We start from the raw sequence: 55,887 nt of genomic DNA on the forward strand, positions 1-55,887 counted from the left end.
GCCAGCTGACTTTCTTCTTGATGACGTCATAGTTGGTTTCGGCGAGCTCGTGCATACGTTTTTCGAGCGCGTCGATATCTTCCTGGGTCAGGGTATGATCGAGGTCAACGTCATAGTAGAAGCCGTTGTCGATAACCGGGCCGATCGCCATTTTGGTGTTTGGCCACAGCTGTTTAATCGCATGACCTAACAGGTGCGCGCAGGAGTGACGAATGATCTCAAGACCTTCTTCGTCTTTCGCGGTGATGATAGACAGCTTCGCATCGCTCTCGATCAGATCGGACGCATCAACCAGCTCACCGTTAACACGGCCAGCGATGGTCGCTTTCGCGAGTCCAGGGCCGATATCCAGGGCAACATCCATTGGGCTAACAGCGTGGTCGTAATGGCGTTGGCTGCCATCAGGAAGAGTAATTACAGGCATTTTATATCCTTATTTGCAGTGATGCCCCACACATAAGAGCATATACAAAGAAAATAATCATTATTTAACAATAGATTACGAAACCATCTGACCAACAATCGTCAAATTGGCTCGTCATCATGCTCCCGCCGATTTCAGACAAAAGCGGATTTACGGCAAGCACCCTAATGGTAACACTAATGAAAGGGCGAATGCACCCTCTGCGACCAGTTTGAACCTTCACACTTACGTGTGAGTGAACGAACTTTCGCGAACCCTGGCTCGCAATTCGAAAGCGCTGAGCTATTCTTGAACAGGTCCTTACACACCCAAGGGGCATCACATGAATGTGTCCAGTAGAACCGTTGTGATATTGAATATCCTTTCCGCTACCGGTTTAGTGTTGATTCTTGCCGACAGATTCCATTGGTTCTGACATGAATCAATGCAGTGGCATAACCCTTTACCCCGAATAATGCGATTTTTACCGCATTTTTTTGGTAGACTGGAACAATAAACTGACAAGGAAGAGGTTATGCCAACAAAACGCTTTGCCGCGAAGCACTGGAAAATGGTGGTCGTATTAATTGCAATCTGCGGTGCAATGTTGTTATTGCGCTGGGCTGCAATGATATGGGGTTAGTGTTAACGCATTGCAAGCAAAAGTAATAAGACATCAAACCCTGAAAAATCCTTGAATATCTTTACAGCATTGATGTGATGAAAACCGGTACATCACAATCCGGTTTTTTACGGTGAGGTTTAAAACCGAAACACGTATCAGGACCACTCACCGGCTACCAGCGTATGCACGTCAAACGCATCATTCATTGACTGACCGGTAGACTGTGACGCCGGGGCGATGTTTGAACCCGCTTCAACATCAGAGGCGGTGCTAATACCCGTGCGATCAGCAGCGAATACGCCAAAAGAGAGTGCTGAAAGCACCATTGCTGCTGCAGCAGTTTTGATTTTTTTCATCATGATTATTCTCATACTTAATTAGAGCATAAAGACCTAAGGCTGAATTTTGCCTGTAGTGACAGTGTAGATCTGGATCACACTTTTGCATAGTCAGTTTATTTATCAATTCGTGTCAAATAATCTGAATATTCGGGGAGCGGTGTAATTATGAAGAAAGTATGGAGATATTTTCGGACCAATTATTTTAAAACACCGTTTAATATAAATCAGCACAATTTCTAAAAATTAAAAAAGGGCCGAAATAATGTCGGCCCATTCAGATTACATTTTATAACCCAAAGAAATTGTCGTCCTGCGGTCGGTATGATCCGGCGCAGTTTCAGGCGGTGCTGAGTTCCAGGTCACGTTGTACGCTACCTTTAACCCGAAGTGTTCATTGATGGCCACATTCAGTGCCGTCTCGGAGTTCAGCGTCGTATCATCAGCACCGAATACCGAAACACCCTGCGTGAATTTGGTGTTGTCGGTCATCTGCCAGGCGTAAGTGCCCGACGCATAGCCCAGCGGTTGGGTTTTGGTATCACCGTCGGTGTATTCGTCATAACGTACGCCTGGACCGAATTCAAAACGCAGGCTGTGTACCGGTCCATTCAGGAACTGGCGACCATAACCCGCAGTGAAGACATCACGCTGCCGGTAGCCGTTATAGCGGTCGGTTAGCCAGCTTGCCTGACCGAACAGGTAATCATAATCGGTCATATTGTAACGACTACGCCCGCCTACGGCGTATTTTTCTGACGATCGTTCGTCATTCGCTGAGGTGTTGCTGGCATTCCCCCACAGTGACCAGGCGGTGGTGTTGCCATACCACGTCAAGGTGCTGTCTGCGGTCAGGGAAGAGCTTTTCGTGTTGCCGGATTGCGCCAGATACCCTGCGTTCAGGTTACCTTCAAAAGGTTTTTGCGCTGTGGAGGGATCGTCCATGACAGTAAAAACGGTATCATCGGCGATTGCATTCATTGACGCAAACACGCCACCCACCAGCATCATTGCAGCGGGTACTGTCTTCAAAAGCTTCATTTTATTAAGGAGTCCATACAACAAAAAAAGAGACCATCACGGTCTCGGAAACTTTCTTGAGGATCAATGACAAGGCGTCCAGAGAAAGGTAACAAATTATAAAAAGCCGCAAATAACATAGCAATGTTTTCTTATTTCATTTTTTGAATAAGAACGATCCCAAAACGACTTTTATTTTATAAAAAAAATCCCGTACTTTTGTCAGCATTCATATTTAAAATCATACTGTTATTTACGTTGCCTTCCTGTCGATTGGTGCCAGGCTTAAAGGAACCCATGCAAAAAGGAGGTTATGATGGTTCCTGTCTACACGCTGACACTCTCCCCTTCTCTCGATTCCGCTACCTTAACCGCACAGATTTACCCGGAAGGTAAACTACGCTGTAGCGCCCCGGTGTTTGAGCCCGGTGGTGGCGGTATCAACGTCGCACGCGCCATTACCCACCTCGGAGGCAAAGCGACGGCGATTTTTCCTGCCGGTGGTGCCACTGGTGAACATCTGGTGTCTCTGCTGGCAGACGAACAGGTTGCCGTGCAAACCGTCGAGGCCAGCGACTGGACGCGTCAGAACCTGCACGTTCACGTTGAGTCCAGCGGCGAGCAGTACCGTTTCGTTATGCCGGGGGCAAAATTGAGTGATGATGAGTTTCGTCAGCTTGAGGAGAAGGTTCTGACAATTGAGAGGGGTGCTTTGCTAGTGATCAGCGGCAGCCTGCCGCCGGGCGTGAGCACAGAGAAACTCACAGCATTAATTCGTGCAGCCCAGCAACGGGGCATCCGGTGCATTGTCGACAGTTCCGGCGAGGCGTTAAAAGCCGCCCTGGAGCCGGGCAACCTTGAGCTGGTCAAACCTAATCAGAAAGAGCTAAGCGCGCTGGTGAATCGTGAACTCACCCAGCCGGATGACGTCCGTAACGCTGCGCAAGAGCTAATACGCAGCGGCAAGGCATTGCGCGTGGTGGTTTCCCTTGGCCCTCAGGGTGCGCTGGCCGTGGATGGAACGGGCTATGTGCAGGTCGTGCCACCCCCCATGAAAAGCCAGAGCACCGTTGGCGCAGGCGACAGCATGGTGGGGGCGATGACGCTGAAGCTGGCGCAGGGTGCGTCGCTGCTGGAGATGACGCGCTACGGCGTTGCAGCAGGTAGCGCTGCAACCATCAATCAGGGAACGCGGCTTTGTTCGCTGCCTGACACCGAGAAAATTGTTGATTATCTGTCCCGAAACTAACCGCCGCTCCCTCTTCCCGTGGAGAGGGGAAAGACGAGCCATAGTCGCCAAAAACGTACTATCGACTATGCTAAGAAAACTTTCATGATAACAATGAGGTGAACTATGAGCAGTGGTGACATCACCCGCTACGTCATTACCGTCAACATTCATGAAGCGTCACTGACCGAGCTCAATGAACTCAACAACGCTTTTACACGGGCAAATTTTCTGCTCACCCTCACGGACGACGAGGGCAATATTCATGATTTAGGCACGCTGACATTTGGCCTGATAAGCGCCCTCAGCGACGAGGAAGTTCACGCCCTGGCAAGCAGTCTGGCTGAGAGTGTGACCGATAAGGACGCGGATATTGAGGTAGATACCTGGGAAAGTTGGCGAAAAAAAGAACAATAAGTGCGTTGTATGAATTTAAACCGCTCAGGTGTGCGTTAGTTCGTATTTTTTAACAGCCGTTTTGCGCTAACTTTATGATCTGGCAGACAACATGGGAGAGATATCATGTGGCAGGCTATCAGTCATCTTTTAAGCGAGCAATTAGGTGAAGGTGAAATTGAACTGCGTAATGAACTGCCTGGCGGTGAGATCCACGCCGCGTGGCATTTACGCTACGCGGGGCGCGACCTTTTCGTTAAATGCGATGAACGTGAACTTCTCCCCATCTTCACTGCCGAAGCCGATCAGTTGGATCTGCTGTCGCGCAGCAAAACGGTCACCGTCCCGCACGTCTGGGCCGTGGGCAGTGACCGCGACTACAGTTTTCTGGTCATGGAATATCTCCCCGCTCGCCCGCTGGATGCCCATAACGCGTTTATTCTTGGACAGCAGCTAGCACGATTGCACCAGTGGAGCGACCAACCGCAGTTTGGACTCGATTTCGACAACGATCTCTCCACCACACCACAGCCGAACGCCTGGCAACGCCGCTGGTCGATCTTCTTTGCAGAGCAACGTATAGGCTGGCAGCTGGAACTGGCGGCAGAGAAAGGGCTGGAATTTGGCAACATTGATGCCATTGTCGAACACGTGCAGCAGCGTCTTGCCGCGCACCAGCCTCAGGCTTCGCTGTTGCACGGGGATTTGTGGTCAGATAACTGTGCGCTGGGTCCGAACGGCCCTTATATCTTCGACCCTGCCTGTTACTGGGGTGACAGAGAGTGCGACCTCGCTATGCTGCCACTGCATCCTGAACAGCTGCCGCAGATTTATGACGGATACCAGTCGGTCTCGCCGTTGCCGCCTGACTTCCTCGACCGCCAGCCGGTGTATCAACTTTATACCCTGTTGAATCGGGCAATTCTGTTTGGTGGTCAACATCTGGTAAATGCGCAGCGCGCACTGGAGCGGGTACTGGCGGCGTAGCGGGCGGTCATGCACCACCCGCTGTGGCTCTAGATAAAACCGAGCAGTGAGAAAAAGAAATAACCGGCCACGATGATGACTACCGGTAATACATAGAGCGGGAAAATCTGCAGGAAAATCGTGTGCCGCGGAACAACGATGCGGGATTCGATTTGCTCGCGGCTCATCCCGTCCGGCCCTTTCGCCTGCTCAAGAATGAGCTGGTCTTCCACACCTTCTCGTAAAAAACGCGTCTGGCGACTCATGCGCGCGCCTGATGCCTGCAATGCCATCGCGATAAAAATCAGCGCGTAAATCACCCAAAAGCCAACATTCGCCTGTTGATGAAAATTCGGTGTCGGTGAGTTAAACCAGAAAAAGTTTAAGAACGGGGTGTTAAAACGCATCATTTCAATCATCACATGCGCGAAATCCAGCATTACCGCATTGATACCCGGCTGCTTTTCACTGTGATCGTACATAAATTTGAGTACGGAAATCAGCGTGGAAATTACAGCCGGAATAAAAATGGCCCAACCGGCAATACGTTTTAAGACAGCGATGCGTCCAGCTTGTTGATACGTCATTCGTTCCCCTTCAAAAAGACGCGTTATTTTTGCCTAAGTCTACCTGCTGCCCATCATTTTCGCCCGTTCTTTAAAAGCATTATGCTAAATTGCAGATTGTGCTTAGCACGTATCGTCTGTCGAACACCTGAGATAAGGAGACGTTGTGATGTCGACACCGCGCCAAATACTTGCCGCCATTTTTGACATGGACGGATTGCTGATTGACTCCGAACCGCTGTGGGATCGGGCTGAACTGGATGTGATGGCGAGCCTCGGCGTCGATATCAGCCGCCGGAACGAACTTCCCGATACGCTGGGACTTCGCATTGATATGGTTGTAGACCTCTGGTATGCCCACCAGCCATGGGTTGGCCCCGGTCGTGATGAAGTCACCGCGCGTATTATTAACCGCGCCATTACGCTGGTTGAAGAGCAGAAGCCCCTGCTTCCGGGCGTGCGTGATGCGATCGCCCTGTGCAAGGCGCAAGGATTGAAGGTCGGACTGGCCTCCGCCTCGCCGCTGCATATGCTGGAAAAAGTGCTGTCCCTGTTCGAACTGCGCGACAGCTTCGACGCGCTGGCCTCAGCCGAGAAACTGCCCTACAGCAAGCCGCACCCTCAGGTCTATATGGACTGCGCCGCAAAACTGGGTCTGGATCCGCTCACCTGCGTGGCGCTGGAAGATTCCGTTAACGGCATGGTGGCCTCCAAAGCCGCACGCATGCGCTCTATCGTTGTGCCTGCCGAAGAAGGCCGCCACGATCCCCGCTTTGCCCTGGCGGATGTGAAACTGGCCTCGCTGGAAGACCTTACGGTTGCCCATCTGCGCGGCGAGTGACCTTCTCTTTCAGGCAGCCCTTCGCTGCCTGAAATAAAAATAAAACATCGTTTCATTTAATTGCATTTCCCGCTTTCACCTCCTATTCTTACCTTCAGAATGACAATAACCTTACTTCTGAGGCGCGTATGATACTGGAGTCCTTCACTCTTGCAGGAAAAGTGGCCATCGTCACGGGATGCGATACCGGGCTGGGACAGGGCATGGCCGTGGCGCTCGCACAAGCCGGATGCGATATTGTTGGCGTGAACCGTAAAGTTCCCGACGAAACGGCCGCGCGCATCACCGCTCTCGGGCGTCGATTTATGGCGATTCGGGCCGATCTCGGTCAACAAGAGAGCATTCAGCGCGTAGTGGATAGCGCTGTCGCCGAGATGGGACGCGTCGATATTCTGGTGAATAACGCCGGGACCATACGGCGGGAGGATGCCCTGGCATTCAGTGAAAAAGACTGGGACGACGTTGTTAACCTGAATCTCAAATCGGTTTTTTTCCTCTCTCAGGCGGTGGCCAAACAGTTTATCCAGCAGGGTCAGGGTGGGAAAATCATCAATATTGCCTCGATGCTTTCATTCCAGGGGGGGATCCGGGTGCCTTCTTACACCGCGTCTAAAAGCGGTGTTCTGGGTATCACGCGCCTGCTCGCCAACGAATGGGCTACGCATGGCATCAACGTGAACGCCATTGCGCCGGGTTATATGGCGACCAATAACACACAGCAGTTGCGCGATGATGAACAGCGTAGCCAGGCGATCCTGGAGCGTATCCCGGCCGGGCGCTGGGGATTGCCGGAGGATTTGCAAGGTCCGGTTGTTTTCCTTGCCTCTGCTGCATCGGATTATGTCAACGGTCACACCCTGGCCGTAGACGGTGGCTGGCTGGCGCGCTGACGCCGCTTTGTGACAAAGAGTTACACCGTCACCTCTTCCGTACACTGTATAAAAACCCTATACTGTATGAATTGACAGTTTGTTGGGTTTTATCATGACGGCGGAAGGCCACCTGCTTTTTTCAATTGCATGCGCAGTGTTTGCCAAAAACGCTGAACTGACCCCTGTGCTGGCACAGGGTGACTGGTGGCATATCGTCCCTTCCGCCGTATTAACCTGTCTCCTGCCGGACATCGATCACCCGAAGTCGTTTCTTGGACAACGGTTGAAGTGGATCGCCAAACCCATTGCCAGAGCGTTTGGTCATCGGGGATTTACCCACAGCCTGCTGGCCGTGTTTGCCCTGCTTACCCTGTTCTATTTAAAAGTGCCTGAAAGCTGGATAGTGCCGGCAGATGCCATACAGGGGATGGTGCTCGGCTATTTAAGCCATATTCTTGCCGATATGCTGACGCCTGCCGGTGTCCCCCTCCTGTGGCCCTGCCGGTGGCGTTTCCGTTTACCCATTCTCGCCCCGCAAAAAGGCAATCAGCTGGAGCGCGTTTTGTGCATGGCACTCTTCGCGTACGCCGTCTGGATGCCGCAGACGTTGCCCGAAAATGGTGCAGTTCGCTGGTCATCGCAGATGATCAATTCGCTGCAATTTCAGTTCAATCGTTTCATTCATCACCAGATTGAACAGTAAACAAACAAAATAATCCCGTTTGTCATAAACCATTCCATTTGGATATAAGCGCTGCATCACACTTCTGCTAACCTTGCGCCATCAGGATCGGTAAAAACCGACCGTATAATAAATCAGGAGAACGGGGATGAATTTTCCACTCATCGCGAACATTATTGTGTTCGTTGTATTGCTATTGCTTCTCGCGCAGGCGCGCCACAAACAGTGGAGCCTGGCGAAAAAAGTGCTGGTCGGTCTGGTCATGGGTGTGGGCTTTGGTCTGGCATTACACGCTGTTTACGGCTCCGATAACCCGGTACTGAAAGATTCCATTCAATGGTTCAACATTGTCGGTAACGGCTACGTGCAGCTGCTGCAGATGATTGTGATGCCGCTGGTGTTCGCGTCTATTCTGAGCGCCGTTGCCCGTCTGCATAATGCGACTCAGCTGGGGAAAATCAGCTTCCTGACTATCGGTACGCTGCTGTTCACCACGCTGATTGCCGCGCTGGTGGGCGTGCTGGTGACCAACCTGTTTGGCCTGACCGCTGAAGGCCTGGTCCAGGGTACGGCTGAAACCGCGCGTCTGACGGCGATTCAAACCAACTATGTTGGCAAAGTGGCCGACCTGACGGTTCCGCAGATGGTGCTCTCCTTTATTCCTAAAAACCCGTTTGCTGACCTGACCGGTGCAAGCCCGACCTCCATTATCAGCGTGGTGATCTTCGCCGCGTTCCTGGGTGTGGCTGCGTTGAAGCTGCTGAAAGACGATGCGCCAAAAGGCGAACGCGTGCTGACCGCTATCGATACCCTGCAGAGCTGGGTAATGAAGCTGGTCCGTCTGGTCATGCAGCTGACGCCTTACGGTGTGCTGGCACTGATGACCAAAGTGGTTGCGGGATCAAACCTGCAGGACATCATCAAGCTGGGCAGCTTTGTCGTCGCCTCTTACCTGGGTCTGGGCATCATGTTTGTGGTGCACGGCATCCTGCTGGGCGTGAACGGCGTCAGCCCGCTGAAATACTTCCGTAAAGTGTGGCCAGTGCTGACCTTCGCGTTTACCAGCCGTTCCAGCGCCGCGTCTATTCCGCTGAACGTGGAAGCGCAAACGCGTCGCCTGGGCGTTCCTGAGTCCATCGCCAGCTTCTCTGCTTCCTTTGGTGCCACCATTGGACAGAACGGCTGTGCGGGCCTGTACCCGGCAATGCTGGCCGTAATGGTCGCGCCGACTGTGGGTATCAACCCGCTGGATCCGGTGTGGATTGCCACCCTGGTGGGCATTGTGACCATCAGCTCCGCAGGCGTTGCGGGTGTTGGTGGTGGTGCAACCTTCGCCGCGCTGATTGTGCTGCCTGCGCTGGGTCTGCCTGTGACGCTGGTTGCGCTGCTGATCTCCGTTGAGCCGCTGATCGACATGGGGCGTACCGCGCTGAACGTGAGTGGCTCCATGACCGCCGGTACGCTAACCAGTCAGTGGCTGAAGCAGACCGACAAAGCGATTCTGGAAAGTGAAGACGACGCCGAACTGGCGCACCGTTAATCACTGTTGAAATAAAAAAACCGCCTGATGGCGGTTTTTTTATGGCTGTTATTCTTCAACCTCTTCATCCTGGCGGATCTGCATCGCCCACCGTTGCGCTGACTCCGGCACCGTAAACGTGGGAGAGCGGCGGAAATGTTCGCCGATCAGCACAAAGGCCACGTATTTACCCCGTAACTGCCAGACGTCGCGAAAACCATCCACTTTCAGGGCATGGTCAGGCGGCGCGGGCTCAACGCGGGGCACATAGCTAATAACCTGGCGGTTTTGTTGACGAAGAGGTTTCATAAGCGACGGGTTCACTAAAGCAAATTCTTGAAGCAGGAAAATTCTATGATAGCCGATCTGACTACCTTCCGTCGCGCTCAGAGTGGGTGAGATGGCTCCTTTCGTTAATGACGGCATGTGAAAACTCTTAGTTGGCGAGCCATCTCACGACATTGTTCTATCCTTAATAGGGTTTTTAGCAATGGATAAAGGAGAAACGTGCAATGTCGAACAAAGATAAAACACATCAATCACCGATTCATGGCACTGAAGAATCGCAACCGGGTATGGACTCTCTCGCTCCAGCTGACGGCTCTCACCGCCCCTCACCGGGCCCTTCCGCGCCTGGCGAGCAGCCTACCGCACCGGGAAGCATGAAATCGCCGGATACGGGGAACGAGAAGCTGGAATCGCTTGAGCCACACCGTAAAGGTAGCGAAGGTTTTGCGCTCACGACCAATCAGGGCGTGCGTATTGCTGACGATCAGAACTCCCTTCGCGCAGGCACGCGTGGGCCGACCCTGCTGGAAGATTTCATCCTGCGGGAAAAGATTACCCATTTTGACCACGAGCGCATACCGGAACGCATCGTTCACGCGCGCGGCTCGGCTGCGCACGGATACTTCCAGCCCTATAAAAGCCTGAAAGACATTACCAAAGCGGATTTCCTCTCCGACCCGGATAAAATCACCCCGGTATTTGTGCGCTTTTCTACCGTGCAGGGTGGCGCAGGCTCGGCCGACACGGTGCGCGATATCCGCGGCTTTGCCACCAAATTTTATACCGAAGAAGGTATTTTCGACCTGGTCGGCAACAATACCCCGGTGTTTTTCATTCAGGATGCGCATAAATTTCCTGACTTTGTCCATGCGGTAAAACCGGAGCCACACTGGGCCATACCGCAGGGACAAAGTGCGCACGACACCTTCTGGGATTACGTCTCGCTACAGCCAGAAACATTGCACAACGTGATGTGGGCAATGTCAGACCGCGGCATTCCGCGCAGCTATCGCACCATGGAAGGGTTTGGCATCCACACCTTCCGCCTGATTAACGCGGAAGGCAAAGCCACTTTCGTGCGCTTCCACTGGAAACCGGTGGCGGGTAAAGCGTCGCTGGTGTGGGATGAAGCGCAGAAGCTGACTGGCCGCGATCCCGATTTCCACCGCCGCGAGCTGTGGGAATCCATTGAAGCCGGAGACTTCCCGGAATACGAACTGGGGTTACAGTTGATTCCGGAAGAGGACGAGTTCAAATTTGATTTCGACCTGCTTGATCCGACTAAACTCATTCCTGAGGAACTGGTGCCGGTTCAGCTGGTAGGGAAAATGGTGCTCAACCGTAATCCGGATAATTTCTTTGCCGAGAATGAACAGGCCGCCTTCCACCCGGGCCATATTGTCCCCGGTCTGGATTTCACCAACGACCCGCTGTTACAGGGTCGTCTGTTCTCCTACACCGACACGCAGATTAGCCGTCTCGGCGGACCGAACTTCCACGAAATCCCCATTAACCGCCCCACCTGCCCGTATCACAATTTCCAGCGCGACGGGATGCATCGCCAGGATATCGACACCAACCCGGCGAACTACGAACCGAACTCGATCAACGATAACTGGCCGCGTGAAACACCACCGGGCCCGAAACGTGGCGGGTTTGAGTCGTATCAGGAGCGCGTCGAAGGAACCAAAATTCGTGAACGCAGCCCATCCTTCGGTGAGTATTACGCCCATCCTCGCCTCTTCTGGAACAGCCAGACCCCGATTGAGCAGCAGCATATCATCGGCGGCTTCAGCTTTGAGCTGAGCAAGGTGGTGCGCACTTACATCCGCGAGCGCGTGGTCGATCAGCTGGCGCGAATCGATATCCAGCTTGCGCAGAGCGTCGCCGATAACCTCGGTATTACCCTGACCGATGAGCAACGTAACGCAGCTCCACCGAAAGACGTTAACGGGCTGAAAAAGGATCCGTCTCTAAGCCTGTACGCCGTACCGGGCGGATCGATTAAGGGCCGCGTGGTCGCCATCCTGCTGAACGATAAAACCCGCGCCAGCGACGTGCTGGGGATTATGCAGGCGCTGAAAACCCAGGGCGTGCATGCGAAACTGCTTTATTCCCGTATGGGCGAAGTGACCGCCGATGATGGCTCCGTGCTGCCGGTGGCGGCGACCTTTGCCGGGGCGCCTTCGCTGACCGTTGATGCGGTGATTGTGCCGTGTGGAGATATTGACAGCCTGCTGACCAACGGTGACGCCGTGTATTATCTGCTGGAAGCCTATAAGCATCTGAAACCTATCGCCCTGGCAGGCGATGCGCGACAGTTTAAGGCGCAGCTGAAGGTGGCCGATCAGGGTGAGGACGGCATTGTCGAGGGCGATAACGTTGACGATGCCTTTATGACGAAGCTGTTTGATTTACTCGCCGCGCACCGCGTCTGGTCGCGCAGCAGTAAGATTGACCAGATACCGGCATAAAAAAAGCCGTACCCGATTGTGCGGCCTGATGCCCTCACCCCGCCCCTCTCCCACGGGAGAGGGAGAAAACACAAAAAACGGTAACCGAGGTTACCGTTTTGCTTTTACCTCGCCACCCGGCTTTTTTTACTCACAAATCCCCAAACGTCCCCAACCGATACCCGCGCTCGGCAATCGCATACTTCAGCGACGCTGACGTCAGCACATCCAGTTCCACCAGACGCGGCCAGCAGTAGGCACTTTTCCGCACGGTATTATCGACAAATGCCGGGTGCGCCATCACCTCTACGGATTTTTCACCGCGAGCGGCGGACTCATCCAGCACCTTCAGGAACAGCGCTTCGTCGATCTCGTCTCCGTAAAATGCACTGCTGAATCCATCTGTTGATTTCACAGCGCAGTCCGGCACGCCGGGCACCTCACGATCCACGCGGATCGCGACGCCTTTACGCTGTGCAAACTCCGCGACAATCGGGAAAATCGCCGGGATCATGTGCACGTGGTGATGGCTATCGATGTGCGTCGGCTCCTTGCCAAACACATCAACAAAGCGGTTAAACTGGCAATCCAGTTCACGGGTAATCTCTTCGAGCGGCAGAGCGTCCTGCTCTGCCATTTCCCAAATCCATTTCCCTAACTGTCCGTCACGCGTCAGGCCCGGCATCGGTGAAAGCGGCATACCCAGCGTCAGAACAAAATGCATGCCCACACCCAGCTCGGGAACGTCCCGACTTAGCTGAGCCGCATGTTCAACCGCCTCGCCGTTAATCAACGCCGTGGTTGAACTCACCACACCCCGACGACAGGCTTCAATGATGCCGTAGTTCTGCCCTTTCGACAGGCCAAAATCATCGGCGTTTACGATCAGCAGGTTTTCCATCGTACATCCTCTTAACGGTGGGTGAACTTCAGTTTCTCAACCGTTGCAGCAAAGTTTGGCAGCCATTTTTCATGCGCCAGGATCATCTCACTCGCCAGCTGCTCCGCATCACGGTCGGAGTGCACCAGCGGACTGAGGTTCAGGGCCAGAAGCACATCATTCAGTTCACCGCTCAACGCCGCATTGCTTGCTGCCACCTCAAAGCCTTTAATGGTGTGGATCAGGCCCATCACTTTGTCGTCAAAGTGGGTAATGCGCGGGTGCGGTTTCGCGCCGTCGCGACCCAGAATGCAGGTCATCTCAACGGCCCAGTCAGCCGGGATATTATCAATGTGGCCATGATGCGGCACGTTGACATAGTGCTCAGCCTGCTTGTCGTTATAAATGGCGTTAATCACTTCGCAGGCCGCATCGGAATAGTATGCCCCGCCGCGCTGCTCCAGCTCTTTCGGTTTAACATTAAGATTTGGATCTTTATACAAATCAAACAGCTGCTTCTCAACTTTTTGTACCACCTGGGCACGCGCGCCGCCTTTATAGTACTCGCCCATTTCGATAGCCAGCATCTCTTTCTGCTTGAAATAGTAGAGCAGGTACGAGCACGGCAGCAGGTTCAGGGAGCGGATCAGCCCTTCACTGAATGGCAGATCGAAAATGTTCTTCACGGATGCGGCGGTCAGTCGACCCGAAGCAACACCGTCGAGCAGTTCGGCAAAGCGCGACGTGCCGTTAACGATCACGTCTTTGATAAACACCATGTGGTTCAGGCCGAACAGATCGATGGAAAGCTCGTCGTTGTCGGTCAGCGCCAGCACGTCGCGAATAAACATCTTCATGCCAATCGGGATATTACAGACGCCGATAAAGCGTTTGAAACCGGTGTGGCGATAGACTGCCTCCGTCACCATTCCCGCCGGGTTGGTGAAGTTAATCACCCACGCATTCGGGCAAATCTCTTCCACGTCTTTGATGATGTCGAAAATCACCGGAATGGTACGCAGACCTTTAAACAGACCACCCGCACCGTTGGTTTCCTGTCCCAGATAGCCGTGGCTCAGCGGAATACGCTCATCCAGCTCGCGTGCTTTCAGCTGGCCGACGCGCAGCTGGGTGGTAACGAAATCAGCATCTTTCAGCGCCAGACGGCGATCCAGCGTTTTATGTACGGTCAATGGCACACCGGCTTTCTCAACCATACGTTTACACAGGTCGAAAATAATATTCAGCTTTTCCTGACCTTCTTCTACATCCACCAGCCATAATTCGCTGACCGGTAATTCATGATAACGTTTCAGGAAACCTTCCAGTAATTCTGGGGTATAGCTGCTGCCGCCACCAATGGTTACGACTTTTAATTTCTGTTGCATAATATCTCCCTTAGCGTATCAGGTTAACCGCCTGCAAGGTATAGCGTTCTCTTCCCGCTATTTGGGCAAGCAATTACGTCAATATTCGTGGCGAATAAAATCGCCGGATATTAATTAATTACCGTCAGATTTTTGCGGTAACTGTTTGGTGTGAACGAAGTAAACTTCTTAAACGTTTTAATAAACAGGCTGGGGCTACTGTAACCTGACTCATAAGCAATATCGGTGACAGAGTAATTGGTAATTTCCAGCTGTTTCTTGGCAAAGTTAATGCGGATTTCATTAATAATTTGCACAGGCGTTTTACGATAATAACGCTGCGTCGCGCGGGTTAAATACTCCTGCGACTTGCCCGACAACGAAACCATATTTTCCAGCGCGTTGTCGCTGAACTGCCCTTTGTCGTGCATGAGCTCAACGGTGCTGCGAAGCCACTGTGGGATATCATCAATGACCTGCTGTTCTTCGCGATGATGGCGAAGGCGGTTCATCACATAAAACGTCACGGTTTCAATAAACTCGTCGAATTCATTGTCGCGGAAGTTGAGTGAGGCAATAACCGTTTCGATCCAGGTCATGAACTCGTTTTTGACGCGATAGACCTGTGACGCCACGAAGCAGAACGGTACCAGCGGCAGATAATGTTTCTCAAAGAAGCGTCGGCTGACGCCCACATTCAGAATGCGTGTGGCACCAAACTCGTAAAAGCTCTGATGATAGGACCCCATCGGCAGGAAGACAAAATCTCCGCGCTCCAGTAACACGCGCTTACCGTTGATCTCCTGGTAGTAGCGGCCGGTCAGAACAATCGTGAACTCGTAGTAGTCATGCTGGTGCAGACCACTGGCGCTCTCCGTCTTGTTGTAAATAACCACGTGAAAATTCTTGCCATTAAACAGCTGCTGCTCAAGTGCGGTTTTAATTTCCATCGTGCTGACCTCCTGCTGCCTGACCTGACTTACTGCATCTTCTCGTGAAGCTCGATTAACTCTGCCACCAGCTCGCGCGCCAGCATGGAGGTCATAAGATGATCCTGGGCATGTACCAGCACCAGGCTCACCTTCATTTTCCCTTCGCCCTGGTCGCCTTCGATGAGCTTCGTCTGCACCAGATGCGCTTCATTCAGTGCAAGACGGGACTGGTCCATCATGGTTTTTGCTGCGGCGAAATCACCCTGCTTGGCCTGCTTCAGCGCGGCATACGCCAGGCTGCGTGCCTGTCCAGAGTTGATGATAAGCCCCATCACCACTTCTTCCAGATCGTTCTCTACGGTTTCGTCTGCGACAATACTATCCAAATCTAACATCGTTAAGCTCCTTTTAGCTGGCGCGGGTTGCCCCGCGCCGTGCAATTTTAGAATTTCAGTGCGAGGGCGATATCCTCTTCGCTCTCTTCTTCATCGATAACGGTTGCCGCTTTGTTCGCTATTGCCACGAATGGCATGTAAAGCAGGGTTGCAATCCCGAGGTTGAATATCGCCAGCAGGAATGCCGCGACGCTACCGTTGGTGTTAAAGAACGCACCCAGACCGGCTGGCATGGTCCACGGTGCAATGTTGGTCACCGGCGGGATAATGCCCAGGTAGTACGCGGTCAGGGTGATTGCCGCCAGCAGCGGTTGCACCAGGATGAATGGAATGAACATCACCGGGTTCATGATGATTGGCAGACCAAACAGAATCGGTTCGTTAATCTGGAAGATGCCTGACGGCAGCGCCAGCTTCGCAACCTGACGATGATCGGCACGACGAGAGACAATAAAGACCGCGATGATCAGACCCAATGTCGCCCCGGTACCGCCCAGGAAGATATAGGAGTCAAGCATAGGTTTCGCCCACACATGGAAGGTTTTACCGGCTGCCAGCGCCGCATCAACGGAGCCGTACTGCTGATAAAGCGCAACGTTTTCCAGTGCCCACGGGGTCATGATACCGCTGTCCAGCGCCGCCAGTGCCAGTGAACCATGCACGCCGAAGAACCACAGCAGGGAGGTAAAGATGACATACGCCCACCCCACCACTCCACCCATTGACGCCAGCGGCGTAGAGATAGAGTCCATAATGATCTGGTGGAAGTTTGTGCCCCAGTGAGAGAGCGCCCAGGCGATAATCCCCATAATGGAGAGAATAATGAAGCCTGGAATCAACGCGGAAAATGAACGAGATACCGATGCCGGTACGCTATCCGGCAGACGGATAACCCAGTTGCGGCGAATAATGAACGTGAACATTTCCGCAACAACCAGACCGATAACAATACCCGAAATAATATTTGCGCCACCCAGCCAGTTAGCACCGACAGCATAAGCCTCGCCGACGCTGTATGGGGTAACCGTCATAAATGCTGCGACAGAGAGTAAACCTGCGGCCAGAGGATCCACTTTACGCTCTTCCGCCAGCGCCATCCCGATAAAGAAAGGCGCCATCAGCGACATAATACCCAACGTACCGTTGTATACGTTGCCGCCGATGGCTTTAAGACCATTAAGGGATTCAATAGTGGAAGCGTCTAACCGAATTCCTAATGAATAAAAGAAGGAACCTTCACCAAAGCTCAGAAAAACGTTGTTAATTAAAACGAACATTGCCCCGGCCAGCGTCAACGGCATTAATTTAATAAAGCCGTTTTTGATGGCATTAACGTGAGGCTGCTTTCCTATTTTAACAGCAAAAGGAAGGAGTACCTTTTCAAGTGAAGCGATGACTTTACTCATAGGAAAATACCCTTAAATGCCGTAACGCATGTTACGGCGTATTGTGTGTGAAATAACTCTTTGACGGGAAAAATAAATAATTAATTAGCAGCTTTTTTAATGGCTGCAACAGCAGCTTTTAATACACCTAAACCATCAATCTTACCGTACAGCCCCGAGTCGATGACTTCGACCGGTTTATGAGGCAGCAAACGCTGAATTTCTGGCAACATATAAGCGATTTGCGGCCCCAGTAAAATAACATCTGCTGTCTGGCCCTTTTCACCCGCCAGCGTCTCTGGAAACGCCTCGATCACCACAGGAACTTCATACTTTTCGGCCTGCGCACGCATCTTGGAAACCAGAAGTGAGGTTGACATGCCCGCAGAACAGAACAGATAGATATGTTTCTTTTCCATAATAACTTCCCTCTTGTGTGCCCCCCGCCGTCGCGCTATCACTCGACTTGCTATCCCGGCTGACGGGTAGGTTACTTACTGTTGTTTGTCGTTGAAACGAGTATACGCAATGGTACAAGGAGGGGATAATTCTGGATAGGGTCAAATTGTCTCTCATTGACCTGGCTTGTTGACTCTCTTCACATTTCGGGCAAATAATTCGCGCAAAGAAATAAGATTAACGTATGCATAAAAAAACCGGCCACCAGGCCGGTTAGTTAACATCCTCAGGCAAGCGCGGTTACTGCGCCTTAGGGGCCTGTGGATCGGTGTCGTATTCTGCACAGGTCTGATAGCCGGAGTTAATCACATGACCGGTATCATCCAGCGCGACAAAGTAGGTCTCTGCCTTACCATCACGTTGACCCAGTATGTAGGTCTGACAGGTTCCCTTAGCATGAATCATGGTGACTTCAGAAGAAGGTTTACCTGCAATTGCAGCAACCTGCGAACGTGTCATCCCTTTTTTGACGTCTTTTACAACTGGCTGGGTAAACTGATCTTTGGTGCGATCGTAAGCCGTACACCCTGCCAGCATAGTCAGTACCGCCGCTGCGCTTAAAATTCCTGCTACGTTCTTGTTCATATTCCGTCCTCTTGTTTATCAGCGTGTTATCTAAGCATGGGATAAAAAATACTATTGTTCAACTTTGCGAGTTACGCCACACGAATTTCGGAAAATTCTAATAAAACAACGATAAGCTGCTAAAGCGCCGCAATTTAGCGCACTCGAAACTGTGATCCTTGTCGTTTTACGCCCAAAGGGTTAGTTTTAACAGATAACATTTTTCTGTCTCGTTCTGCATAGGGAGGGCGTAATGGCTCTGCAACAAGAGATTATCCAGGCGCTGGGCGCGAAACCTGCGGTAGATGCAAATGAAGAGATCCGCCGAAGCGTTGATTTTTTGAAGTCCTACTTAAAAACAAACGCTTTCCTGAAGTCTCTGGTGCTGGGCATCAGCGGCGGCCAGGACTCCACACTGACCGGCAAACTGTGCCAGATGGCCATTTCAGAGCTGCGTGAAGAAACGGGTGATAATGCGCTGCAGTTTATCGCCGTGCGCCTTCCTTATGGTGTGCAGGCCGACGAACAAGATTGCCAGGACGCGATTACCTTCATTCAGGCCGATCGTGTTCTGACCGTGAACATTAAAGGTTCCGTGCTGGCGAGCGAACAGGCGCTGCGCGAAGCCGGTATTGAGCTGAGCGATTTTGTCCGCGGCAACGAAAAAGCGCGTGAGCGTATGAAAGCGCAGTACAGCATTGCGGGCATGACCAAAGGTGTTGTTGTCGGCACCGATCACGCAGCGGAAGCGGTCACCGGTTTCTTTACCAAATACGGCGACGGCGGCACCGACATTAATCCGATCTTCCGCCTGAACAAGCGTCAGGGTAAACAGCTTCTCGCCGCACTTGGCTGCCCTGAGCATTTATACAAGAAGGCACCAACTGCCGATCTGGAAGACGATCGCCCTTCCCTGCCGGATGAAGCAGCCCTGGGCGTGACCTATGACAATATTGACGATTATCTGGAAGGCAAACAGCTGGATGAAGGTACCGCGAAGATTATCGAGGGCTGGTATCTCAAAACCGAGCACAAGCGTCACACGCCGATTACGGTGTTCGACGATTTCTGGAAAAAATAAAGCAAAACGGTAACCTGGTTACCGTTTTTAGTGTTTGCGCCCTCTCCCACGGGAGAGGGTTGGGGTGAGGGCATCAGGCCGCACGTCATGGTCGAGTAAGGCGTAGCCTCCACCCGACTCTTTTTTAACCACCACACACCTGCTACACTGTATACCTGAACAGTATATGGAGCAGTATGTGAGCAGGCGTCAATCCGCCCCGCGTCTTGAGTTTGAAGCGGCGGCTATCTATGAATATCCCGAACATCTTCGCCCCTGGCTTGAAGCATTGCCTAAACAGCCGGGTGTGTACATCTTTCACGGCGAAAGCGACACCCTACCACTCTATATCGGTAAAAGCGTGAATATTCGCAGCCGGGTATTATCCCATCTGCGCACGCCGGACGAAGCCGCGATGCTCCGCCAGTCGAGACGCATCACCTGGTTTCCGACTGCGGGTGAAATGGGCGCGCTGCTGCTGGAAGCCCGATTGATAAAAGAGCAGCAGCCGCTGTTCAATAAGCGGCTTCGGCGCAATCGCCAGCTCTGTTCCCTGCAGATCAGCAACGGCAAACCACAGGTTGTGTACGCCCGTGACGTTGATTTTTCCCATGAGCCGAACCTCTATGGCCTGTTCGCCAATAAACGCGCGGCACTGCAGGCTTTGCAGGCGCTCGCCGACGATTTACAGCTTTGCTACAGCCTTTTAGGATTAGAAGGCACCACGCGCGGCCGCGCCTGTTTCCGCTCGGCGCTGAAACGCTGCGCGGGTGCCTGTTGTGGGAAAGAGAGCATCGAGGAGCATAATGCCCGACTGCTCGCCGGGCTGGGGGCCATCAGCGTTAAATGCTGGCCATGGGAGGGCGCTGTTGCCCTGAAGGAAGTGGGTGAATTGATGACGCAGTATCACATCGTCCACAACTGGCTTTGGCTGGGCGCCGTTGATACGCTGCAAGACGCCGCAACCCTGCTGCGTACCCCCGCCGGATTCGACCACGACGGCTACAAAATACTCTGTAAACCCGTGTTAACCGGCAAGTACGAGATCATTTCGCTTAATGACCTGGCAGCCACGTAATTTCACTAAACAACAGCGTTCCTGTAGATTCCAGCAGCCGGAGGGTATGCGTGCCCTCCTCCCAGCTGGCTCCCTGATCCGCCGTCAGCAATTTTTCGCCAAGCTGCCATGCGCCGCTTAACACAAATATCACGCCACCGCGGGAGCCATAGGTGGTGAAGGTCCGATCCGCGACGCGAACCTTCGCCTGGCAGCAATCCCGCCGGGTCATTATATTAAAATCCATCGACATCTGCCCATCCGTCAGCAGCGCCTTCACCGGCAGATCGCCGGCAAAACTGTAGGGCTGGTGATGTTTCAGCGTATGGAAAAATGCCTGACCGGCATCCAGCGTGACCTCTCCCCCTTCCAGCAGGGTGATCACCCGATCGACGCCGGGAAACGACGAGAACTCGCCATTGCTGGCAATAGAGGCAATGCTGGCGCGCCAGTAAAAATCACGCGTCGCGGGAGGAAAACAGCATATTTCGCGTGTTTCGCCAGCGCCATTACGCCAGAGACTGACCGGCATCTTACGGATATCAAAGAACTCCATCACCACTCCTGAGGGGCGCAACCTGCGCCAGGGCAACGACATTGCTGTCATTGCTGTCTTGTTTATTATCGTTGGAAATCTACAGACGTATTATCGGCAGCAGAGTGGGCAAACCTTAGTAAATCTCTGACGCGACTACAGGAGAATACCGCGCTGGCGGCGGCAGGCAAGAGGTGGGCAGAAAGAAAAAACCGCCGGTCCTGTCCACAGCGTTTTTGCTTATGTGAACAGGATCCCGGCGGTCTTAAGAGGGTGAACCGATTATTCGGCTGGTGCTGGCATTTTACCTTCCGGCGCCGGACGTTCTGTCAGACGCTTCTCAAAATTGGCATTAAATTGTTTTTTCTGTTCCGGGGTCAGAATGTTGTAGATCTTATTCTGGGTTTCCATGTGGGCAAGCATGCGGGCTTTATGCTGCTCGGCCATTTTGTCGATCTGCGCTTCCGCTTTCGCTTTATCGAAGCTGTCGCTGGCAATGATGTCATGCATCGCGCGGCGCTCTTCCAGCGGAGGACGTTTCATCTGGTCACGCTGGCTTTTCATGATGTCGCGAACCTGCTGTTTCTGAGCGTCGGTCAGATTCAGGTCTTTAAACATCATCATCTCATGGTGCATACCCGGCTTGCCTTTATGATGCATCATCATTTTGCCTTCAGTTGGCGCGGCGGTCGTGGTGGCGGTATCTGCGGCGAACGCCATGCTGGTAGCGCCCAGAGCCAGGGTAGAGGCAACAAACAGTGCAGTTAACTTACGCATAATGTATTTCCTTACTTTCAGTTATTCTTCGGCGCTATGCCGTGTTGACGATATTCACTTTACGGGGTTTATCGTCAATTAGTCAGAGCAACGGTAAAACAATGAAAGTGTAAAAAACAATTTTTCGCCAAATGTGGAGGAATTAAGGATAAAACATGGAGAGGTGAAACATAAATATTCAATATACTGATTTTAAAGAGATTGAGCAGAAGTATAACGAAGTGGCGTTTATTAATAAAGCAATTATCCAGGAATATTCTGCAAAAGAGATATAACCGCCTTCATTGCTAAGAAAATAATTTCCCCTCTCACGTCAAGAGGGGAAAAGATCAGGCTAATTTTTCCAGCATCAGTCCGGCTCGCAGACCAAACGCCACCGACGGATTGGGGAATAAAACATACTCTGTGGCTTTCTGCACCTCGTATCGCTCGTCACCGTCTTCTGCCAGGAGTGCCCCTTGACGGAACGGCGTGAAGTTCAGCGTGTGGGCCGCCATATGGAGAAGGAAGGCATCGCTGCGACGGGTGATCTGCTGCACGACCCGATAACGCACGACGGGCTCCTGCGCATGTTCCGGTGCGGTGCCGCCGAGCAGCGCCCGAAGCGCAGAGTGCGTCGGAGCAAAGCGCGTCAGATCATTTTCCCCGAAAGGCAGCGCTTTTCCCAGCTCCAGCGTGCAGGCCAGCGCGCCGAAGTTTTCACACGTAAAATGGGTGAACGTACCGCCCGGCGACTGATGGAAGACCAGGGCTTCCAGCCCCGCATCCCCCAGCCAGCTCAGAAAGGTTTCATCCCAGGGCTGACTGCGCTGCGGCAGGACGCCAAAACGCACATGATAAGAGGCACGGATAGCCGTATGCAGGTCGAGGTGCCAGCGCGTCCCCCCCGCGGTGACAAAAAACGTCGTCACTACGCTCTCCAGCCACTGCGCGCGCGCCGTTTCATCGCTTGGGGGGAACTGCGACCAGCGGCCCCCAAACATCCGGTTGATATCACTCACCAGGTAACGTTTGTTTTGCGCCAGCGCTGGCGGATTGCCAAACACCACCAGCACGCGACACGCGAGCGTAATCTCTCCACGGAACAACGCGCGAAGCAGCAGGTCGACAATCTCAACGGGTGCAGTTTCGTTGCCGTGAATACCGCTCGACAGCAGAAGCGATACGTCGCTCTGCGCAAACGGCGTCAGTTCAAGTACGCCCCGTCCCAGCCAGCGCCAGTGGAATGAGTGGCCATCGCCCTCAGTCTGTTCGGGCGTTTCGTCTGCCAGCGTCAGCGCCAGTAAATTTTCCATATCAGCCCCCTAGCGCTGGAACGGATAAACCGATCCCAGCTGCAGGATTGTCGATAACGCATCCAGCGCCTCGCGCCCTTCACGCAGAAGCTGCGGGTCAACCAGATCGGCCTGGGTCAAGCGATCCCGATAGTAACGATCGACCCAGTCGTTCAGCCGCGCAAAGAGCGTATCGTTCATCATGACCGCCGGGTTTACCGCCTGCATTTCATCCTGCGTCAACACCACGCGCAGACGTAAACAGGCTGGCCCGCCGCCGTTGGCCATGCTTTCACGCAGATCAAAGACGCGCAGTTCATCAATCGGATTATCGGCTTTCACCAGTTCGCTCAAATAACGCCACACGCCCTGATGATTACGGGACTCCTGCGGCAGCACCAACATCATGCTGCCATCGTCACGGCTCAGCAGCTGGCTGTTGAACAGATAGGTTTCTACCGCATCCTGCACGCTCACCGCCTGTGTGGGTACCTGAATCGGCGTAAAACCGGGTACATGCTCATGCAGCGTGGCAAGCAACCTCTCCTGATGCGCAAACGCCTGTTCATGGCAGAACAGCACCTGACGGTTGGAGACAGCAATCACGTCGTTATGGAATACGCCCTGGTCGATCACCTGCGGGTTTTGCTGGGCAAAGATCGCCTGTGACGGATTGACCTGGTTCAGCCGGGCAACCGCCTGGCTCGCCGCCAGCGTCTGGCGTGCAGGATAGCGCGTGGGCGCGTTGTGACCGCCCTCTTCCCGCCCGTAGATAAACAGCTGCACGGCAGGATCGCCATAATCACCGCCCAGCCGGTTGTGGTTGGCCGCCCCTTCGTCGCCAAACATCGCCACCTGCGGCAGTGCCTGATGCACCTCGAAACGGGCGTCATTCTGGAAAATGGCGCGCAACACGCGCTCGGTGGTTTCCGCTTCGGTGGCGCGGTGGAATTTGTTATTCAGGTTCGCCACGGTCAGATGGACTTTGCCATCCAGCGTGTCGGCTGACGGCGCGACGGTCGCCGCGTTTGCCACCCACATTGACGACGCGGAGCTTGCGGCAGAGAGCAGGTGCGGCGTTTGCGTCCCCGCTTTTTCCACCACCTGCTCATCAGTACCGCTAAAGCCGAGCTGGCGAAGGACAGCCACGTTCGGGCGCTCCTGCGGCGGGATGACCGCCTGCGGGAAACCGGCATCCGCCAGCGCCTTCATTTTTAGCAGCCCCTGCTTCGCCGCCAGCTTCGGGTTGGAGACCTGAAAACGGTGCTTCGTCGAGGCTTCATTCCCGAATGAGAGACCGGCATAGTGGTGCGTCAGCCCCACCAGCCCGTCAAAGTTGACCTCACGCGCTTTCATGACGATCCCCTCCGGTAAAATCCAGTCCAGGATTAAGCGTCTCCGGCAGCGTCAGCGCCGGCGTTTCCAGGCTCGCCATCGGCCACGCGCAGTAATCGGCGGCATACCACGCGCTGGCGCGATGGTTGCCCGACGCGCCCACGCCGCCGAACGGCGCGGTACTTGCCGCCCCGGTAAGCGGTTTGTTCCAGTTCACAATCCCGGCGCGCGCTTCCAGCAACAGCTGATCAAACTTCTCGCGATGCGGTGAAATCAGCCCGCTCGACAGGCCGTAGCGGGTGTTATTCGCCATCGCAATGGCCGCATCAAAATCGTCATAGCGCCAGACGCACAGCAGCGGGCCAAAGACCTCTTCATCCGGCACGTTGCTCGCGCCGCTCATCTCAATAATGCCCGGCGTCAGCAGCGAGGTACCAGGCTGAACCTGCTTCGGCTCCAGCAGGGTTTTCGCGCCGCTCGCGACGTGCTCCTGCCAGGCTTTCAGCACGTTCAGCGCGGCCTGTTCGGAAATCAGCCCACCGATAAACGGCTGCGGGTCGGCATCCCACGCGGCAGGCACCAGACGCGCGCTCACCTCTACCAGACGCTTCAGGAAGGCCTCCCCCTGCGCGCCACGCTTGACCAACAGGCGGCGGGCACAGGTACAGCGCTGTCCGGCGGTAATAAAGGCGGACTGAATCGTCAGGTGCACCGCAGCGTCGATATCATCAGGATCTTCGACAATCAGCGGGTTGTTGCCGCCCATTTCCAGTGCCAGAATTTTCTCCGGCTGCCCTGCCAGCTGGCGGTGCAGCTGATAGCCCGTTCCGGCGCTGCCGGTAAACAGCAGGCCGTCGATATCGCTCAGCGCACTCAGCGCCTGACCGGTTTCGCGCCCGCCCTGCACCAGGTTCAGCACGCCCGGCGGCAGACCGGCCTGTTCCCACAGCTTCACCACCGCCTCGCCGGTTAATGGCGTGAGCTCACTCGGTTTGAAAATAACGGTATTGCCCGCCAGCAGCGCGGGCACTATGTGGCCGTTCGGCAGATGCCCCGGGAAGTTGTACGGGCCAAATACCGCCAGCACGCCGTGTGGACGGTGGCGCAGCGTGGCAGCGCCGTCCGGCATCTCGGTATGCTGTTCACCGGTGCGGGTGTGGTAGGCCTTCACCGAAATGGCGATTTTGTTGATCATCGCCGTCACTTCGGTGGTCGCTTCCCAGCGCGGTTTGCTGGTTTCAGACGCAATGATGCGCGTCAGTTCGGCCTTATTCGCCTCCAGCAGCCCGGCAAATTTTTCCACAATCGCCTGGCGCACGGCGAAGGGCTGTTTTGCCCATGCCGGAAACGCGCGGCGAGCAGCCTGGCCCGCCTGCTCTACCTGCCCGGCACTGGCATCATTTCCTTTCCAGAGCACCGCCTGGCCGACCGGATTGGTTTTTACCCGCAGGTCGCCTTCACCCGTTACCCAGTCACCGTTAATCCATAAAGTCATGCTGTTTTCTCCTCAGGGCAGAGACGCACCAGGCGAACCGAGTCGCCCGCGTTACATTTCAACGCATCCAGCTGCGCCGCCGTCAGTACCAGACGCTCACATTTAGGGTCAGTACGTACCAGCATGGCGCGGAAATTATTGTAATTTTCGTTGGAGACCAGACAGGCTGGCCACTCGCCCGGCGCGGGCTGTCCTTCGGAGACCGTCACCAGACGGCTTTTACGAATGGCGCGCACGCGGTCAATGTCACACTCAAGCGTTGGGCCGCCGTCGAAGATGTCGACATAGTTACGGTAGCGGAACCCCTCTTTCTCGAGCACCGCGCGGGCGGGCGCGGTCTGCGGATGCACTTCGCCGATCACTGCCTGCGCTTCCGGGGTGAGGAAATGGGTATAGATAGGATGTTTCGGCATCAGTTCGGCAATAAAGGCTTTCTGGCCCGTGCCGCAGAGATAGTCTGCCCGGCTGAACTCCATCGAGAAGAAGCGCTCGCCCAGGCTCTCCCAGAACGGCGAGTAGCCTGTTTCATCAATCACGCCGCGCATCTCGGCAACCACTTTTTCGTTAAAGCGATCGCGGAAGGCGGCCATAAACATAAAGCGCGATTTGGAGAGCAGATAGCCGTTGCCCTCTTTGCGCCACGCAGGATCGAGGAACAGCGTGCACAGCTCGCTGGCACCCGTGTGGTCATTACAGAGAAACAGCGTGGGCAGCGCGTTATAGACGTTCAGCTCTTTCGAGGCGTGAACCATGGTGCCGACGCGGTAGTTGTACCACGGGTCGTTAAGCCCGACGGCCACTTCAATAGCGCAGATCCCGGCCACGGTGCCCGTGTCGGTCTCTTCCAGCACGAATACATAGCCCTGTTCGCTTTTTGGCAACGTCCCCTGCCAGGTTTGCAGGGCGCGCTCAATGCGCGCCGACAGCGTTTTTTCATCGGCAGGAAGCGAGGTCAGCCCGCCTCCCGTCTTACCGGCAAGCTGCATGAGCCCGGCGAGGTCGCCACGCTCAACGGGACGGATGACCATCATGATGACACCCCGGATTTCACCTGTTCACAGGCCAGTGCAAAACGGTCTAAGCCAGTTCTCACCTCTTCTTCGCTGACGATCAGCGCAGGGGCAAACCGCACCACGTTGGCACCGGCAATCAGCACCATCACGCCCACTTTTGCCGCTTCCTGTGAAATAAGTTTAGCTTTTCCGGCAAACTCCGGCGTGAGTTCGCAGCCGATTAACAGCCCCAGACCGCGAATTTCTTTAAACAGCCCCATTTTGCTGTTGATGGCATTCAGGCGTTCAACAAACCAGTCGTGGCGCTGCTTAACGCCTTTCAGCACCTCAGGGGTGTTAATGATGTCGAGCACCTGCCCGGCGACGGCGGTAGCCAGCGGATTACCGCCGTAGGTGGTGCCGTGCGTGCCCACGGTCATCACGCTGGCAAATTTATCGGTGGTCAGCATTGCCCCAATTGGGAAGCCGCCGCCCAGCGCTTTCGCGGTTGAGAGCACGTCCGGGGTAACGCCATAGTGCATATAGGCATACAGTTCACCGGTGCGGCCCACGCCGGTCTGCACTTCGTCGAAAATCAGCACCGCATTGTGACGATCGCACAGCTCGCGCAGCCCCTGCAGGAAGGCTTTTTGCGCCGGAAGTACGCCACCCTCGCCCTGCATCGGCTCGACGATCACCGCACAGGTTGTGTCGTCAATCAGCTCGCTGGCGGACTGCAGATCGTTATAGATGGCGTGACGGATATCTGGTGGCAGCGGCGCAAAGTCCTGAGAGTAGGAAGGCTGACCGCCTGCGCTGACGGTAAACAACGTGCGGCCGTGGAAGGCATTTTTAAACGCCACAATCCCGCTCTTGTGCGTGCCAAACTTGTCGTGGGCATATTTACGCGCCAGCTTCAGCGCCGCTTCGTTGGCTTCCGCCCCCGAGTTACAGAAAAAGACTTTTTCGGCAAAGGTCGCGTCGATCAGTTTTTTTGCCAGGCGCAGCGCGGGCTCGTTGGTAAAGCCGTTACCGGTATGCCAGAACTTCGCCGCCTGGTCGTTCAGCGCCTGACGCAGCGCCGGGTGCGCATGGCCCAGCGCATTCACCGCAATCCCCCCCGCAAAGTCGATGTACTCTTTGCCCTGCTGATCCCACAGGCGCGAGCCTTCCCCACGTACCGGAATAAAAGCCGCCGGAGCGTAAACCGGCATCATCCATTCATCGAAATTTTCACGCGTAATTGACAGAGACATAGCGACCTCATCCGGTAAATAAAAAGTTATTTGAATGTTAAATAATTGGGTGTTTGCACTGTGAATGTAGATTGCACGCTTCGTGCCAGCCAGCGATAAAAATGCATAAACGGGATAGCAAGACAGAATATCAACAGGTTACGATATGGAGTTATTCACTGTTAATGCATAAAAAGTGAATATTTTTACGACAAGCGGCGCTTTGCCGCATGAAAATCAGAAAGAGTATGCACAGGCCAAATATAATTCTGGAATTGTGATCGCTCGCGAAATTTATTGACCATTTACGCTCTGTTTGGGGGCACGGCGCATCAGAATGGTGCAAAAATTGCACCGTTGGCATTATCTGTCGCAGTAATTGGGCGAAGCGGATAACAGACGACACAATTTCTGCTACCATCCATGCACTATTCACCTTGCACTGGCAGCGACTATGAAATTTGTCTCTTTTAATATCAACGGCCTGCGCGCCCGTCCTCATCAGCTTGAAGCCATTGTTGAGCAACATCAGCCAGATGTGATCGGCCTGCAGGAGACCAAGGTTCACGACGACATGTTCCCCCTCGAAGAGGTGGCGAAACTCGGTTACAACGTCTTTTATCATGGGCAGAAAGGCCATTACGGCGTTGCGCTGTTGACCAAAGAGACGCCAGTTTCTGTGCGCCGTGGTTTTCCCGGCGATGACGAAGAAGCACAGCGCCGCATCATCATGGCGGAGCTGCCTTCCCCGCTGGGGAACATCACCGTGATCAATGGTTACTTTCCCCAGGGCGAAAGCCGCGACCATCCGACCAAATTCCCGGCCAAAGCCAAGTTTTATCAGGATCTGCAGGACTATCTGACCACCGAACTGAACAAAGACAACCCGGTGCTGATTATGGGTGATGTGAACATCAGCCCGACCGACCTGGATATTGGCATCGGTGAAGACAGCCGCAAACGCTGGCTGCGTACCGGCAAATGTTCCTTCCTGCCGGAAGAGCGCGAGTGGATGCAGCGCCTGCTGGACTGGGGCCTGGTGGATACCTTCCGTACCGCCAACCCGGAGACGCAGGATCGCTTCTCGTGGTTTGACTATCGCTCAAAAGGCTTTGATGACAACCGTGGCCTGCGCATCGACCTGCTGCTGGCCAGCTCCCCGCTGGCAGAACGCTGCATCGAAACCGGTATTGACTACGATATCCGTAGCATGGAAAAACCGTCTGACCACGCGCCGGTGTGGGCGAAATTCAAGCTGTAACTCTGAGTGAACATTCAAAAAACACTTTTACTGTGCGCCCTTCTGGGCGCCTTTGCGCTGGCGTTCTTCCTCCTGCCACCGGTTACGCTATCCCTCGACGTGATAAAAACTCACCAGCAGGCGTTGCTCACGCAGGTCGAACATGCCCCCCTTCGAAGTGCGCTCACCTATTTTGTTATCTATGTCGTGGTAAGCGCCCTGTCGATCCCTGGCGCAGCCATCCTGACGCTGTTGGGTGGTGCACTTTTCAGCTTGTGGGAGGGCGTACTGCTGGTGTCGTTTGCATCCACGCTCGGCGCCACGCTGGCGATGCTCGCCAGCCGTTATCTGCTTCGCGACGGGGTGCAACGGCGTTTTACGCTACAGATGAAAACGGTCAATGCCGGGATGGCGCGTGACGGCGCGGGGTACATTTTTGCCCTTCGCCTGATGCCGCTGTTTCCGTTTTTCCTGGTGAATTTGCTGATGGGGCTGACCCGCATCACGGTGCGTCGCTACTGGTGGGTAAGTCAGGTCGCCATGCTGCCTGCAACGGTTGTCTTTCTCAACGCCGGGCGCGAGCTTGGAAGAGTGACATCGCTGCGCGATATTTTGTCGCCGGGCCTGCTGTTCGCCTTTACACTATTGGGGTTATTCCCGCTGGCCACCCGCTGGCTCTTTTCCCGTTACACCTCTTCGTTCAAAAAGTGAGGCATTATGCGCCGTGTGCGTTTTTGCGCGTTTCTGACAAGCCTGCTGCTGGCGACGCCAGCCTTTTCTGCAGACAGCTGGCAATCCCTTCAACAACAGGCAAAAGGCCAGACCGTCTGGTTTAATGCCTGGGGTGGCGATCCGGCGGTAAACCGCTACCTGGACTGGGTTAGCGGCGAAATGAAAACGCACTACGCCATTGACCTCAGGATTGTTCGTCTGGCGGATGCCGCCGATGCGGTAAAACGCATCCAGAGGGAACATGCCGCAGGGCGAAACCACAACGGCTCGGTCGATTTACTCTGGGTTAACGGAGAAAATTTCCGCACCCTAAAAGAGGCGGGTTTGCTGCAAACCGAATGGGCACAGCAGCTGCCGAACTGGCGATACGTTGATACGCGTAAACCGGTTACGGAGGATTTTGCCATCCCAACCGAGGGAGCAGAATCGCCGTGGGGCGGCGCGCAGCTGACCTTTATCGCCCGTAAAGCAAGCATGCCTGCGCCGCCAGATACCCCTCAGGCATTGCTGGCCTGGGCGCAGCAGCATCCGGGCAACGTCACTTATCCTCGCCCGCCTGACTTTACCGGCACGGCGTTCCTGGAACAGCTGCTTCTGACGCTCACCACGCAGCCTGACGCGCTAAAAAAAGCACCGGATGATAACTTCCAGCAGGTTACCGCGCCGCTGTGGCGCTACCTCGACACGCTGCATCCACTGCTGTGGCGTAAAGGGCAAGATTTTCCTCCCTCGCCCGCGCGCATGGATGCTCTGCTCGCCAGCGGCAACCTGGCTCTGTCGATGACCTTTAACCCGGCGCATGCCCGGCAAAAGGTCGCCAGCGGTGAACTGCCTGCCGACAGCTACAGCTTCGGGTTTAAGAACGGCACAATCGGTAACGTCCATTTTGTCGCCATTCCGGCGAATGCCAGCGCCAGTGCGGGGGCAAAAGTGGTGGCAAACTTCCTGCTTTCACCGCAGGCGCAGATCCGCAAAGCCGACCCGGCCGTGTGGGGTGACCCGAGCGTGCTGGACGCGGGAACGCTATCCGCCGATGAGGCGAAGCGGCTTCGCAGCCACACGCCAGAAGCGTTACCGGCAGTGCTTCCTGAACCGCACGCCGCCTGGGTTAACGCGCTGGAGCAGGAATGGCTTCGCCGTTACGGCACCCGCTAAGCGCGGCGATCTGGCTGGTAATGGCGGTGATTTATCTCCCGCTGCTTCCTGCCGTCGCTATGCTGTTTACTCCGGCGCTGTCGCTCGATAGCTGGAAGGCGCTGGCTAACGATCCCCAGCTGCCGCAGGCGTTTGCCGCCACGCTGGTCTCGACGCTGTTGGCAACGCTGGGTTCGCTGGTGATTGCCCTGGGGTTCATCACGCTGCTGTGGCCCGGCGAACGCTGGCGTCGCTTGTGCGCGCAGTTACCCTGGATGCTGGCGGTGCCCCACGTCGCTTTCGCGACCAGCGCGCTACTCCTGTTTGCCGAGGGAGGGCTGTTTTATCAGGTCTGCACTTTCTGCTCACCGCAGCTCGATCGTTATGGCATCGGGCTGGGGCTGACGCTCGCGGTCAAAGAGAGCGCGTTTGTCCTGTGGGCACTCTATGCCGCGCTGCCTGAAGCGCAGCTGGCGCAGAAGAGTGTGGTTTTGCGTACCCTGGGTTACGGACGCCTTCAGCGCCTGTGCTGGCTGGTCCTGCCGACCATTGCCCCCGCGCTGGGTGCCGTGATGCTGGCCGTGCTGGCCTGGTCGCTGTCTGTGGTGGATGTTGCCATTATTCTGGGGCCAGGTAATCCCCCCACGCTGGCGGTGCTGGCCTGGCAGTGGCTCAGCCAGGGCGATGCGCAGCAGCAGGCGCAGGGAACGCTCGTTTGCCTTCTCTTACTCCTGACTCTGACTCTGCTGGCCGGCGTGGGATTCGGCATCTGGAAAGCCTGGCGACGCACCTTGCCGAACCTCTCCGGCGTCAGGCGCCGCGCGTCCCTGCCGGTCCCGGAAAAGCCGCTCGCCTGGTGGCTACCGGGATGTGGGATCCTCTGCGCCATCGTGCTGCTCGGTTTAGCGCGTCCCGAAGAGGCCGCGCTGTCCCCGTTAACCACCAGCCTTACGCTGGGGATGCTCTCTGGCGTGCTGGCGCTTGGGCTGAGTTTTCTCTGGCTCGAATGGGGGCCCAGAAGAGGCGCGCTGTGGGTCTGGCTGCCGCTCGCGTTGCCCGCTCTACCTCTTGTCTCCGGTCAATATGCCGTTGCGCTCACGCTGGGCATCGACGGGCAGTTCGCTGCCGTGCTCTGGGGGCACCTGCTGTGGGTACTGCCCTGGACGCTGCTGGTGCTGCAACCTGCCTGGCAAAAGCTGGATCCCCGACTGTTCCTCTCCGCCAGAACGCTTGGCTGGGGACGGATGAAAATATTCTGGATGCTAAAATGCCCGCTGCTGGTACGCCCGGCGTTACTGGCTTTTGCTACCGGGTTTTCGGTGAGCATGGCGCAATACATGCCCACACTGTGGCTGGGTGCCGGACGTTTTGCCACGCTGACCACTGAAACCGTGGCGCTCAGCAGCGGGGGAAGTCTTCCGATCCTGGCGACCCGCGCGCTGGGATTACTGCTGGTGACGGGCATCGTTTTTGGCATCGCCGCCCTCTTATCCAGACTGGCAGGCCGCTACCGTCGAGGATTACGTTAATGTTAAAGGTGCAAAATCTCACCATTGAACCGCTTTTCCGGCAGGTCAATTTTTGTGTACCGCGCGGGGAGATAGTGACCCTGATGGGGCCGTCCGGTAGCGGGAAATCGACACTTTTCTCCTGGATGGTGGGGGCGTTATCTTCTGATTTTAAGGCGCAGGGAGAACTGTGGCTTGATGAACGCCGCTGTGACACCTTGCCCGTGGAAACGCGTGGTTTAGGGATCCTCTTTCAGGACGCCCTGCTGTTTGACCACTTCAGCGTCGGGCAAAACCTGATGCTCGCCCTGCCTTCCCGCATTAAAGGCGAGGCGCGTCGGGAACGCGTTGAGCAGGCTCTACGTTCGGCCGGGCTGGCAAATTACTCTGCCAGCGACCCTGCTACGCTTTCCGGCGGAGAACGCGCCCGGGTCAGCCTGCTGCGCGCCCTGCTTGCGGAGCCGCAGGCATTATTGCTGGATGAACCTTTCAGCCGCCTCGATAAAGCGTTACGAACGACGTTTCGAACCTGGGTGTTTGACGTCATCCGGGAACGTAATATTCCGGTGGTACTGGTCACTCATGATGAGGAAGACATTCCGCCCGGTGGCGAGGTGATCGAGATTTCTCGCTGGCAATAATGTGCTAACGCAATGTTTTCAGATCCGGGAGAGACGACAATGCCCCCCTCTTTTACTGACGTCAGGTTATTCGATGAAACGTGTTTCTCAACTGACCGCGCTGGCCCTGCTCTGCGGCCTCGCCTCACTCTCCGCCGTGGCGGCTGATATGCCCTCTTCCCTTACGCTGGCCGAACTGCAGGCACAACAGGGCAAAGCCATCGACACCCGCCCCAGCGCGTTCTACAACGGCTGGCCGCAAACGCTCAGCGGCCCCTCCGGGCATGAACCCGCCGCGCTCAACCTGGCGGCCTCCTGGCTAAGCGCCATGAGCGACGAGCAGTTTGGCGCGTGGATAAAACAGCACCAGCTTACCCCGTCCACGCCCATTGCCCTTTACGGCCGCGATGCCGACAACCAGGCCGTTAAAGCCCGCCTGGAGAAGGCCGGATACGCGCATCTGTCGCTTCTCAGCGATGCCCTGCAAACACCCGACCGCCTACAGCGCCTGCCGCACTTTGAACAACTCGTCTACCCGCAGTGGATCCACCAGCTACAACAAGGCAAACCGGTCACCGCCGCCCCGGCTGGCGACTGGAAAGTGATTGAAGCCGCCTGGGGCGCACCGAAGTTTTACCTGCTGAACCATATCCCCGGCGCGGGTTACATCGACACTAACGAGGTGGAAAGCGAGCCGCTGTGGAATAAGGTCTCCGACGACAAGCTGAAAGCGATGCTGGCGAAACACGGGATCCGTCACGATACCACCGTCATTCTGTATGGCCGTGACGTTTACGCCGCCGCGCGCGTGGCGCAAATCATGCTCTATGCGGGCGTGAAGGATGTTCGCATTCTCGACGGCGGCTGGAAAGCATGGTCAGAGGCCAACCTGCCGGTTGAGCGCGGTATGCCCGCAAACGTGAAGCCTGCCCCGGATTTCGGTGCACCGATCCCCGGCCAGCCGCAGCTGATGGTGGATATGGAACAGGCGCGCGGCATGCTGCACCGTCAGGATGCCTCGCTGGTCAGCATTCGTTCGTGGCCGGAGTTTATCGGCGAAACCAGCGGCTACAGCTACATCAAGCCCAAAGGTGACATTGCCGGGGCGCGATGGGGTCACGCGGGCAGCGACGCGACCCATATGGAAGATTTCCATAACCCGGATGGCACCATGCGCAGCGCCGATGATATTGCCGCAATGTGGAAGACCTGGCACATCCAGCCTGAGCAGCACGTCGCGCTTTACTGCGGCACCGGCTGGCGGGCGTCAGAAAGCTTTATGTACGCCCGCGCGATGGGCTGGAAGAACGTCGCCGTCTATGACGGCGGCTGGTACGAATGGAGCAGTCATCCGCAAAATCCGGTCTCTACCGGCAAGCGCGGGCCTGAGAGTACTCTCTAAGCGTTGAGTGACTTCAGCGTCACATAGCCGCTCCAGATGCGCGTTGTGGTGGTCAGCCAGCACAACGCGCCAAATATCCACGCAAACAGCGTAAAGTGCGCCGGAAACAGGCAGCACAGTACGAACAGCGCGATGGTTTCCGTCCCTTCCGTTAGCCCACCGATGTAATAAAACGACTTGTGCGCATAGCCCGGGTTGTCGATATCGTGTTTCGCCGCCAGCGCCGCAAACGCCAGAAAACTGCTGCCGGTGCCGATAAACGCGAACAACAGCCAGGCGGCGGCCAGCGCATTCTCGGCGGGTGCAGCCAGGGCAAAGCCAAACGGGACCAGCGCGTAAAACAGAAAATCGAGCGCGATATCCAGAAACCCTCCCGCATCGGTTAATCCCCTGCGGCGCGCCAGCGCACCGTCCAGACCATCCAGCAGGCGGTTGAATACGATGGCGACCAGCGCAGCAAAATACCAGCCGAGCGCCAGAAACGGCAGCGCCAGCACGCCGACGGCAAATCCTGTTAACGTCAGACCATCAGGGGTAATAAAGGGTTTATCCAGCACGGTCACGAACTGGTTAAGGAGAGGTTTCAGGCGAGGATGTAGGTGTTTATCAAGCATGGGGTTTCTCTTTAAAGGTCGCGCACAGCCCCTGAGCAGGAATGTCGAGCGCGGCATTAAAACGTGCCGAGAGGTTTTGAAACGCAATCAACGCCGTCATTTCGGTAATCGCGTCGTCTGTAAAGTGGCGCTTCAACTGCGTTTTGACCACATCATCCACCTGAGGCGGCGTGGCGCTGACGGCTTCGGCGTACGCCAGCGCAGCGCACTCCTCGTCGCTGAATACATCGCTTTCACGCCAGTGGCTCACCGCCTGAACTTTATCCAGCGCGCCCGCCCGCTCGGCAAGCCGCAGGCTGTTGGCATCAATACAAAATGCGCAGTGACACAGCTGCGACACGCGGGTCATCAGCAGTGAACGCAGCAACGGGGAGAGAGGTGCCTTGCGGCGCTCCAGATAACCGACAAACAGCGCCACCAGCCAGAACAGACGCGGCATCCGTCCCCACCAGCGAGTGGGATTAAGCACCGCGCCAAAATGTTTTTTCTGCATGGCGGCAATCGGCTTAAGGCTGGCGGGAAGGGATTCGATGGGGGCAACCCAGGTGGTGGTCTTTTTCACCTGATTCTCCTGATAGCTGGACTCTGAGAAAGGGCACGATAATATGCCTTTTTTCGCTAACAATTATTGACGACCATGCTGAAAACACTCGATGTCGTTGCCGCCATCATCGAAAAAGACGACAACATTTTACTGGCGCAGCGCCCTGCCCACGCCGACCAGCCGGGAATGTGGGAATTTGCAGGCGGGAAAGTCGAAGCCGGTGAAACCCAGCCCGAAGCGCTGATCCGCGAACTGCGTGAAGAGTTGGGCATTGAGGCTCAGCCTGCGCGCTACGTGGCAAGCCACCAGCGCGAAGTGTCGCAGCGGTTAATCAACCTGCACGCCTGGCATGTTCCCGTCTTCAGTGGAGAGCTCACGGCGCACTACCACAGCGCGCTGGTGTGGTGTACGCCGGAAGAGGCGTTCGCCTACGACTTAGCCCCGGCGGATATTCCGCTGCTGGAGGCCTTTATTCTTTTACGCGACGCCAGACCAGCGGATTCGTGCTAATGGTGCGTTCATCACGCTGGCACTGCAGTAAAACACCGTCCGCTTTAACCACCGCCCCTTCAGAATAGTTTTGATCCTGATAGATGCAGCACTGATTGCACGGCTGCGCGCGCTGGCCGCTGGAGCTAAAAACCTCTGGCGGCACGTTCACTTCCACATCCGGGCGAATGCGGTCCGCCTGAGCGCCAGCGGTAAACATCAAACATAACGCGGTCATCACGTAACGGTTCATCGACTTGTCTTCCTGTTGTGTCCTGATATTGACTATAACGGTAAACCTGCGCAGAACCTTTAATTTATCTCGTCATCGCTTTTGGTTATGGCCCGCCCTCTCTCATGAATTTCCCTTTCGGCACACATTTCTGCTTGCCTCACAAAGCGGTACGGGTGGTATAGTCAAAAAAACAACACAAATCGCATAAGCAACATACATAAATTACTATAAGAGGTTCTTATATCTATGGATCAGACACGCACTCTGGAAAGTTTCCTTGCCCATGTTCAGCAGCGCGACCCGCACCAAAGCGAGTTCGCGCAGGCCGTTCGTGAAGTGATGACCACCCTGTGGCCCTTCCTTGAACAAAATCCGCGCTACCGTCAGATGTCTCTGCTTGAACGCCTTGTCGAACCAGAACGCGTGATCCAGTTCCGCGTGACATGGGTTGACGATCGCAATCAGGTGCAGGTCAATCGTGCGTGGCGCGTACAGTTTAACTCAGCCATTGGCCCGTTTAAGGGCGGCATGCGCTTCCACCCGTCCGTAAACCTGTCGATTCTGAAGTTCCTCGGCTTCGAGCAGACCTTTAAAAACGCCCTCACCACGCTTCCGATGGGCGGCGGGAAAGGCGGCAGCGATTTCGATCCGAAAGGCAAAAGCGAAGGCGAAGTGATGCGCTTCTGCCAGGCGCTAATGACCGAACTGTATCGTCATCTTGGTCCTGACACCGACGTTCCTGCCGGTGATATCGGCGTCGGTGGACGTGAAGTGGGCTTTATGGCCGGGATGATGAAAAAACTCTCTAATAACAGCGCCTGCGTCTTTACCGGCAAGGGGCTGTCGTTTGGCGGGAGTCTGATCCGCCCGGAAGCAACCGGATACGGCCTGGTTTACTTCACCGAAGCGATGCTCAAGCGTCACGGCTTAGGTTTTGAAGGGATGCGCGTCGCGGTGTCCGGCTCCGGTAACGTAGCGCAGTACGCTATTGAGAAAGCGATGCAGTTTGGCGCTCGCGTGGTAACCGCCTCTGACTCCAGCGGCACGGTGGTGGATGAAGCGGGCTTCACGGCGGAGAAACTGGCGCGCCTGTGTGAAATCAAAGCCAGCCGCGACGGTCGCGTGGCGGATTATGCCCGAGAGTTTGGCCTGACCTACCTGGAAGGGAAACAACCGTGGGGCGTGCCGGTGGATATCGCCCTGCCGTGCGCAACGCAGAACGAGCTGGATGTTGAAGCCGCGCGTACATTGATTAGCAACGGCGTGAAAGCGGTAGCGGAAGGGGCGAATATGCCGACCACCATCGACGCGACGGACCTGTTCCTGGACGCGGGCGTGCTGTTTGCGCCGGGCAAGGCCGCTAACGCGGGCGGCGTGGCGACCTCCGGCCTCGAGATGGCGCAAAACGCCGCGCGTATGGGCTGGAAAGCGGAGAAAGTGGATGCGCGCCTGCACCACATCATGCTGGATATTCACCATGCTTGCGTGGAGTACGGCGGTGAAGCATCGCAAACCAACTACGTGCGCGGAGCGAATATTGCCGGGTTCGTGAAGGTGGCGGATGCGATGATTGGGCAGGGCGTGATTTAAGGTTTCGCTGCATTCTCGCCCTTGTAGGCCCGGTAAGCGTTAGCGCCACCGGGCTTTTTTCAGGCCGCAGAGCTGCTTTTCGCCGGGTGTCGGCTGCGCCTTACCCGGCCTACGTTTTAAGAGGCTGCCGCGCTCTTTTTCTTTTTAAACGGTTTCTTCGTGCCACCGCCCGGTGCCACCATTCCTCTGAACGTTTTCACCGGCGTGCTGCGCGCCTGATCGATCAGCTGGTAAAGCGTCCCGACCAGCGGCTGCATAAAGTCCTGATAGCGGCACTGCTTCTCGCTGATCTGCGTCAGCACCGACTCCCAGTGCGCGGTCATGTCCGGCCTCGCGGCCAGCTCTGGCAAGGAGTGAATCAGTGCCCGGCCCGGCTCTGTCGAATGGATATAGCGCCCTTTTTTCTCGAGAAAACCACGCTTAAACAGCAGCTCGATAATCCCCGCGCGGGTTGCTTCCGTACCCAAACCGTCGGTGGCGCGGAGGATCTTCTTCAGATCTTTATCCTGCACAAAACGGGCGATCCCGGTCATGGCGGAAAGCAGCGTCGCGTCGGTGAAATGGCGCGGCGGCTGAGTCTGACGCTCAACCACTTCGCCCTTCTCGCACAGCAGCTCGTCATCTTTAGCGACCACCGGCAGCGGCGTGCCGTCGTTCTCCTCGTCGCGCTCTTTGTTACCGAGCAGCGTGCGCCAGCCCGCTTCCGCAAGGAAACGCGCTTTGGCGACAAACTTGCCTTTGGCAATCTCAAGCTCAATGACGCATTTGCGGAACACCGCGTCCGGGCAGAACTGCATCAGGTACTGACGGGCGACCAGGTTGTAGACCTTCGCTTCGTTCTCGGTCAGATTGACGCTGCTGGCACGCGCCGTCGGGATAATCGCATGGTGGGCATCCACCTTTTTATCATCCCAGCAGCGGTTATGGGTGTCCGGGTTGACCGCCGGCTGCGGGAGCAGATCCGGCGCATGCACGCCGATGGCGTTCATCACCGAGTGGCGTCCGGCAAAGTGTTCTTCCGGCAGATAGCGGCTGTCCGAACGCGGATAGGTGATGAGCTTATGGGTTTCGTAGAGCTTTTGGCAGATATCCAGTACGTTCTGCGCGCTCAGTCCAAACTTTTTGGCCGCCTCAATCTGAAGTGCAGAGAGCGAAAATGGCAGCGGCGCGGGTTCTGATTCCCGTTTATCGTTATAGCTGGTGACGATAGCGGGCTGCCCGGTAATGCGGTTAACCACGTGATCGGCCAGCGGACGATGGAGCAGACGCCCCTCTTCATCCTGGTATGACTCGCAGGCGTCGCTCGGCTGCCAGACGGCGGTAAAGCGCTCGTCTTTTGGAGTGACGATATGCGCTTTCACTTCAAAGAAATCTTTGGCGACGAAGTTTTCAATCTCTTCATCACGGCGAACCACCAGCCCCAGCACCGGCGTCTGCACGCGGCCCACGGAGAGCACGCCCTGATAGCCCGCGTTGCGCCCGAGGATGGTGTAGGCGCGAGTCATATTGATACCGTACAGCCAGTCGGCGCGGGCGCGGGCTAAAGCCGAGACGCACAGCGGAATAAATTCGCTGTTGGCGCGCAGACGCGAGATTGCCCTCTCGACGGCCTGCGGGTTGAGGTCGTTAATTAAACAGCGCTGCACCTGCTGGCGCTTTTCCGGCGCCAGCTCCAGGTAGTCCAGCACTTCATCGACCAGGAGCTGCCCTTCCCTGTCCGGGTCACCCGCATGCACGATTTCAGCCGCTTCATGCAGGAAGCGCTTGATCACGTTGAGCTGTTTGGTGACCGAAGGCCGGGGCTGCAGGCGCCATTTTTCCGGCACGATGGGCAGATCGTTCAGGTTCCAGCGGGCGTAGCGGCTGTCGTAGACATCCGGCTGCGCCTGCTCAAGCAGGTGACCAATACACCAGGTGACCACCTGCCCGTTACCGCATTCGATGAAGCCGTCGCCTTTGCGATGCGGTTTAGGCAGCACATCGGCAATGGCGCGGGCCAGGCTCGGCTTTTCGGCAATAAACAACCGCATCGAATTAACGGATCTCAATCATCGGTCTGCCGCCGCGCGCGGTCACCAGCTCGCCGATCGCCGTCAGGGTGATGCCAAACTCGGCGGCGGTCGCCTGAACGTCGGCTTCGGATCCCGGCGTAACCGCCAGCAGCAGGCCGCCGGAGGTTTGCGGATCGCACAGCAGGTTGCGCCACGCTTCAGGCATCTCGCCCATCAGGTGACCGTAGCTGGCGAAGTTGCGCTGGGTACCGCCCGGCACCGCGCCCTGAGCAATATACTCTTCCACGCCCGGCAGCTTCGGCACGTCCTGATACCAGACCTGCGCCTGAACGCCAGCGCCCTGGCAGACTTCACTCAGGTGTCCCAGCAGACCAAAACCGGTCACGTCGGTCATCGCCTTCACGCCGTCGATGTTGGCGAAAGCCGCACCCGCGAGGTTCATCTGGCACATCACTTCCGTTGCCAGACCAACATGCTCGGGCTTCAGCAGGGATTTTTTCTCGGCGGTGGTGAGTACGCCAATGCCCAGCGGCTTGGTGAGGAACAGCTTGCAGCCCGCCTGCGCGGTGCTGTTGCGCTTCACGCGCTCGGTCGGTACCACGCCCGTAACGGCCAGGCCGAAGATCGGCTCCGGCGCATCGATAGAGTGACCACCGGCCAGGGCAATCCCCGCCTGCTGACAGGCAAAGCGCCCGCCCTCAATCACATCGCGGGCAATCTCAGGTGGAATGGTGTTAATCGGCCAGCCCAGAATGGCAATCGCCATGATCGGCTTACCGCCCATCGCGAAGATATCGCTAATGGCGTTCGTCGCCGCAATGCGCCCGAAATCGAACGGGTTGTCGACAATCGGCATAAAGAAGTCAGTGGTGCTGATAATGCTGGTGCCGTTACCTAAGTCATAAACCGCTGCATCGTCACGCGTTTCATTACCGACAAGCAGGTTCGGGTCGACAAACTTCGCCTGTTCGCTGTGTAGGATGGTCTCCAGCACTTTCGGGGAAATTTTACAACCGCAACCGGCTCCGTGGCTGTATTGCGTTAAACGAATGGTTTGCTCGCTCATGGACGTCTCCTGTCATCTCAATCGCGCTATGGTAGCGCTCATTCCATAAAGAGGTAAGTATGACTGTCTGAATTCTGCGGCGGATGCTCAGAATCCAGACAGTTTAGCGCGGGTTATCAGAAACGGCTGACGAAAGGCGTGGTGTCCGGCACGCTGATGGTGCTGGAGGCTTTAAGCTGCGGGGTGCCAAGATAGAGGAAGCCGACAATTTTATCGTGCTCGCCACAGGCAAAGCCCTCACGCACGACCGAACTTTCGGTCAGCGGTCCGGTGCGCCAGATGCCATTGAAGCCCTGCGCGACGGCGGCCATTTGCATCGCCATCACCGCACAGCCTGCGGACATTTCCTGCTCCCAGACCGGCACCTTATGGTCGGCCTGACATTTCGCCACGACAGCGATGATCATCGGCGCGCGGAATGGCGCACTGCGGGCTTTATCAATCCCTTTCTCATCCTGACCAGCAGCAACCGCGCCTTTTTCCAGTAACGCACTGAAGCGGTCGCGGCCTTCGGCTTCAATCACAAAGAAGTGCCAGGGCTGGAGCGTGCCATGATCCGGCGCGCGCAGGCCCGCACGCAGAATGTTTTCCAGCTGCTCGCCCGCTGGAGCAGGCTCGGCCAGACGCGACGCGCTACGGCGGTTAACAAGCAGTTCAAGTGCATCCATTGGTTAACTCCTTTCTTGAAATTTACTCACAAAATTAACACGACGGCAGATTTTGTTACAGCGTGTCAGGCGATTCCTGCTGACAAGTGGCGGTTGGGTCATTACGATAGCCCAACATTACCGTCACGTGGCGACGGAAACAGTCATTTTCTGGTTAGGGAGAATACATGCGAACCCTTTGGCGAATCTTTGCCGGTTTCTTTAAATGGACGTGGCGACTGCTCAACTTCGTCCGCAACCTGGTGATGAACATCTTTTTCATCTTCCTGGTGCTGGTTTGCGTAGGCGTCTGGATGCACATCAGCAACGCCAACCAGGCTCAACATTCGACCCGCGGGGCGCTGTTACTCGACATCACCGGCGTCATCGTTGATAAACCATCTACCAGCAACCGTCTGGGCGTGATTGGCCGCCAGTTGTTTGGCGCAACATCCGACCGTCTGCAGGAAAACTCCCTGTTCGATATCGTCGATACCATTCGTCAGGCCAAAGACGACCGCAACATCACCGGGATCGTGCTGGATCTGAAAGATTTTGCCGGAGGCGATCAGCCTTCCATGCAGTACATCGGTAAAGCGCTGCGCGAGTTCCGCGACAGCGGCAAGCCGGTGATTGCCGTGGGCGACAGCTACAGCCAGGGGCAATATTATCTGGCGAGCTTTGCCAATAAAATTTGGCTCTCGCCGCAGGGTACGGTCGACCTTCATGGTTTTGCCACCAACGGGCTGTATTACAAGTCGCTGCTCGACAAGCTGAAAGTCACCACCCACGTCTTCCGCGTCGGGACCTATAAGTCTGCGGTTGAGCCGTTTATCCGCGACGATATGTCCCCTGCTGCCCGTGAAGCGGACAGCCGCTGGATTGGCGAACTGTGGCAGAACTATCTCGGCACCATCGCCGCCAACCGTCAGATTACCGCTGAACAGGTCTTCCCTGGCGCGCGCGGCATGCTGGACGGGCTGCGTAAGGTTGACGGCGATACCGCGAAATATGCGCTCGACAACAAGCTGGTTGACGCGCTGGGCTCTAGTGCGGATGTCGAAAAAGCGCTGACCAAACAGTTTGGCTGGAGCAAAGAGGATAAAAACTTCAGCGCCATTAGCATGTATGACTACGCAGCGAAAAAACCGGATGAGACCGGGGACAGCGTTGCCGTGGTCTTCGCTAACGGCGCTATCATGGACGGACAGGAGACCCCGGGGAACGTTGGCGGGGACACCACCGCGTCGCAAATCCGCGATGCGCGCCTTGACCCGAAAGTGAAAGCGATTGTTCTGCGCGTAAACAGCCCTGGCGGCAGCGTGAGCGCTTCTGAAGTGATCCGCGCGGAACTGGCCGCGGCTCGCGCCGCTGGCAAACCGGTGGTGGTATCAATGGGCGGAATGGCTGCATCGGGCGGGTATTGGATCTCCACGCCAGCGAACTACATTGTCGCCAACCCAAGCACGTTGACCGGCTCTATCGGCATCTTCGGGGTGATCAATACCGTTGAAAACAGTCTGGACTATCTGGGCGTGCATACCGATGGCGTTTCCACGTCTCCGCTGGCGGATGTGTCGGTGACGAAATCTCTGCCGCCTGAAGTCTCTGAGATGATGCAGCTCAGCATTGAAAACGGGTACAAGCGCTTTATCACGCTGGTTGCCGACTCGCGTAAAAAGACGCCAGAACAGATTGACCAGATTGCGCAGGGCCACGTCTGGACCGGACAGGATGCGAAGAACAACGGTCTGGTGGACAGTCTGGGTGACTTTGATGACGCCGTTAAGAAAGCGGCCGAACTGGCGAAGCTCAAGCAGTGGCACGTTGAGTATTATCAGGACGAGCCGTCGTTCTTCGATATGGTGATGGACAGCATGTCCGTTTCCGTTCGCGCCATGCTGCCGGAGGCGCTGCAGGCTTACCTGCCTGCGCCTGTTGCCACGGCGGCGAAAGCGATGAAGGCGGAAAGCGATAAGCTCGCGGCCTTTAATGATCCACAAAGTCGTTACGCGTTTTGCCTGACCTGCGCGAACGTCCGTTAAAAACCGTCCCCTCTTCCCGCGAAGAGGGGATTTTTTTCTTTTGAAGAACAAGAACTCACACCCATGCAGAAGAAATCGATTTATGTAGCCTACACTGGCGGTACCATCGGGATGCAGCGCTCTGAAAACGGCTATATTCCTGTCTCCGGCCACCTGCAGCGTCAGCTTGCACTGATGCCTGAATTCCACCGCCCGGAAATGCCTGACTTTACCATCCACGAATACGAGCCGCTGATGGACTCCTCCGACATGACGCCGGAAGACTGGCAGCACATCGCGGATGATATTAAAGCCCATTACGACCAGTACGACGGCTTCGTGATCCTGCACGGCACCGACACCATGGCGTTTACCGCCTCGGCGCTCTCCTTCATGCTGGAGAATCTGGGCAAGCCGGTTATCGTCACCGGCTCACAAATCCCGCTGGCGGAGCTGCGCTCGGACGGGCAGATCAACCTGCTGAATTCGCTGTACGTTGCAGCGAATTATCCGATTAACGAAGTGTCGCTGTTCTTCAATAATCGTTTGTATCGCGGGAACCGCACTACCAAAGCGCACGCCGACGGCTTCGACGCTTTCGCCTCGCCTAACCTGCAGCCGCTGCTGGAAGCGGGTATTCATATCCGTCGTCTGGGCACGCCGCCTGCGCCGAACACCGCCGGTGAGCTGATTGTGCACCCGATTACCCCACAGCCGATTGGCGTGGTGACGATTTACCCTGGGATCTCTGCGGACGTGGTACGTAACTTCCTGCGTCAGCCGGTGAAAGCGCTGATTTTGCGCTCTTACGGCGTCGGCAACGCCCCGCAGAACGGCGAATTCCTGAAAGAGCTTCAGGAAGCCAGCGAGCGCGGGATCGTGGTGGTGAACCTGACCCAGTGTATGTCCGGCAAGGTGAACATGGGCGGCTACGCCACCGGCAACGCACTCGCACATGCCGGAGTCATCAGCGGCTTCGATATGACCGTTGAGGCAACGCTGACTAAACTTCACTATTTACTGAGCCAGGATCTGGACATCCAGTCTATTCGCAGCGCGATGATGCAAAACCTGCGCGGCGAGCTGACCCCGGACGAATAAGGAGGCCACATGAAGCAACGCGCTCTGTTACTGGTCGATTTGCAAAATGATTTCTGCGCGGGCGGCGCGCTGGCCGTCGCGGAAGGTGACAGCACCGTTGATGTGGCGAATACGCTGATTGACTGGTGCAAAGCCCGCGGCGAAGCGGTTGTCGCAAGCCAGGACTGGCACCCGGCGAACCACGGCAGCTTTGCCAGCCAGCACGGCGTTGAGCCTTTCACTCAGGGGGAACTCGACGGGCTGGCGCAAACCTTCTGGCCGGATCACTGCGTACAGCAGACGGAAGGCGCGGAGCTGCATCCGCTCCTGAATCAGAAAGCCATCGACGCGGTGTTCCATAAAGGGGAAAACCCGGATATCGACAGCTATAGCGCGTTTTTTGATAACGGGCATCGCCAGAAAACGGCGCTGGACGCATGGTTACGTCACCACGAAATCACGGAGCTGATTGTGCTGGGCCTGGCGACGGATTACTGCGTGAAGTTTACCGTGCTGGACGCGCTCCAGTTGGGGTATACCGTCAGCGTCATCACCGATGGGTGTCGCGGCGTGAACATTCAGCCGCAGGACAGCGCGCAGGCGTTTATGGATATGGCCGCCGAAGGCGCGACGCTATATACGCTCGAAGACTGGCTGGAGACGCATGCGTAAGTCTTTTTAGCCGGGTGGCGCTGACGCTTACCCGGCCTACCTTTCCCCGTAGGCCGGGTAAGGCGCAGCCGCCACCCGGCAACCCCCTCTCCGATCTCCCATAAAGTGAACTCCCTCGCATCCTCAGCGAAGCGGCAATGCTATTCTCATCAGGTTATTTTTCCGCCACGCTTTTTCAGTGGCGTGGTTTTTTCGTTTGTCAAAGAGGAACTTGTATGAAACGTTTGCCCTTGCTGGCAGCATTACCCTTGCTTTGCGCGTCAGTTGCCTCCGCCAGTACCCTGATGTCCGTAGGCTACTTTAACGGGGGTGGCGATGTCACCGCCGGACCGGGTGGCGATATCAATAAGCTGGACGTCCGCCAGATCACCCACCTGAACTACTCGTTTGGCCTTGTCTATAACAATGAGAAAGATGAAACCAACGCCGCCCTAAAAGATCCGGCAAAGCTGCATCAGATCTGGCTATCGCCAAAAGTCGCCTCCGATCTGGCCCTCATCCCGACCCTGCGTAAACAAAACCCGAACCTCAAAGTGCTGCTTTCTGTTGGCGGCTGGGGGGCGCGTGGCTTCTCTGGCGCAGCGGCAACAAAAGAGACGCGCGCGGTGTTTATCCGCTCCGCGCAGGAGATCGTCGATAAATACGGCCTGGACGGGATCGATCTCGACTGGGAGTATCCGGTCAACGGCGCGTGGGGGCTGGTTGCCAGCACGCCTGCCGACCGGGATAACTTCACCGCGCTGCTGAAAGAGATGCGTGAGGCGTTCGGGCAGAAAAAACTGGTCACTATAGCGGTAGGCGCGAATGCGGAAAGTCCGAAAAGCTGGGTGGATGTCAAAGCTATCGCCCCGCTACTCGACTACATCAACCTGATGACCTACGACATGGCGTACGGGACGCAGTATTTCAATGCCAACCTGTATGACTCCAGCACCTGGCCGACGGTTGCCGCGGCCGATAAATACAGCGTCGATTTTGTGGTGAACAATTATCTGGCCGCCGGGCTGAAGCCACAGCAGATGAACCTCGGGATCGGTTTCTATGGCCGCGTGCCGAAACGCGCCGTCGAGCCGGGGATCGACTGGACGAAACCGGATGCGCAAAAAAATCCGGTGACCCAGCCCTACTTCGGACCTCAGGAGATCGGGTTGTTCACGTCACTCGGCTATGACCTGACCAAAGATACCTACGTGAAGTACAACGATATCGTGAAGAAGCTATTGAACGATCCGCAGAAGCGCTTTACTGAGCACTGGGATGACCAGGCTAAGGTGCCGTGGCTGTCGGTGAATTCTGCCGACGGGAAGGCGCTGTTTGCGATTTCCTATGAGAACCCGCGTTCCGTTGCCATCAAAGCGGACTACATCAAAGAGAAAGGTCTGGCAGGGGCGATGTTCTGGGAGTACGGCGCGGACGACAACAACCAGTTAGCGAAGCAGCTGGCGGCGTCGCTCGGGATCCCACACTAAGGTGTAGTGTGCCGGGTGGCGCTAACGCTTACCCGGCCTACACAGAGAGCATTATTTGAAAGTCGCAATCGGCTTCGGCGTGATGCCGAAGTCTTCTTTCAGCTCGCGCTTGCTCTTCATCACCATCTGTCCACTGGTGTCGATCGTCATGTGCTGCGCGTCGGTATTATTGCGCGCCTGCCACAGCATCACCAGCTGCAGGCTGTTCTCTTTTTGCTCCGGGGTGAGCGCCACACCATCTGGCCATTTTCCCAGTTCAACGGCCGTCACCAGACGCTGATAAACCTCCGGTGTCATACCGCTAATCATGTCATCAATATTCATGATGTCTCCCTTTTAAAGGAATAATTTGCTGAATCGATTTTTCAACCTTTAGTGTGATCGCCATTTTCGTCATCAGTGAAGCTTAACGAGGCTGAATTCACGCAAAAACGCTCACCCGTTGGCTGAGGCCCATCAGGGAAGACATGCCCGAGGTGCGCATCACAGTTTCCGCAACGAATTTCAGTGCGTACCATGCCGTGCGAGGAGTCCGTCAGATAGCGGATCGCGTCATCGCTCACCGGCTCGTAAAAGCTCGGCCAGCCACAGCCTGAATCATATTTTGTTTGCGAATTAAACAGCGGCGCATCGCACACCAGGCAGTGGTAGACGCCGTCTCGTTTGTTGTGCAGTAAACGCCCGGTGAATGGCGGTTCCGTTCCGTGATTCTGCGTCACGTAAAACTGCATTTCTGTGAGGTTTTTTTTCAAATCGTCGGGGTTACGTTGGTTCGACATATGCTTACATCTCGCTGTAGAAACAGACATCTTCTGACCCGAATTCTAACAAAACATTAACACCCTTGCGTGCACTTTTGTTCTAAACTTATGTGTCGCGAAAAGGCGGTCAGGCAATTGTGATCTGTTTCACATTTTTATCCTGCGAGGCCTTTAAAATTCCGGCCGCAGCCCCCATGTGGTTGCTAGCTCAAAGGGAAAGTGAGGCGAGTCAGTCGCACAAACGTTAGTCACAGGATTGATTTGTCGCAATGATTGACACGATTCCGCTTGACGCTGCGTAAGGTTTTTGTAATTTTACAGGCAACCTTTTATTCACTAACAAATAGCTGGTGGAATATATGACTATCAAAGTAGGTATCAACGGTTTTGGCCGTATCGGCCGTATTGTTTTCCGTGCTGCTCAGAAACGTTCTGACATCGAAATCGTTGGTATCAACGATCTCCTGGACGCTGAATACATGGCGTACATGCTGAAGTACGACTCAACTCACGGTCGTTTCGACGGCACCGTTGAAGTGAAAGACGGCCACCTGGTTGTTAACGGTAAAACCATCCGCGTTACTGCTGAGAAAGACCCAGCTAACCTGAAATGGAACGAAATTGGTGTTGACGTTGTAGCTGAAGCTACCGGTATCTTCCTGACCGACGAAACCGCACGTAAACACATCACCGCTGGTGCGAAGAAAGTTGTTCTGACTGGTCCTTCCAAAGACAACACCCCAATGTTCGTTCGTGGTGCTAACTTCGAAAAATACGCTGGCCAGGACATCGTTTCCAACGCATCCTGCACCACCAACTGCCTGGCTCCACTGGCTAAAGTTATCAACGACAACTTCGGTATCGTTGAAGGCCTGATGACCACCGTTCACGCAACTACCGCTACTCAGAAAACTGTTGATGGCCCGTCTCACAAAGACTGGCGCGGCGGCCGTGGCGCAGCTCAGAACATCATCCCATCTTCTACCGGTGCTGCTAAAGCTGTAGGCGTTGTACTGCCAGAGCTGAACGGTAAACTGACTGGTATGGCGTTCCGCGTTCCAACGCCTAACGTATCCGTTGTTGACCTGACCGTTCGTCTGGAAAAAGCTGCTTCTTATGAAGAAATTAAGAAAGCAATCAAAGCTGCTTCCGAAGGCGCAATGAAAGGCGTTCTGGGTTACACCGAAGACGACGTTGTATCTACCGATTTCAACGGCGAAGTGTGCACTTCCGTGTTCGATGCTAAAGCTGGTATCGCACTGAACGACAACTTCGTTAAACTGGTTTCCTGGTACGACAACGAAACCGGCTACTCTAACAAAGTACTGGACCTGATCGCTCACATCTCCAAATAAGTTGAGATGAGTGTTTGATCCAAAAAGGCGACTTCGGTCGCCTTTTTTTATGTATAACTGCGTTGTTTTTAATAAGTTTTCTTATCATATTGACCACATAGTGGCCACACTAAAACAACCCACCTACTTCATTTTAGGACGCTTCGTCTTGGCCTTCTTAGGTTCTACTCGAGTATCTTTGGTATCAAAATTTGCCTTTCCTTCTGCCTGCAGCTCGGCAAGAGGTACTATTCGCCTGTGCATAGCTAAAAGCATCTTTAACTGCACAAGTTCGTCTCCCCCTGCTAGCGATAGAAGATTTGCAAACTGCACATCATTCAGATTGAAGCTTTTTTGGAGTAACTTTGTATTTTCAATTATGAGTTTTATCTCCTGCTCCTTATTTTTTAGCCTCAATTGTTGAGACTTCAAACCAGACCATTCCCGCTGCCTATAATCCCTCATAACTTTGTCATAGACCTTATTTGCTGCAAGGATACTTGCACCAATCGCCGTGACAAGACCCGCTATCTGCCAAGCAACATCGATTGCGCAAGAAAGCTCTATGAACCCAGGGGATGCATATTGTATTTGTTTAACAACAGGTCGTTTATTTTCGGGCACAAAACTTGAAACGCTTCTGATGAAGTTAACTACGCTATGGCCACCTTCCCACGGCATAGTTGCATATCCGTGAGGATTATCTATACCTCGTTCGCGGCTACGAGCTACTTGTTCAGCTCTGTTAGATACGGCGTAAAGTATCCCATATAACTGCAGATACTCCTTTGTTAGAACAGCAAAATCCTGAAGTTCCCAACGCTTATCAAGCTCAATAATTACACTATCCATTTCAGTAGTCATCCGATCAGTTAATTCTTAAATTAATCTACTAATGAAGGGGACAAGAGTAAACTTAGTCCTTAGCTTGTTGTGATCTCAACTCTAATTGATCATGGGATTTTTGCTTCAATAGAAACTCAAACCTAAGTTCTTAAGTCATGCTTAGATTTACTGAAGCTATGTATCCTCGCATTAACCGCACGGCATTTTTTGCAAAACCCAAATCCCAGCCAGCAGACCGCCAGCCCACACCGCGCAAGGCTAATCAACTTTTCTGCCGATAACTCCTGACTACTACAGCGCGCATTTGATCGTGACGGAAAGCGAAACGATCCTTTTAAAAACATTAATTTAACCAATTAGTTAGCCGCTGCCGTCGCGGCAATTTTTGCGAAGCGCTGCAAATCCCTGCGCGGTGTGCAAAAGCCAGCAGGCCGCAGAAGCCCAGCGGCGGCGCGGGCTGGCGGGTAGCTTTGCGCAAAAATTCTTTTGCAAAATTTTTTACGTTCCAAATACCGCAGGCGGGTGCTGTGTAGCGCCGTTTCCGTCTCGGTTCCGCTTCCGTCTGCGTTCTGTCGCTCCGTCTCTGGGGCGTGGTTAAACGAACGCAAAAAAGGCCGAACGATGTCGGCCTTATGTTTCTGCGCATGCAGTGGGGCGTTCTGTGGCGTCTAGTGACGTGATGGTTTTCGCCTGCGTTTTGTCAGGCAATAAGGGGGCTGTATTTTGCTTTCAAAGCGGTTGTTTTTTCGGCGGTTCCGGTGAACTGCGCTGCCTGCCCACTGGCTCCTGTGTTGGGATGCGTATGGGATGCACATATCCCGTTACAGCGTAAATTTATGAATGGGGTTAACAATGACCCGGAAATCCCGCCGCGCTTACACCTTAACTTTGACGTTGAATTGCCGGTAATTACCGCCGATAAGGGCGAAAAATGAACGTAATTAGTTTAAAATCATCCCCATTGTTAGCAATGGCGTGCGGGGTGGTGAACATGCGAGTTTTTAAAATTAAATGTCCTGAATGCGGTCAACCGGCCATCATTCGTAAATCTGACTGGAAAGACAAAAAACTGGCGGATTTATACTGTGCGTGCACCGAAGTTGAATGCGGCCACACGTTTGTTTTTAACGCCTCGTTTTCTCACACGCTCAGCCCCAGCGGGCTGACCGGTAACAAGCTGGTCAAATTCCTGATTGACCGGCTAACGCCGGAAGAAAGACAATTCACATTGGAATTATTAAATAATAATTCAATCTAAAACCCGCCTAAGCGGGTTTTTACTATTTAAGTTTACATTAACTACAGTAACTCTCCGACACTATTATAAGGCCTCTAATATTAATCAGTAAACTAATGAACAATTAATCATTGATTTTTTTGACAGCAGAGTTCATATCTTCCCATTCAATAAAGACTATCTCAGATACGCCGGACATTAAGGGAAACATAGGATTCTGCTTATCCAAATTATAAAAATATAGAAGCATGTCTTCACAAGATTTAAAATATTTATCAACATCACTAGATAATAACTCACTAAGTAATTTTGATGTTGAACTAGACTTACTATGGATTATATCATTTCTAAGCTCTTCAAGTTTTTTAAAATGCCCCCAGAAATTTCTCTTTGCTGGGGAAGTACATTTATATATCTCAGGTAAGATTATTGATACTTTCTCAGCCGTTGTTAACCATCGCTCAATCGCAGACTTATCATACACCTCATGTATTCCTTTTTTTGTTAATTGTTTTTTATATATATAATCTGATGGTATAGCAGAGTTGCATAGTGATTCGATTGCTTTATAGCTAAATATAATTGTTTTTTGAACCTCCTCAAGATAATCGTATACATCAATAACCTTTTCATCAAATATATCCTTTTTCTTTTCATTCCCAAAATCTTTTAAAATACCTCGCCTAATTTCTCTAGAGCGTTCAAGAGACTTCCTAGCGATACTCATAGACAAGGATATTTCGTTAGGTCGGGAGAATTTCAGTTTTTTATTTTCAATCTTTGTTGATATTATTTCTTGAAAAATAACCCCCTGGTCTTCATCCGTATGGATAAAGACCAAAGGCCTATTAGAACGTTGAGTATGACTAATCTTAATACTTGAAATATCTTTAAATACCTTTGAGTAATTTTCTATGGTCTGTGTGACAACATACTGAGCATCAAGATCAACACCAAATTTATCATGCGCCATAAAATCTCCGATTCCTCTGATTATCAGAAATATGATTAAAAAACCTTAATTATCATGACAAACGCTATTTACACAAGCTGAATTTATATCCACGGTCTCTTTGCCGCCCGCACCCGCAGTATCACGCGAACCGTCTCAACAAGTTGCGTCGGCCCCCGCGATTGATATTTATTCCCTGGCTTGCTTGAGCATTTTTTGATACTCCCCAACCGGGTCAAATCGCAGCTTCGTGATATTCACGCCGTGGTTATCCCGCAGCCGTTCCCACAACTTGCCGACTTTCCGGGAATCATTGAATTGCTGACGGGTGATCAGCTCGCCGCTAATTTTGGCACGGTAAATCGTTGCCCCAACAGTCAGGCAACCGCCTTTCAATAGCGATAACGCAAGCACCTCGCCAAGCTCCAGCCCATGCAATGCCGCTTCCGACTCCAGATGAGCAATCGCCGTGGCCAGCGCGGCGCGGCGGGCATCCTTGGCCAGACTTCTGGACTCTAATTTCTCGGCGGCATCACGCCAGGCAATATCTAAATCACTGCCTGGGGGATATGGCGTGGCAACAGTTCGACGCGGCGGAGGCATTTCCCGGAGTCGCTTCCACAATTTGCGACGCTGCGCTTCGGTCATGCTGTCAAAATCGAATATTTCATCATCTGAATTTTCTGTCCTTACCTCGCCACGGGGTGAAAAATCGGTGATTTTTTCGTCTTCCGTAGCGTTATTGACAGAACTCCAAGCGTCGCCGGTTGGCGACGGCAAAAGGTCATACCCCAAACCGGGGCCGCTTTTGGCCTCGGTGGCGGCTTTGGATTTGGCGCGGATTGTCCACTTAACCAGACGCGTGCAAATGCGGGATTCTTCCCCCAGACGCGGTGACCAGACGCCGAAGACCTTGTCGGGGATCTCACAGTAAGCATTCATTTCTTCGGCGGGTTGATACGCCAGGCGGACGACATAATCTTCACGCGGGATCAGGACGCCCCTGGCGCAGAATGTAAGTCGCGAAGCAACCCACGTCGGCGGCGGCGCAAACCGCATCCATTGCCGGATCGTTCGCATGGGCGCGCCACGTTTGAAGGTGTTCGCAATCTTGCGCTGGTTTGTTAGCTGATTGCTCAGCTTTCGTAATTCACGATAAACAGAAATTTTAGAAAGACGCGTTACTGCACTTGAGGAAGATGTGAGAGTCATTCGCAACGACCTCACTACGCTGATGGTGCGTTCCGAAAGCTTCGCCACCAAAGCTGACATATCAGATATCCGCACTGAGATCGCTGCACTTCGAGGGGAGCTTCGTACCGAGATGTCTACTCAAGGCGGCGAGCTTAGAACCGTAATGTCCACTCAAAGCGGCGAATTAAGAACCGAATTGCAAAAAGCAATTAACAAACAGACGCTGTTGCTGTTAACAGTGATTCCAACAGCATTCGCGTTAGTCACCTTTCTATTCGATTTCTTCAAGCGCTGATAATGGAGCCCCGCAATGCGGGGTTTCTTCTTTTGGGAGTGTCCACAAATTGCCCCAAACACTGCTGTTTGGTGTGGTTTTATGGTGTAGAATGTTGTAATCACTTTACTGATAAAACAGTAAATTACTGAATTCACTAGTTAAAGAGAGGCCACTCTGGTCGCCTTTTTTATTGTTTTAAGACAGAGGATTGCTTAATGATTAATAAAATTTTTGCACTTCCGGTAGTCGAACAACTTACCCCTGTGCTCTCCCGCCGTCAGATCGACGGTGCTGATATTATCGTTGTAGACCATCCGCGCGTGAAAGCGTCCGTGGCGCTGAACGGCGCTCACCTGCTCTCCTGGAAACCGGAAGGAGAAGTGGAAGGCTTATGGCTGAGCGATGCGACCTCATTCAAAAAAGGGGCGGCGATCCGTGGCGGCGTACCGATCTGCTGGCCGTGGTTCGGCCCTTCCGCGCAACCGGGTTTGCCGTCTCACGGTTTTGCCCGTAATCAACAGTGGACGCTGAAAGCACACAACGAAGATGATAACGGCGCGGTGCTGACCTTTGAACTGCAGGCAAACGATGAAACTCGCGCCCTGTGGCCGCACGATTTCACCCTTTATGCCCGCTTCAAGCTGGCGAAAACCTGCGAAATTGAGCTGGAAGCCCATGGCGAGTTTGAAACCACGTCAGCCCTGCACACCTATTTCAACGTGGGTGATATTAGCGCGGTAAAAGTGAGCGGTCTTGGTGATACCTTTATCGACAAGGTGGATAACGCGAAGGAAGGCAAGCTGAGCGACGGGGTGCAAACGTTCCCTGACCGTACCGACCGCGTTTACCTGCACCCGGAAGCATGCAGCGTGATCCATGACGGTGCCCTGAATCGTGGTATTGAAGTGGTTCATCACCATCACAGCGACGTAGTCGGCTGGAACCCAGGCCCGGCGCTTTCTGTCAGCATGGCGGACGTAACGGATGACGGTTATAAAACCTTTGTTTGCGTAGAAACCGCCTGCGTGAGCACGCCGCAGAAAACAAGCGAAGAAAAACCGTCCCGTTTAGGCCAGACGATTAAGATTGTGAAACGTTAACTCTGTTCTGCTGCACCAAAATAAAACAAACGGGGCGCAAGCGCCCCGTTTTGATGCACAGAATGCATACTAATGATGCACACTCAGAACTTGTAGGTCACACCCACAGAGAAGATGCCTGCCCAGGATTTGTCGACCATCGGGCTATCTTTGATTTCATCACTCAGGCGGGAGTAACGGCCAGTACCGTAAACGTTCCAGTCACCCAGGAAGTTATAGCTCGCGGTCAGCTCCAGGTACGGATCCCAGCCATCATCCGCGCTGTAGCTTTTCAAACCGCTACGGCGAGATTCAGCTTTAGAGACGCCGTAGTAGTAGTCGTTGTAGTTCTCGCTGCTGTACTGCACACCAATGCCCGGCGTCAGCGTCAGCGCGCCGTTGGTGTAGCGATAAAGCCACGCCAGATCCCAGATAAAGCCGTTACTGTTGTCGAGCGTATCCGCCGCCAGCGCAGTACGCAGGAAGCCATACTGGGTATTGTGTACGTAAGAAAGACCCGCCATCAGCGAGCTTCTGCGCTTGTCCAGCTGGCGAAGCGCGTTGCTGTCGCTGTCACCTGGCTTGAAGTGCGTCGGGTCGTAATACGCCATGATCGACAGCTTGTCAGCCGTATCGTTCCACAGATAGTAGCCGCCGCCCAAGCCACGGAACCAGAAGTTATCGCCTTCATAGGTGACAACGGGAACGGGATACACGTCGCGGTCATACTGTTTGTAAGGGCTGTTAATGACACCCGCGCCCGCGCCAACAGTCCACTGACTTTCTGCCTGTGCGGTGTTCACTGCGGTAGCGGCAAGGATGCCCAATGCCAGAAGTTTGAGTTTGGTCACAATCCATTCTTTCCTGTAGTCAAATAATCAGCGGGTGAAGTGTAACCGCCATTCCCGTTCATCCCAAAATTTTTTGCTGACTAATGAGTCTGATTAACCCGTTATTTTTTACTTTTCAGATGACAGGCTGCTTTCATTTATGTGAACCCTGAATGAAAAACGCGGCTTCGCCTTATTACGCACGTGGGAATTTTTGGATGAGTTATTGATATGTCATTGAAATTAGATTTTCTCAGCATGCAAGTTTTGCAAATGCCATCTACGCTTTAATTTAAGAAGAGATTTTGCTGCACACCCCCGCACTTCTTAGCGTCTGACCTGGCACACAGGTTGCTGCTC

At 54.6% G+C, this 55,887-nt stretch carries 58 protein-coding genes and 2 pseudogenes (1 of these 60 only partly in view); 29 read left to right on the forward strand and 31 right to left on the reverse strand.

What is annotated here, in order from left to right; all coding sequences use genetic code 11:
- Positions 1-424, reverse strand: partial view of a threonine--tRNA ligase gene (gene thrS, locus AC2T6E_RS04110; protein WP_010430168.1) — the 5' portion only. The gene continues 1,505 nt to the left of window position 1, outside the view; 424 of the gene's 1,929 nt are visible here — the first part of the coding sequence; it begins with the start codon at positions 422-424; the stop codon falls past the left edge of the window.
- A gap of 322 nt (positions 425-746) precedes the next feature.
- Between thrS and yncL the strand changes: the two genes are divergently transcribed.
- Together yncL and yniD are read left to right on the forward strand one after the other, a co-directional pair.
- A complete protein-coding gene (yncL, locus tag AC2T6E_RS04115) occupies positions 747-839 on the forward strand; it encodes a stress response membrane protein YncL (protein ID WP_214604918.1) in 93 nt (30 codons plus the stop codon).
- A 99-nt stretch (positions 840-938) separates the two neighbouring features.
- Positions 939-1,046, forward strand: a complete 108-nt coding sequence (gene yniD, locus AC2T6E_RS04120; protein WP_010426102.1) for a small membrane protein YniD — start codon at positions 939-941, stop codon at positions 1,044-1,046.
- Between the two features lie 137 nt (positions 1,047-1,183).
- On the opposite strand, the gene AC2T6E_RS04125 is transcribed toward yniD, so the two are convergent.
- A complete protein-coding gene (locus tag AC2T6E_RS04125; RefSeq protein ID WP_010426103.1) occupies positions 1,184-1,384 on the reverse strand; it encodes a hypothetical protein in 201 nt (66 codons plus the stop codon).
- A gap of 264 nt (positions 1,385-1,648) precedes the next feature.
- Positions 1,649-2,407, reverse strand: a complete 759-nt coding sequence (locus tag AC2T6E_RS04130) for a DUF481 domain-containing protein (protein ID WP_010430164.1) — start codon at positions 2,405-2,407, stop codon at positions 1,649-1,651.
- Between the two features lie 295 nt (positions 2,408-2,702).
- On the opposite strand from AC2T6E_RS04130, the gene pfkB reads away from it, so the two are divergent.
- The 3 genes from pfkB to AC2T6E_RS04145 all read left to right on the forward strand — a co-directional run bounded on the left by pfkB (position 2,703) and on the right by AC2T6E_RS04145 (position 4,997).
- Entirely contained in the window at positions 2,703-3,635 is a 933-nt protein-coding gene (gene pfkB, locus AC2T6E_RS04135) for a 6-phosphofructokinase II (protein ID WP_108416808.1), read from the forward strand.
- A 105-nt stretch (positions 3,636-3,740) separates the two neighbouring features.
- Positions 3,741-4,031: a type V toxin-antitoxin system endoribonuclease antitoxin GhoS gene (ghoS, locus tag AC2T6E_RS04140; RefSeq protein WP_108416807.1), complete on the forward strand. Its 291-nt coding sequence runs from the start codon at positions 3,741-3,743 to the stop codon at positions 4,029-4,031.
- A gap of 105 nt (positions 4,032-4,136) precedes the next feature.
- The gene (locus tag AC2T6E_RS04145; RefSeq protein ID WP_010430160.1) at positions 4,137-4,997 is read left to right on the forward strand and encodes a fructosamine kinase family protein; all 861 of its coding nucleotides are present in this window, start codon (positions 4,137-4,139) and stop codon (positions 4,995-4,997) included.
- Positions 4,998-5,026: 29 nt separating this feature from the next.
- On the opposite strand, the gene AC2T6E_RS04150 is transcribed toward AC2T6E_RS04145, so the two are convergent.
- Positions 5,027-5,563: a YniB family protein gene (locus tag AC2T6E_RS04150; protein WP_010426111.1), complete on the reverse strand. Its 537-nt coding sequence runs from the start codon at positions 5,561-5,563 to the stop codon at positions 5,027-5,029.
- A 148-nt stretch (positions 5,564-5,711) separates the two neighbouring features.
- Here AC2T6E_RS04150 and hxpB point away from each other — a divergent pair, with 148 nt between their 5' ends.
- The 4 genes from hxpB to AC2T6E_RS04170 all read left to right on the forward strand — a co-directional run bounded on the left by hxpB (position 5,712) and on the right by AC2T6E_RS04170 (position 9,477).
- Positions 5,712-6,383 carry a hexitol phosphatase HxpB gene (hxpB, locus tag AC2T6E_RS04155; protein WP_108416806.1) on the forward strand — a complete coding sequence of 224 codons (672 nt, stop codon included), beginning with the start codon at positions 5,712-5,714 and terminating at the stop codon, positions 6,381-6,383.
- 128 nt (positions 6,384-6,511) lie between these two features.
- On the forward strand, positions 6,512-7,273 hold the full coding sequence (gene kduD / locus AC2T6E_RS04160) for a 2-dehydro-3-deoxy-D-gluconate 5-dehydrogenase KduD (protein WP_042714490.1): 762 nt from the start codon (positions 6,512-6,514) through the stop codon (positions 7,271-7,273).
- A gap of 94 nt (positions 7,274-7,367) precedes the next feature.
- Complete coding sequence (locus AC2T6E_RS04165; protein ID WP_108416805.1) at positions 7,368-7,958, forward strand: metal-dependent hydrolase; 591 nt, start codon at positions 7,368-7,370, stop codon at positions 7,956-7,958.
- 127 nt (positions 7,959-8,085) lie between these two features.
- Complete coding sequence (locus AC2T6E_RS04170) at positions 8,086-9,477, forward strand: L-cystine transporter (RefSeq protein ID WP_486690657.1); 1,392 nt, start codon at positions 8,086-8,088, stop codon at positions 9,475-9,477.
- A 48-nt stretch (positions 9,478-9,525) separates the two neighbouring features.
- Here AC2T6E_RS04170 and cedA read toward each other — a convergent pair whose 3' ends face one another.
- The gene (cedA, locus tag AC2T6E_RS04175) at positions 9,526-9,801 is read right to left on the reverse strand and encodes a cell division activator CedA (RefSeq protein WP_256350567.1); all 276 of its coding nucleotides are present in this window, start codon (positions 9,799-9,801) and stop codon (positions 9,526-9,528) included.
- Positions 9,802-9,968: 167 nt separating this feature from the next.
- Between cedA and katE the strand changes: the two genes are divergently transcribed.
- Entirely contained in the window at positions 9,969-12,218 is a 2,250-nt protein-coding gene (katE, locus tag AC2T6E_RS04180; protein WP_108416804.1) for a catalase HPII, read from the forward strand.
- A gap of 130 nt (positions 12,219-12,348) precedes the next feature.
- Here the strand turns inward: katE and chbG are convergent, their stop codons facing one another.
- The 7 genes and pseudogenes from chbG to osmE all read right to left on the reverse strand — a co-directional run bounded on the left by chbG (position 12,349) and on the right by osmE (position 18,200).
- Positions 12,349-13,098 carry a chitin disaccharide deacetylase gene (gene chbG / locus AC2T6E_RS04185; protein ID WP_108416803.1) on the reverse strand — a complete coding sequence of 250 codons (750 nt, stop codon included), beginning with the start codon at positions 13,096-13,098 and terminating at the stop codon, positions 12,349-12,351.
- A gap of 11 nt (positions 13,099-13,109) precedes the next feature.
- The gene (locus AC2T6E_RS04190) at positions 13,110-14,465 is read right to left on the reverse strand and encodes a 6-phospho-beta-glucosidase (protein ID WP_089599100.1); all 1,356 of its coding nucleotides are present in this window, start codon (positions 14,463-14,465) and stop codon (positions 13,110-13,112) included.
- 110 nt (positions 14,466-14,575) lie between these two features.
- Positions 14,576-15,412 (reverse strand): annotated as a pseudogene (gene chbR / locus AC2T6E_RS04195) (transcriptional regulator ChbR); the annotation flags it as partial.
- Between the two features lie 11 nt (positions 15,413-15,423).
- Complete coding sequence (gene chbA / locus AC2T6E_RS04200) at positions 15,424-15,771, reverse strand: PTS N,N'-diacetylchitobiose transporter subunit IIA (protein WP_010430147.1); 348 nt, start codon at positions 15,769-15,771, stop codon at positions 15,424-15,426.
- Positions 15,772-15,818: 47 nt separating this feature from the next.
- A complete protein-coding gene (chbC, locus tag AC2T6E_RS04205; protein ID WP_454539281.1) occupies positions 15,819-17,177 on the reverse strand; it encodes a PTS N,N'-diacetylchitobiose transporter subunit IIC in 1,359 nt (452 codons plus the stop codon).
- 80 nt (positions 17,178-17,257) lie between these two features.
- Positions 17,258-17,614 carry a PTS sugar transporter subunit IIB gene (locus tag AC2T6E_RS04210; RefSeq protein WP_260591518.1) on the reverse strand — a complete coding sequence of 119 codons (357 nt, stop codon included), beginning with the start codon at positions 17,612-17,614 and terminating at the stop codon, positions 17,258-17,260.
- A 241-nt stretch (positions 17,615-17,855) separates the two neighbouring features.
- A complete protein-coding gene (gene osmE, locus AC2T6E_RS04215) occupies positions 17,856-18,200 on the reverse strand; it encodes an osmotically-inducible lipoprotein OsmE (protein ID WP_010430142.1) in 345 nt (114 codons plus the stop codon).
- Positions 18,201-18,432: 232 nt separating this feature from the next.
- Between osmE and nadE the strand changes: the two genes are divergently transcribed.
- Together nadE and cho are read left to right on the forward strand one after the other, a co-directional pair.
- Positions 18,433-19,260, forward strand: coding sequence for an ammonia-dependent NAD(+) synthetase (nadE, locus tag AC2T6E_RS04220; RefSeq protein ID WP_212473762.1), 828 nt, complete (start codon positions 18,433-18,435; stop codon positions 19,258-19,260).
- A 178-nt stretch (positions 19,261-19,438) separates the two neighbouring features.
- Positions 19,439-20,317, forward strand: coding sequence for an excinuclease Cho (gene cho, locus AC2T6E_RS04225; RefSeq protein WP_212473761.1), 879 nt, complete (start codon positions 19,439-19,441; stop codon positions 20,315-20,317).
- Here cho and ves read toward each other — a convergent pair.
- The 7 genes from ves to astC all read right to left on the reverse strand — a co-directional run bounded on the left by ves (position 20,295) and on the right by astC (position 27,960).
- Positions 20,295-20,852: an environmental stress-induced protein Ves gene (gene ves / locus AC2T6E_RS04230; protein WP_108416801.1), complete on the reverse strand. Its 558-nt coding sequence runs from the start codon at positions 20,850-20,852 to the stop codon at positions 20,295-20,297. The two genes, cho and ves, sit on opposite strands and share 23 nt — an antisense overlap.
- A 261-nt stretch (positions 20,853-21,113) precedes the next feature.
- Positions 21,114-21,608 (reverse strand): ATP-independent periplasmic protein-refolding chaperone Spy, encoded by a 495-nt coding sequence (gene spy, locus AC2T6E_RS04235; protein WP_100166970.1) that lies wholly within the window; start codon positions 21,606-21,608, stop codon positions 21,114-21,116.
- A gap of 329 nt (positions 21,609-21,937) precedes the next feature.
- Positions 21,938-22,903, reverse strand: coding sequence for a succinylglutamate desuccinylase (astE, locus tag AC2T6E_RS04240; RefSeq protein WP_486690663.1), 966 nt, complete (start codon positions 22,901-22,903; stop codon positions 21,938-21,940).
- A 9-nt stretch (positions 22,904-22,912) separates the two neighbouring features.
- Positions 22,913-24,238: an N-succinylarginine dihydrolase gene (astB, locus tag AC2T6E_RS04245; RefSeq protein WP_148399498.1), complete on the reverse strand. Its 1,326-nt coding sequence runs from the start codon at positions 24,236-24,238 to the stop codon at positions 22,913-22,915.
- Complete coding sequence (gene astD / locus AC2T6E_RS04250) at positions 24,225-25,712, reverse strand: succinylglutamate-semialdehyde dehydrogenase (RefSeq protein WP_260661873.1); 1,488 nt, start codon at positions 25,710-25,712, stop codon at positions 24,225-24,227. Before astD ends, astB begins: the two co-directional genes overlap by 14 nt.
- The gene (gene astA, locus AC2T6E_RS04255) at positions 25,709-26,743 is read right to left on the reverse strand and encodes an arginine N-succinyltransferase (RefSeq protein ID WP_120158871.1); all 1,035 of its coding nucleotides are present in this window, start codon (positions 26,741-26,743) and stop codon (positions 25,709-25,711) included. The genes astD and astA overlap by 4 nt, the downstream gene beginning before the upstream one ends.
- The gene (gene astC, locus AC2T6E_RS04260) at positions 26,740-27,960 is read right to left on the reverse strand and encodes a succinylornithine/acetylornithine transaminase (RefSeq protein ID WP_010430119.1); all 1,221 of its coding nucleotides are present in this window, start codon (positions 27,958-27,960) and stop codon (positions 26,740-26,742) included. Before astC ends, astA begins: the two co-directional genes overlap by 4 nt.
- 433 nt (positions 27,961-28,393) lie before the next feature.
- On the opposite strand from astC, the gene xthA reads away from it, so the two are divergent.
- From xthA to AC2T6E_RS04290, 6 genes are all read left to right on the forward strand, one after another.
- Positions 28,394-29,200 (forward strand): exodeoxyribonuclease III, encoded by an 807-nt coding sequence (gene xthA / locus AC2T6E_RS04265; RefSeq protein WP_100166976.1) that lies wholly within the window; start codon positions 28,394-28,396, stop codon positions 29,198-29,200.
- A 6-nt stretch (positions 29,201-29,206) separates the two neighbouring features.
- Positions 29,207-29,890: a TVP38/TMEM64 family protein gene (locus AC2T6E_RS04270; RefSeq protein WP_120158872.1), complete on the forward strand. Its 684-nt coding sequence runs from the start codon at positions 29,207-29,209 to the stop codon at positions 29,888-29,890.
- Positions 29,891-29,905: 15 nt separating this feature from the next.
- Positions 29,906-31,066, forward strand: coding sequence for an ABC transporter substrate-binding protein (locus AC2T6E_RS04275; RefSeq protein ID WP_235028115.1), 1,161 nt, complete (start codon positions 29,906-29,908; stop codon positions 31,064-31,066).
- Entirely contained in the window at positions 31,039-32,574 is a 1,536-nt protein-coding gene (locus tag AC2T6E_RS04280) for an ABC transporter permease family protein (protein WP_148399501.1), read from the forward strand. Before AC2T6E_RS04275 ends, AC2T6E_RS04280 begins: the two co-directional genes overlap by 28 nt.
- Positions 32,574-33,194: an ATP-binding cassette domain-containing protein gene (locus tag AC2T6E_RS04285; protein WP_120158875.1), complete on the forward strand. Its 621-nt coding sequence runs from the start codon at positions 32,574-32,576 to the stop codon at positions 33,192-33,194. Before AC2T6E_RS04280 ends, AC2T6E_RS04285 begins: the two co-directional genes overlap by 1 nt.
- Before the next feature lie 73 nt (positions 33,195-33,267).
- On the forward strand, positions 33,268-34,575 hold the full coding sequence (locus tag AC2T6E_RS04290) for a sulfurtransferase (protein ID WP_486690669.1): 1,308 nt from the start codon (positions 33,268-33,270) through the stop codon (positions 34,573-34,575).
- On the opposite strand, the gene AC2T6E_RS04295 is transcribed toward AC2T6E_RS04290, so the two are convergent.
- Together AC2T6E_RS04295 and AC2T6E_RS04300 are read right to left on the reverse strand one after the other, a co-directional pair.
- Positions 34,572-35,189, reverse strand: a complete 618-nt coding sequence (locus AC2T6E_RS04295) for a CDP-alcohol phosphatidyltransferase family protein (protein WP_486690671.1) — start codon at positions 35,187-35,189, stop codon at positions 34,572-34,574. The two genes, AC2T6E_RS04290 and AC2T6E_RS04295, sit on opposite strands and share 4 nt — an antisense overlap.
- Positions 35,182-35,751 (reverse strand): carboxymuconolactone decarboxylase family protein, encoded by a 570-nt coding sequence (locus AC2T6E_RS04300; RefSeq protein ID WP_486690673.1) that lies wholly within the window; start codon positions 35,749-35,751, stop codon positions 35,182-35,184. The genes AC2T6E_RS04295 and AC2T6E_RS04300 overlap by 8 nt, the downstream gene beginning before the upstream one ends.
- A gap of 75 nt (positions 35,752-35,826) precedes the next feature.
- Here AC2T6E_RS04300 and AC2T6E_RS04305 point away from each other — a divergent pair, with 75 nt between their 5' ends.
- Positions 35,827-36,243, forward strand: coding sequence for a pyrimidine (deoxy)nucleoside triphosphate diphosphatase (locus tag AC2T6E_RS04305; protein WP_283095799.1), 417 nt, complete (start codon positions 35,827-35,829; stop codon positions 36,241-36,243).
- Here the strand turns inward: AC2T6E_RS04305 and AC2T6E_RS04310 are convergent.
- A complete protein-coding gene (locus AC2T6E_RS04310) occupies positions 36,203-36,475 on the reverse strand; it encodes a YnjH family protein (RefSeq protein ID WP_089599082.1) in 273 nt (90 codons plus the stop codon). The genes AC2T6E_RS04305 and AC2T6E_RS04310 overlap by 41 nt on opposite strands.
- 228 nt (positions 36,476-36,703) lie before the next feature.
- On the opposite strand from AC2T6E_RS04310, the gene gdhA reads away from it, so the two are divergent.
- On the forward strand, positions 36,704-38,047 hold the full coding sequence (gene gdhA / locus AC2T6E_RS04315) for an NADP-specific glutamate dehydrogenase (protein WP_042714822.1): 1,344 nt from the start codon (positions 36,704-36,706) through the stop codon (positions 38,045-38,047).
- Between the two features lie 116 nt (positions 38,048-38,163).
- Here gdhA and AC2T6E_RS04320 read toward each other — a convergent pair whose 3' ends face one another.
- From AC2T6E_RS04320 to AC2T6E_RS04330, 3 genes are all read right to left on the reverse strand, one after another.
- Entirely contained in the window at positions 38,164-40,077 is a 1,914-nt protein-coding gene (locus AC2T6E_RS04320) for a DNA topoisomerase III (RefSeq protein WP_042714821.1), read from the reverse strand.
- A 4-nt stretch (positions 40,078-40,081) separates the two neighbouring features.
- Positions 40,082-41,125, reverse strand: coding sequence for a selenide, water dikinase SelD (gene selD, locus AC2T6E_RS04325; protein WP_108416788.1), 1,044 nt, complete (start codon positions 41,123-41,125; stop codon positions 40,082-40,084).
- Positions 41,126-41,241: 116 nt separating this feature from the next.
- Positions 41,242-41,793: an NAD(P)H nitroreductase gene (locus AC2T6E_RS04330; RefSeq protein WP_100166983.1), complete on the reverse strand. Its 552-nt coding sequence runs from the start codon at positions 41,791-41,793 to the stop codon at positions 41,242-41,244.
- Positions 41,794-41,960: 167 nt separating this feature from the next.
- Between AC2T6E_RS04330 and sppA the strand changes: the two genes are divergently transcribed.
- The 4 genes from sppA (at position 41,961) to chiD (ending at position 47,017) form a co-directional block, all read left to right on the forward strand.
- The gene (gene sppA / locus AC2T6E_RS04335) at positions 41,961-43,817 is read left to right on the forward strand and encodes a signal peptide peptidase SppA (RefSeq protein ID WP_100166984.1); all 1,857 of its coding nucleotides are present in this window, start codon (positions 41,961-41,963) and stop codon (positions 43,815-43,817) included.
- Between the two features lie 63 nt (positions 43,818-43,880).
- Positions 43,881-44,897 carry an asparaginase gene (gene ansA / locus AC2T6E_RS04340; protein ID WP_010430087.1) on the forward strand — a complete coding sequence of 339 codons (1,017 nt, stop codon included), beginning with the start codon at positions 43,881-43,883 and terminating at the stop codon, positions 44,895-44,897.
- A 9-nt stretch (positions 44,898-44,906) separates the two neighbouring features.
- Positions 44,907-45,548, forward strand: coding sequence for a bifunctional nicotinamidase/pyrazinamidase (gene pncA / locus AC2T6E_RS04345; protein WP_427354085.1), 642 nt, complete (start codon positions 44,907-44,909; stop codon positions 45,546-45,548).
- Between the two features lie 215 nt (positions 45,549-45,763).
- Positions 45,764-47,017, forward strand: a complete 1,254-nt coding sequence (gene chiD / locus AC2T6E_RS04350) for a chitinase ChiD (RefSeq protein WP_108416786.1) — start codon at positions 45,764-45,766, stop codon at positions 47,015-47,017.
- Between the two features lie 51 nt (positions 47,018-47,068).
- Here the strand turns inward: chiD and AC2T6E_RS04355 are convergent, their stop codons facing one another.
- Both AC2T6E_RS04355 and msrB read right to left on the reverse strand, forming a co-directional pair.
- A complete protein-coding gene (locus AC2T6E_RS04355; RefSeq protein ID WP_108416785.1) occupies positions 47,069-47,341 on the reverse strand; it encodes a YeaC family protein in 273 nt (90 codons plus the stop codon).
- A 41-nt stretch (positions 47,342-47,382) separates the two neighbouring features.
- Positions 47,383-47,796 carry a peptide-methionine (R)-S-oxide reductase MsrB gene (msrB, locus tag AC2T6E_RS04360; protein ID WP_010430078.1) on the reverse strand — a complete coding sequence of 138 codons (414 nt, stop codon included), beginning with the start codon at positions 47,794-47,796 and terminating at the stop codon, positions 47,383-47,385.
- Positions 47,797-48,137: 341 nt separating this feature from the next.
- On the opposite strand from msrB, the gene gapA reads away from it, so the two are divergent.
- Complete coding sequence (gene gapA / locus AC2T6E_RS04365; protein ID WP_010430074.1) at positions 48,138-49,133, forward strand: glyceraldehyde-3-phosphate dehydrogenase; 996 nt, start codon at positions 48,138-48,140, stop codon at positions 49,131-49,133.
- A gap of 123 nt (positions 49,134-49,256) precedes the next feature.
- On the opposite strand, the gene AC2T6E_RS04370 is transcribed toward gapA, so the two are convergent.
- Positions 49,257-49,976 (reverse strand): hypothetical protein, encoded by a 720-nt coding sequence (locus AC2T6E_RS04370; RefSeq protein ID WP_454539271.1) that lies wholly within the window; start codon positions 49,974-49,976, stop codon positions 49,257-49,259.
- Positions 49,977-50,776: 800 nt separating this feature from the next.
- Between AC2T6E_RS04370 and AC2T6E_RS04375 the strand changes: the two are divergent.
- Together AC2T6E_RS04375 and AC2T6E_RS04380 are read left to right on the forward strand one after the other, a co-directional pair.
- A pseudogene (locus AC2T6E_RS04375) lies at positions 50,777-50,893 on the forward strand (phage portal protein); the annotation flags it as partial.
- Positions 50,894-50,949: 56 nt separating this feature from the next.
- Complete coding sequence (locus AC2T6E_RS04380) at positions 50,950-51,216, forward strand: Ogr/Delta-like zinc finger protein (RefSeq protein WP_148791191.1); 267 nt, start codon at positions 50,950-50,952, stop codon at positions 51,214-51,216.
- Between the two features lie 103 nt (positions 51,217-51,319).
- On the opposite strand, the gene AC2T6E_RS04385 is transcribed toward AC2T6E_RS04380, so the two are convergent.
- Both AC2T6E_RS04385 and AC2T6E_RS04390 read right to left on the reverse strand, forming a co-directional pair.
- Complete coding sequence (locus tag AC2T6E_RS04385) at positions 51,320-52,168, reverse strand: hypothetical protein (RefSeq protein WP_316384062.1); 849 nt, start codon at positions 52,166-52,168, stop codon at positions 51,320-51,322.
- A gap of 168 nt (positions 52,169-52,336) precedes the next feature.
- Positions 52,337-53,359: a replication protein gene (locus tag AC2T6E_RS04390; RefSeq protein ID WP_316384060.1), complete on the reverse strand. Its 1,023-nt coding sequence runs from the start codon at positions 53,357-53,359 to the stop codon at positions 52,337-52,339.
- On the opposite strand from AC2T6E_RS04390, the gene AC2T6E_RS04395 reads away from it, so the two are divergent.
- Entirely contained in the window at positions 53,349-53,636 is a 288-nt protein-coding gene (locus AC2T6E_RS04395; protein ID WP_316384058.1) for a hypothetical protein, read from the forward strand. The two genes, AC2T6E_RS04390 and AC2T6E_RS04395, sit on opposite strands and share 11 nt — an antisense overlap.
- Before the next feature lie 197 nt (positions 53,637-53,833).
- Positions 53,834-54,718, forward strand: a complete 885-nt coding sequence (locus AC2T6E_RS04400) for a D-hexose-6-phosphate mutarotase (RefSeq protein WP_486690682.1) — start codon at positions 53,834-53,836, stop codon at positions 54,716-54,718.
- Between the two features lie 83 nt (positions 54,719-54,801).
- Here AC2T6E_RS04400 and AC2T6E_RS04405 read toward each other — a convergent pair whose 3' ends face one another.
- Entirely contained in the window at positions 54,802-55,548 is a 747-nt protein-coding gene (locus AC2T6E_RS04405; protein ID WP_108416783.1) for a MipA/OmpV family protein, read from the reverse strand.
- Positions 55,549-55,887: the final 339 nt, after the last annotated feature.

This window comes from Enterobacter sp. B79-1 (assembly GCF_057444735.1).

Excerpts from the sequence above, each read along its gene's own strand:
- yncL (WP_214604918.1), top strand. The coding sequence starts at position 747 with ATGAATGTGTCCAGTAGAACCGTTGTGATATTGAATATCCTTTCCGCT.
- yniD (WP_010426102.1), top strand. The coding sequence starts at position 939 with ATGCCAACAAAACGCTTTGCCGCGAAGCACTGGAAAATGGTGGTCGTA.
- AC2T6E_RS04125 (WP_010426103.1), bottom strand. The coding sequence starts at position 1,384 with ATGAAAAAAATCAAAACTGCTGCAGCAGCAATGGTGCTTTCAGCACTC.
- AC2T6E_RS04130 (WP_010430164.1), bottom strand. The coding sequence starts at position 2,407 with ATGAAGCTTTTGAAGACAGTACCCGCTGCAATGATGCTGGTGGGTGGC.
- pfkB (WP_108416808.1), top strand. The coding sequence starts at position 2,703 with ATGGTTCCTGTCTACACGCTGACACTCTCCCCTTCTCTCGATTCCGCT.
- ghoS (WP_108416807.1), top strand. The coding sequence starts at position 3,741 with ATGAGCAGTGGTGACATCACCCGCTACGTCATTACCGTCAACATTCAT.
- AC2T6E_RS04145 (WP_010430160.1), top strand. The coding sequence starts at position 4,137 with ATGTGGCAGGCTATCAGTCATCTTTTAAGCGAGCAATTAGGTGAAGGT.
- AC2T6E_RS04150 (WP_010426111.1), bottom strand. The coding sequence starts at position 5,563 with ATGACGTATCAACAAGCTGGACGCATCGCTGTCTTAAAACGTATTGCC.
- hxpB (WP_108416806.1), top strand. The coding sequence starts at position 5,712 with ATGTCGACACCGCGCCAAATACTTGCCGCCATTTTTGACATGGACGGA.
- kduD (WP_042714490.1), top strand. The coding sequence starts at position 6,512 with ATGATACTGGAGTCCTTCACTCTTGCAGGAAAAGTGGCCATCGTCACG.
- AC2T6E_RS04165 (WP_108416805.1), top strand. The coding sequence starts at position 7,368 with ATGACGGCGGAAGGCCACCTGCTTTTTTCAATTGCATGCGCAGTGTTT.
- AC2T6E_RS04170 (WP_486690657.1), top strand. The coding sequence starts at position 8,086 with ATGAATTTTCCACTCATCGCGAACATTATTGTGTTCGTTGTATTGCTA.
- katE (WP_108416804.1), top strand. The coding sequence starts at position 9,969 with ATGTCGAACAAAGATAAAACACATCAATCACCGATTCATGGCACTGAA.
- chbG (WP_108416803.1), bottom strand. The coding sequence starts at position 13,098 with ATGGAAAACCTGCTGATCGTAAACGCCGATGATTTTGGCCTGTCGAAA.
- AC2T6E_RS04190 (WP_089599100.1), bottom strand. The coding sequence starts at position 14,465 with ATGCAACAGAAATTAAAAGTCGTAACCATTGGTGGCGGCAGCAGCTAT.
- chbA (WP_010430147.1), bottom strand. The coding sequence starts at position 15,771 with ATGTTAGATTTGGATAGTATTGTCGCAGACGAAACCGTAGAGAACGAT.
- chbC (WP_454539281.1), bottom strand. The coding sequence starts at position 17,177 with ATGAGTAAAGTCATCGCTTCACTTGAAAAGGTACTCCTTCCTTTTGCT.
- osmE (WP_010430142.1), bottom strand. The coding sequence starts at position 18,200 with ATGAACAAGAACGTAGCAGGAATTTTAAGCGCAGCGGCGGTACTGACT.
- nadE (WP_212473762.1), top strand. The coding sequence starts at position 18,433 with ATGGCTCTGCAACAAGAGATTATCCAGGCGCTGGGCGCGAAACCTGCG.
- ves (WP_108416801.1), bottom strand. The coding sequence starts at position 20,852 with ATGGAGTTCTTTGATATCCGTAAGATGCCGGTCAGTCTCTGGCGTAAT.
- spy (WP_100166970.1), bottom strand. The coding sequence starts at position 21,608 with ATGCGTAAGTTAACTGCACTGTTTGTTGCCTCTACCCTGGCTCTGGGC.
- astE (WP_486690663.1), bottom strand. The coding sequence starts at position 22,903 with ATGGAAAATTTACTGGCGCTGACGCTGGCAGACGAAACGCCCGAACAG.
- astB (WP_148399498.1), bottom strand. The coding sequence starts at position 24,238 with ATGAAAGCGCGTGAGGTCAACTTTGACGGGCTGGTGGGGCTGACGCAC.
- astD (WP_260661873.1), bottom strand. The coding sequence starts at position 25,712 with ATGACTTTATGGATTAACGGTGACTGGGTAACGGGTGAAGGCGACCTG.
- astA (WP_120158871.1), bottom strand. The coding sequence starts at position 26,743 with ATGATGGTCATCCGTCCCGTTGAGCGTGGCGACCTCGCCGGGCTCATG.
- astC (WP_010430119.1), bottom strand. The coding sequence starts at position 27,960 with ATGTCTCTGTCAATTACGCGTGAAAATTTCGATGAATGGATGATGCCG.
- xthA (WP_100166976.1), top strand. The coding sequence starts at position 28,394 with ATGAAATTTGTCTCTTTTAATATCAACGGCCTGCGCGCCCGTCCTCAT.
- AC2T6E_RS04280 (WP_148399501.1), top strand. The coding sequence starts at position 31,039 with ATGGCTTCGCCGTTACGGCACCCGCTAAGCGCGGCGATCTGGCTGGTA.
- AC2T6E_RS04285 (WP_120158875.1), top strand. The coding sequence starts at position 32,574 with ATGTTAAAGGTGCAAAATCTCACCATTGAACCGCTTTTCCGGCAGGTC.
- AC2T6E_RS04290 (WP_486690669.1), top strand. The coding sequence starts at position 33,268 with ATGAAACGTGTTTCTCAACTGACCGCGCTGGCCCTGCTCTGCGGCCTC.
- AC2T6E_RS04295 (WP_486690671.1), bottom strand. The coding sequence starts at position 35,189 with ATGCTTGATAAACACCTACATCCTCGCCTGAAACCTCTCCTTAACCAG.
- AC2T6E_RS04305 (WP_283095799.1), top strand. The coding sequence starts at position 35,827 with ATGCTGAAAACACTCGATGTCGTTGCCGCCATCATCGAAAAAGACGAC.
- AC2T6E_RS04310 (WP_089599082.1), bottom strand. The coding sequence starts at position 36,475 with ATGAACCGTTACGTGATGACCGCGTTATGTTTGATGTTTACCGCTGGC.
- gdhA (WP_042714822.1), top strand. The coding sequence starts at position 36,704 with ATGGATCAGACACGCACTCTGGAAAGTTTCCTTGCCCATGTTCAGCAG.
- AC2T6E_RS04320 (WP_042714821.1), bottom strand. The coding sequence starts at position 40,077 with ATGCGGTTGTTTATTGCCGAAAAGCCGAGCCTGGCCCGCGCCATTGCC.
- selD (WP_108416788.1), bottom strand. The coding sequence starts at position 41,125 with ATGAGCGAGCAAACCATTCGTTTAACGCAATACAGCCACGGAGCCGGT.
- AC2T6E_RS04330 (WP_100166983.1), bottom strand. The coding sequence starts at position 41,793 with ATGGATGCACTTGAACTGCTTGTTAACCGCCGTAGCGCGTCGCGTCTG.
- sppA (WP_100166984.1), top strand. The coding sequence starts at position 41,961 with ATGCGAACCCTTTGGCGAATCTTTGCCGGTTTCTTTAAATGGACGTGG.
- ansA (WP_010430087.1), top strand. The coding sequence starts at position 43,881 with ATGCAGAAGAAATCGATTTATGTAGCCTACACTGGCGGTACCATCGGG.
- pncA (WP_427354085.1), top strand. The coding sequence starts at position 44,907 with ATGAAGCAACGCGCTCTGTTACTGGTCGATTTGCAAAATGATTTCTGC.
- chiD (WP_108416786.1), top strand. The coding sequence starts at position 45,764 with ATGAAACGTTTGCCCTTGCTGGCAGCATTACCCTTGCTTTGCGCGTCA.
- AC2T6E_RS04355 (WP_108416785.1), bottom strand. The coding sequence starts at position 47,341 with ATGAATATTGATGACATGATTAGCGGTATGACACCGGAGGTTTATCAG.
- msrB (WP_010430078.1), bottom strand. The coding sequence starts at position 47,796 with ATGTCGAACCAACGTAACCCCGACGATTTGAAAAAAAACCTCACAGAA.
- gapA (WP_010430074.1), top strand. The coding sequence starts at position 48,138 with ATGACTATCAAAGTAGGTATCAACGGTTTTGGCCGTATCGGCCGTATT.
- AC2T6E_RS04370 (WP_454539271.1), bottom strand. The coding sequence starts at position 49,976 with ATGACTACTGAAATGGATAGTGTAATTATTGAGCTTGATAAGCGTTGG.
- AC2T6E_RS04380 (WP_148791191.1), top strand. The coding sequence starts at position 50,950 with ATGCGAGTTTTTAAAATTAAATGTCCTGAATGCGGTCAACCGGCCATC.
- AC2T6E_RS04385 (WP_316384062.1), bottom strand. The coding sequence starts at position 52,168 with ATGGCGCATGATAAATTTGGTGTTGATCTTGATGCTCAGTATGTTGTC.
- AC2T6E_RS04390 (WP_316384060.1), bottom strand. The coding sequence starts at position 53,359 with ATGACTCTCACATCTTCCTCAAGTGCAGTAACGCGTCTTTCTAAAATT.
- AC2T6E_RS04400 (WP_486690682.1), top strand. The coding sequence starts at position 53,834 with ATGATTAATAAAATTTTTGCACTTCCGGTAGTCGAACAACTTACCCCT.